The organism is Pseudogemmobacter sp. W21_MBD1_M6 (assembly GCF_052119585.1).
In the GTDB taxonomy this organism is placed as follows: Bacteria; Pseudomonadota; Alphaproteobacteria; order Rhodobacterales; family Rhodobacteraceae; genus JBGQOJ01.
Map to the genome: position 1 here is coordinate 1 of NZ_JBGQOJ010000007.1, position 55,794 is coordinate 55,794.

Annotated in this window: 58 protein-coding genes, 2 tRNA genes and 1 other RNA gene (1 of these 61 only partly in view); 26 read left to right on the forward strand and 35 right to left on the reverse strand. The window is 59.9% G+C overall.

The genetic code is table 11. The annotated features are described in order from the left end of the window. Positions 1-205 (forward strand): hypothetical protein (locus ACEN2R_RS09455; RefSeq protein ID WP_442041565.1); only part of this gene is annotated, 205 nt, incomplete at its 5' end. A 353-nt stretch (positions 206-558) separates the two neighbouring features. Here ACEN2R_RS09455 and ACEN2R_RS09460 read toward each other — a convergent pair. From ACEN2R_RS09460 to ACEN2R_RS09490, 7 genes are all read right to left on the reverse strand, one after another. Next, entirely contained in the window at positions 559-717 is a 159-nt protein-coding gene (locus ACEN2R_RS09460; RefSeq protein ID WP_442041566.1) for a hypothetical protein, read from the reverse strand. 9 nt (positions 718-726) lie between these two features. Then, complete coding sequence (locus ACEN2R_RS09465) at positions 727-2,079, reverse strand: amidase (protein ID WP_442041567.1); 1,353 nt, start codon at positions 2,077-2,079, stop codon at positions 727-729. Beyond that, positions 2,069-3,487 carry a TRAP transporter large permease gene (locus tag ACEN2R_RS09470; protein WP_442041568.1) on the reverse strand — a complete coding sequence of 473 codons (1,419 nt, stop codon included), beginning with the start codon at positions 3,485-3,487 and terminating at the stop codon, positions 2,069-2,071. Before ACEN2R_RS09470 ends, ACEN2R_RS09465 begins: the two co-directional genes overlap by 11 nt. Positions 3,488-3,535: 48 nt before the next feature. Continuing rightward, complete coding sequence (locus ACEN2R_RS09475) at positions 3,536-4,108, reverse strand: TRAP transporter small permease subunit (protein ID WP_442041570.1); 573 nt, start codon at positions 4,106-4,108, stop codon at positions 3,536-3,538. A gap of 78 nt (positions 4,109-4,186) precedes the next feature. After that, positions 4,187-5,335, reverse strand: coding sequence for a TRAP transporter substrate-binding protein (locus ACEN2R_RS09480; RefSeq protein ID WP_442041572.1), 1,149 nt, complete (start codon positions 5,333-5,335; stop codon positions 4,187-4,189). Between the two features lie 144 nt (positions 5,336-5,479). Then, positions 5,480-6,442, reverse strand: a complete 963-nt coding sequence (locus ACEN2R_RS09485) for a 2-hydroxyacid dehydrogenase (protein WP_442041574.1) — start codon at positions 6,440-6,442, stop codon at positions 5,480-5,482. Between the two features lie 2 nt (positions 6,443-6,444). Then, entirely contained in the window at positions 6,445-6,684 is a 240-nt protein-coding gene (locus tag ACEN2R_RS09490; RefSeq protein WP_442041576.1) for an Lrp/AsnC ligand binding domain-containing protein, read from the reverse strand. Positions 6,685-6,833: 149 nt separating this feature from the next. Here ACEN2R_RS09490 and hisB point away from each other — a divergent pair, with 149 nt between their 5' ends. The 3 genes from hisB to ACEN2R_RS09505 are packed head-to-tail and all read left to right on the forward strand — an operon-like array spanning position 6,834 to position 8,988. Next, a complete protein-coding gene (gene hisB, locus ACEN2R_RS09495; protein WP_442041578.1) occupies positions 6,834-7,421 on the forward strand; it encodes an imidazoleglycerol-phosphate dehydratase HisB in 588 nt (195 codons plus the stop codon). Beyond that, positions 7,422-8,060, forward strand: coding sequence for an imidazole glycerol phosphate synthase subunit HisH (gene hisH / locus ACEN2R_RS09500; protein ID WP_442041580.1), 639 nt, complete (start codon positions 7,422-7,424; stop codon positions 8,058-8,060). Position 8,061: 1 nt separating this feature from the next. Continuing rightward, a complete protein-coding gene (locus ACEN2R_RS09505) occupies positions 8,062-8,988 on the forward strand; it encodes a glutaminase (protein WP_442041582.1) in 927 nt (308 codons plus the stop codon). Here ACEN2R_RS09505 and ACEN2R_RS09510 read toward each other — a convergent pair whose 3' ends face one another. Further along, positions 8,989-9,381: a DUF2147 domain-containing protein gene (locus ACEN2R_RS09510; RefSeq protein ID WP_442041584.1), complete on the reverse strand. Its 393-nt coding sequence runs from the start codon at positions 9,379-9,381 to the stop codon at positions 8,989-8,991. A gap of 157 nt (positions 9,382-9,538) precedes the next feature. Here ACEN2R_RS09510 and hisA point away from each other — a divergent pair, with 157 nt between their 5' ends. From hisA to ACEN2R_RS09525, 3 genes are read left to right on the forward strand one after another with little or no spacing between them, the layout of a single operon-like run. Continuing rightward, complete coding sequence (gene hisA, locus ACEN2R_RS09515; RefSeq protein WP_442041821.1) at positions 9,539-10,261, forward strand: 1-(5-phosphoribosyl)-5-[(5-phosphoribosylamino)methylideneamino]imidazole-4-carboxamide isomerase; 723 nt, start codon at positions 9,539-9,541, stop codon at positions 10,259-10,261. 3 nt (positions 10,262-10,264) lie between these two features. Continuing rightward, positions 10,265-11,026: an imidazole glycerol phosphate synthase subunit HisF gene (gene hisF / locus ACEN2R_RS09520; RefSeq protein ID WP_442041586.1), complete on the forward strand. Its 762-nt coding sequence runs from the start codon at positions 10,265-10,267 to the stop codon at positions 11,024-11,026. After that, positions 11,023-11,334 carry a phosphoribosyl-ATP diphosphatase gene (locus ACEN2R_RS09525; protein ID WP_442041823.1) on the forward strand — a complete coding sequence of 104 codons (312 nt, stop codon included), beginning with the start codon at positions 11,023-11,025 and terminating at the stop codon, positions 11,332-11,334. Before hisF ends, ACEN2R_RS09525 begins: the two co-directional genes overlap by 4 nt. Positions 11,335-11,402: 68 nt before the next feature. Here ACEN2R_RS09525 and ACEN2R_RS09530 read toward each other — a convergent pair whose 3' ends face one another. From ACEN2R_RS09530 to rlmB, 3 genes are all read right to left on the reverse strand, one after another. After that, positions 11,403-11,867, reverse strand: coding sequence for a CoA-binding protein (locus ACEN2R_RS09530; RefSeq protein ID WP_442041825.1), 465 nt, complete (start codon positions 11,865-11,867; stop codon positions 11,403-11,405). Positions 11,868-12,066: 199 nt separating this feature from the next. Continuing rightward, positions 12,067-12,525 (reverse strand): YHS domain-containing (seleno)protein, encoded by a 459-nt coding sequence (locus ACEN2R_RS09535; RefSeq protein ID WP_442041588.1) that lies wholly within the window; start codon positions 12,523-12,525, stop codon positions 12,067-12,069. A 111-nt stretch (positions 12,526-12,636) separates the two neighbouring features. Then, entirely contained in the window at positions 12,637-13,425 is a 789-nt protein-coding gene (gene rlmB / locus ACEN2R_RS09540) for a 23S rRNA (guanosine(2251)-2'-O)-methyltransferase RlmB (RefSeq protein WP_442041590.1), read from the reverse strand. Positions 13,426-13,572: 147 nt separating this feature from the next. On the opposite strand from rlmB, the gene ACEN2R_RS09545 reads away from it, so the two are divergent. The 5 genes from ACEN2R_RS09545 (at position 13,573) to ACEN2R_RS09565 (ending at position 18,314) form a co-directional block, all read left to right on the forward strand. Continuing rightward, positions 13,573-13,656: transfer RNA gene (locus tag ACEN2R_RS09545), tRNA-Tyr, on the forward strand. 48 nt (positions 13,657-13,704) lie between these two features. Beyond that, entirely contained in the window at positions 13,705-15,396 is a 1,692-nt protein-coding gene (locus ACEN2R_RS09550) for a hypothetical protein (RefSeq protein ID WP_442041592.1), read from the forward strand. A 300-nt stretch (positions 15,397-15,696) separates the two neighbouring features. Next, positions 15,697-16,662, forward strand: a complete 966-nt coding sequence (locus ACEN2R_RS09555) for a tyrosine-type recombinase/integrase (protein WP_442041593.1) — start codon at positions 15,697-15,699, stop codon at positions 16,660-16,662. 3 nt (positions 16,663-16,665) lie between these two features. Next, positions 16,666-17,094, forward strand: a complete 429-nt coding sequence (locus tag ACEN2R_RS09560; RefSeq protein WP_442041595.1) for a PaaI family thioesterase — start codon at positions 16,666-16,668, stop codon at positions 17,092-17,094. After that, positions 17,091-18,314 (forward strand): CaiB/BaiF CoA transferase family protein, encoded by a 1,224-nt coding sequence (locus ACEN2R_RS09565; protein WP_442041597.1) that lies wholly within the window; start codon positions 17,091-17,093, stop codon positions 18,312-18,314. Before ACEN2R_RS09560 ends, ACEN2R_RS09565 begins: the two co-directional genes overlap by 4 nt. A 200-nt stretch (positions 18,315-18,514) precedes the next feature. On the opposite strand, the gene ACEN2R_RS09570 is transcribed toward ACEN2R_RS09565, so the two are convergent. Continuing rightward, complete coding sequence (locus ACEN2R_RS09570) at positions 18,515-18,778, reverse strand: sensor histidine kinase (RefSeq protein ID WP_442041599.1); 264 nt, start codon at positions 18,776-18,778, stop codon at positions 18,515-18,517. An 861-nt stretch (positions 18,779-19,639) separates the two neighbouring features. On the opposite strand from ACEN2R_RS09570, the gene ACEN2R_RS09575 reads away from it, so the two are divergent. Then, positions 19,640-20,644, forward strand: a complete 1,005-nt coding sequence (locus ACEN2R_RS09575; protein WP_442041601.1) for a hypothetical protein — start codon at positions 19,640-19,642, stop codon at positions 20,642-20,644. 196 nt (positions 20,645-20,840) lie between these two features. Here ACEN2R_RS09575 and ACEN2R_RS09580 read toward each other — a convergent pair whose 3' ends face one another. Continuing rightward, the gene (locus ACEN2R_RS09580; protein ID WP_442041603.1) at positions 20,841-21,254 is read right to left on the reverse strand and encodes a VOC family protein; all 414 of its coding nucleotides are present in this window, start codon (positions 21,252-21,254) and stop codon (positions 20,841-20,843) included. A 136-nt stretch (positions 21,255-21,390) separates the two neighbouring features. Between ACEN2R_RS09580 and ACEN2R_RS09585 the strand changes: the two genes are divergently transcribed. Next, complete coding sequence (locus tag ACEN2R_RS09585; RefSeq protein ID WP_442041605.1) at positions 21,391-22,683, forward strand: O-acetylhomoserine aminocarboxypropyltransferase/cysteine synthase family protein; 1,293 nt, start codon at positions 21,391-21,393, stop codon at positions 22,681-22,683. Between the two features lie 42 nt (positions 22,684-22,725). Here ACEN2R_RS09585 and ACEN2R_RS09590 read toward each other — a convergent pair whose 3' ends face one another. Beyond that, complete coding sequence (locus ACEN2R_RS09590; RefSeq protein WP_442041607.1) at positions 22,726-23,412, reverse strand: SIMPL domain-containing protein; 687 nt, start codon at positions 23,410-23,412, stop codon at positions 22,726-22,728. Positions 23,413-23,573: 161 nt separating this feature from the next. Between ACEN2R_RS09590 and ACEN2R_RS09595 the strand changes: the two genes are divergently transcribed. Both ACEN2R_RS09595 and ACEN2R_RS09600 read left to right on the forward strand, forming a co-directional pair. After that, positions 23,574-25,907 carry a hypothetical protein gene (locus ACEN2R_RS09595; protein WP_442041608.1) on the forward strand — a complete coding sequence of 778 codons (2,334 nt, stop codon included), beginning with the start codon at positions 23,574-23,576 and terminating at the stop codon, positions 25,905-25,907. Between the two features lie 145 nt (positions 25,908-26,052). Further along, a complete protein-coding gene (locus tag ACEN2R_RS09600) occupies positions 26,053-27,897 on the forward strand; it encodes a monovalent cation:proton antiporter-2 (CPA2) family protein (protein WP_442041610.1) in 1,845 nt (614 codons plus the stop codon). On the opposite strand, the gene cobT is transcribed toward ACEN2R_RS09600, so the two are convergent. Further along, the gene (gene cobT, locus ACEN2R_RS09605; protein ID WP_442041612.1) at positions 27,894-28,907 is read right to left on the reverse strand and encodes a nicotinate-nucleotide--dimethylbenzimidazole phosphoribosyltransferase; all 1,014 of its coding nucleotides are present in this window, start codon (positions 28,905-28,907) and stop codon (positions 27,894-27,896) included. The genes ACEN2R_RS09600 and cobT overlap by 4 nt on opposite strands. An 81-nt stretch (positions 28,908-28,988) precedes the next feature. Here cobT and cobS point away from each other — a divergent pair, with 81 nt between their 5' ends. Continuing rightward, positions 28,989-29,756 (forward strand): adenosylcobinamide-GDP ribazoletransferase, encoded by a 768-nt coding sequence (gene cobS, locus ACEN2R_RS09610; protein WP_442041614.1) that lies wholly within the window; start codon positions 28,989-28,991, stop codon positions 29,754-29,756. A 157-nt stretch (positions 29,757-29,913) separates the two neighbouring features. On the opposite strand, the gene ACEN2R_RS09615 is transcribed toward cobS, so the two are convergent. The 5 genes from ACEN2R_RS09615 to ACEN2R_RS09635 form a co-directional block, all read right to left on the reverse strand. Beyond that, positions 29,914-30,426 (reverse strand): CarD family transcriptional regulator, encoded by a 513-nt coding sequence (locus ACEN2R_RS09615; RefSeq protein WP_442041616.1) that lies wholly within the window; start codon positions 30,424-30,426, stop codon positions 29,914-29,916. Between the two features lie 306 nt (positions 30,427-30,732). Next, the gene (gene fdxA / locus ACEN2R_RS09620) at positions 30,733-31,071 is read right to left on the reverse strand and encodes a ferredoxin FdxA (RefSeq protein ID WP_442041618.1); all 339 of its coding nucleotides are present in this window, start codon (positions 31,069-31,071) and stop codon (positions 30,733-30,735) included. Between the two features lie 53 nt (positions 31,072-31,124). Further along, on the reverse strand, positions 31,125-31,520 hold the full coding sequence (locus ACEN2R_RS09625; RefSeq protein ID WP_442041620.1) for an RNA-binding S4 domain-containing protein: 396 nt from the start codon (positions 31,518-31,520) through the stop codon (positions 31,125-31,127). 2 nt (positions 31,521-31,522) lie between these two features. Further along, entirely contained in the window at positions 31,523-34,315 is a 2,793-nt protein-coding gene (locus tag ACEN2R_RS09630; RefSeq protein WP_442041622.1) for a helicase-related protein, read from the reverse strand. Between the two features lie 16 nt (positions 34,316-34,331). Beyond that, entirely contained in the window at positions 34,332-34,790 is a 459-nt protein-coding gene (locus ACEN2R_RS09635; RefSeq protein WP_442041624.1) for a tetratricopeptide repeat protein, read from the reverse strand. Positions 34,791-34,962: 172 nt separating this feature from the next. Here ACEN2R_RS09635 and ACEN2R_RS09640 point away from each other — a divergent pair, with 172 nt between their 5' ends. Next, positions 34,963-35,250, forward strand: coding sequence for an SCP2 sterol-binding domain-containing protein (locus tag ACEN2R_RS09640; protein ID WP_442041626.1), 288 nt, complete (start codon positions 34,963-34,965; stop codon positions 35,248-35,250). Positions 35,251-35,253: 3 nt separating this feature from the next. Continuing rightward, on the forward strand, positions 35,254-36,186 hold the full coding sequence (locus ACEN2R_RS09645) for an alpha/beta fold hydrolase (protein WP_442041628.1): 933 nt from the start codon (positions 35,254-35,256) through the stop codon (positions 36,184-36,186). Positions 36,187-36,271: 85 nt separating this feature from the next. Here ACEN2R_RS09645 and ACEN2R_RS09650 read toward each other — a convergent pair whose 3' ends face one another. From ACEN2R_RS09650 to ACEN2R_RS09665, 4 genes are read right to left on the reverse strand one after another with little or no spacing between them, the layout of a single operon-like run. Beyond that, a complete protein-coding gene (locus tag ACEN2R_RS09650; RefSeq protein WP_442041630.1) occupies positions 36,272-36,997 on the reverse strand; it encodes a peptidase in 726 nt (241 codons plus the stop codon). A gap of 36 nt (positions 36,998-37,033) precedes the next feature. Beyond that, complete coding sequence (locus ACEN2R_RS09655) at positions 37,034-37,846, reverse strand: transglutaminase family protein (protein ID WP_442041632.1); 813 nt, start codon at positions 37,844-37,846, stop codon at positions 37,034-37,036. After that, positions 37,843-38,796, reverse strand: a complete 954-nt coding sequence (locus ACEN2R_RS09660; RefSeq protein WP_442041634.1) for an alpha-E domain-containing protein — start codon at positions 38,794-38,796, stop codon at positions 37,843-37,845. The genes ACEN2R_RS09655 and ACEN2R_RS09660 overlap by 4 nt, the downstream gene beginning before the upstream one ends. A 4-nt stretch (positions 38,797-38,800) precedes the next feature. Further along, entirely contained in the window at positions 38,801-40,216 is a 1,416-nt protein-coding gene (locus ACEN2R_RS09665) for a circularly permuted type 2 ATP-grasp protein (protein WP_442041636.1), read from the reverse strand. Positions 40,217-40,507: 291 nt separating this feature from the next. Between ACEN2R_RS09665 and ACEN2R_RS09670 the strand changes: the two genes are divergently transcribed. Continuing rightward, complete coding sequence (locus tag ACEN2R_RS09670; protein WP_442041638.1) at positions 40,508-42,325, forward strand: M3 family oligoendopeptidase; 1,818 nt, start codon at positions 40,508-40,510, stop codon at positions 42,323-42,325. Between the two features lie 83 nt (positions 42,326-42,408). Here the strand turns inward: ACEN2R_RS09670 and ACEN2R_RS09675 are convergent, their stop codons facing one another. From ACEN2R_RS09675 to ACEN2R_RS09685, 3 genes are all read right to left on the reverse strand, one after another. Continuing rightward, positions 42,409-43,377: a Gfo/Idh/MocA family protein gene (locus ACEN2R_RS09675; RefSeq protein ID WP_442041640.1), complete on the reverse strand. Its 969-nt coding sequence runs from the start codon at positions 43,375-43,377 to the stop codon at positions 42,409-42,411. Between the two features lie 140 nt (positions 43,378-43,517). Further along, positions 43,518-44,414 (reverse strand): RNA polymerase sigma factor RpoH, encoded by an 897-nt coding sequence (rpoH, locus tag ACEN2R_RS09680; RefSeq protein WP_442041642.1) that lies wholly within the window; start codon positions 44,412-44,414, stop codon positions 43,518-43,520. A gap of 167 nt (positions 44,415-44,581) precedes the next feature. Continuing rightward, positions 44,582-45,613, reverse strand: a complete 1,032-nt coding sequence (locus ACEN2R_RS09685) for an RluA family pseudouridine synthase (protein WP_442041644.1) — start codon at positions 45,611-45,613, stop codon at positions 44,582-44,584. Between ACEN2R_RS09685 and ACEN2R_RS09690 the strand changes: the two genes are divergently transcribed. Beyond that, positions 45,612-45,923, forward strand: a complete 312-nt coding sequence (locus ACEN2R_RS09690) for a DUF6476 family protein (protein WP_442041646.1) — start codon at positions 45,612-45,614, stop codon at positions 45,921-45,923. The genes ACEN2R_RS09685 and ACEN2R_RS09690 overlap by 2 nt on opposite strands. Positions 45,924-45,929: 6 nt before the next feature. Here ACEN2R_RS09690 and ACEN2R_RS09695 read toward each other — a convergent pair. After that, positions 45,930-46,006, reverse strand: a tRNA-His gene (locus ACEN2R_RS09695). Positions 46,007-46,240: 234 nt separating this feature from the next. Here ACEN2R_RS09695 and ACEN2R_RS09700 point away from each other — a divergent pair. Then, positions 46,241-46,444 carry a DUF6324 family protein gene (locus tag ACEN2R_RS09700; protein WP_442041648.1) on the forward strand — a complete coding sequence of 68 codons (204 nt, stop codon included), beginning with the start codon at positions 46,241-46,243 and terminating at the stop codon, positions 46,442-46,444. Here ACEN2R_RS09700 and ACEN2R_RS09705 read toward each other — a convergent pair. Next, positions 46,422-46,871, reverse strand: coding sequence for an MmcB family DNA repair protein (locus ACEN2R_RS09705; protein ID WP_442041650.1), 450 nt, complete (start codon positions 46,869-46,871; stop codon positions 46,422-46,424). The two genes, ACEN2R_RS09700 and ACEN2R_RS09705, sit on opposite strands and share 23 nt — an antisense overlap. A 97-nt stretch (positions 46,872-46,968) precedes the next feature. Here ACEN2R_RS09705 and ssrS point away from each other — a divergent pair. Further along, positions 46,969-47,124, forward strand: a non-coding RNA gene (gene ssrS, locus ACEN2R_RS09710) — 6S RNA. A gap of 118 nt (positions 47,125-47,242) precedes the next feature. Here the strand turns inward: ssrS and ACEN2R_RS09715 are convergent. From ACEN2R_RS09715 to ACEN2R_RS09735, 5 genes are all read right to left on the reverse strand, one after another. Next, complete coding sequence (locus ACEN2R_RS09715) at positions 47,243-47,557, reverse strand: hypothetical protein (protein ID WP_442041652.1); 315 nt, start codon at positions 47,555-47,557, stop codon at positions 47,243-47,245. A gap of 88 nt (positions 47,558-47,645) precedes the next feature. Further along, positions 47,646-48,125 carry a transcription antitermination factor NusB gene (gene nusB, locus ACEN2R_RS09720; RefSeq protein WP_442041654.1) on the reverse strand — a complete coding sequence of 160 codons (480 nt, stop codon included), beginning with the start codon at positions 48,123-48,125 and terminating at the stop codon, positions 47,646-47,648. Beyond that, positions 48,122-48,670: a 6,7-dimethyl-8-ribityllumazine synthase gene (locus tag ACEN2R_RS09725; protein ID WP_442041656.1), complete on the reverse strand. Its 549-nt coding sequence runs from the start codon at positions 48,668-48,670 to the stop codon at positions 48,122-48,124. The genes nusB and ACEN2R_RS09725 overlap by 4 nt, the downstream gene beginning before the upstream one ends. Positions 48,671-48,672: 2 nt before the next feature. Then, positions 48,673-49,776 (reverse strand): 3,4-dihydroxy-2-butanone-4-phosphate synthase, encoded by a 1,104-nt coding sequence (gene ribB / locus ACEN2R_RS09730; RefSeq protein ID WP_442041658.1) that lies wholly within the window; start codon positions 49,774-49,776, stop codon positions 48,673-48,675. A gap of 77 nt (positions 49,777-49,853) precedes the next feature. Further along, the gene (locus tag ACEN2R_RS09735; RefSeq protein WP_442041660.1) at positions 49,854-50,456 is read right to left on the reverse strand and encodes a riboflavin synthase; all 603 of its coding nucleotides are present in this window, start codon (positions 50,454-50,456) and stop codon (positions 49,854-49,856) included. A gap of 225 nt (positions 50,457-50,681) precedes the next feature. Here ACEN2R_RS09735 and ACEN2R_RS09740 point away from each other — a divergent pair, with 225 nt between their 5' ends. The 3 genes from ACEN2R_RS09740 (at position 50,682) to ACEN2R_RS09750 (ending at position 55,269) form a co-directional block, all read left to right on the forward strand. Next, a complete protein-coding gene (locus tag ACEN2R_RS09740; protein WP_442041662.1) occupies positions 50,682-51,974 on the forward strand; it encodes a capsule biosynthesis protein in 1,293 nt (430 codons plus the stop codon). 91 nt (positions 51,975-52,065) lie between these two features. Beyond that, positions 52,066-53,199 (forward strand): polysaccharide biosynthesis/export family protein, encoded by a 1,134-nt coding sequence (locus ACEN2R_RS09745; RefSeq protein WP_442041664.1) that lies wholly within the window; start codon positions 52,066-52,068, stop codon positions 53,197-53,199. A 9-nt stretch (positions 53,200-53,208) separates the two neighbouring features. Next, complete coding sequence (locus ACEN2R_RS09750) at positions 53,209-55,269, forward strand: capsular polysaccharide biosynthesis protein (RefSeq protein WP_442041666.1); 2,061 nt, start codon at positions 53,209-53,211, stop codon at positions 55,267-55,269. Positions 55,270-55,317: 48 nt separating this feature from the next. Here ACEN2R_RS09750 and ribD read toward each other — a convergent pair whose 3' ends face one another. Next, on the reverse strand, positions 55,318-55,794 hold the end of the coding sequence (gene ribD / locus ACEN2R_RS09755; protein ID WP_442041668.1) for a bifunctional diaminohydroxyphosphoribosylaminopyrimidine deaminase/5-amino-6-(5-phosphoribosylamino)uracil reductase RibD. 621 nt of this gene lie beyond the right edge of the window; the window shows 477 of its 1,098 coding nt (coding positions 622-1,098); the start codon falls outside the window, past its right edge — the gene reads right to left on this strand; it ends in the stop codon at positions 55,318-55,320.

The window sequence follows — 55,794 nt, forward strand, 5'->3', positions numbered from 1 at the left end:
GGTTCTGGCCGGCTTTGACACCCGCCACGATACGCCGCCCTTCAAATCACGCCATCACCCAAATTCCCGCATAGCTCGAACTCGCGCCGCCAGTCGTCGACATCTTGGCGGCTCCAAGCGCCATGATGTCCCGAACAACCGTTGCCAGATCGTTGCCAAATTTGCCAAATCCGTTGGCAAAGTCCCCCAATTCACCCCCGGTTGAAGCACATTCGTCGTTTTGGGCACTCATCGATATACAATGAAATCAATAGGTTAATGACCTCAAAGTTGGACCGAAAGATTGCCAAGGTTAGGGTCGAGAGTTCGACTCTCTTCGCCCGCTCCATGTATAAAAACACCGGCCATGACAGATGTCAGGCCGGTTTTTTTATGTCCGATGGCATCTCTTCGTGGTCCGAGTATCCTTCAGCGGAGCGATACGGCACGACGTACCAGAAGAAATGCTGCCAAAGGCCGCTCCATTGGAACGCGGCAGTATCCTGCGCGGAACGGCAGGCGTAAAAAAGCCCACAGTCTCCTCCCAGATCCTGTGGGCTTCAAGAAGCGTGGATTACGTTAACCCTTCTTCTTATCTATGAAGAAGTCGTAGGCCACCAAAGCCATCGTGACTCCGCATACAATGAAAAGGTCGATCCTCATCAACTTGAATGCGAGTATACCCACAAATATTGCAAGCACAACAAAAGCTAATACAGCCATGATCCGGTCTGTCATCACGTCCTCCTATTCGCCAGCGGCGATGTGGTTAACCAGCCAGCGCGCAGTCCGCAAAAGCCGCGCGTCATCGCCGCGCCGCCCCACCAATTGCACGCCCATCGGCATTCCGTTGTCTGCCGTGAACAGCGGCACAGTCACCGCAGGGGTGCCGCACAGCGTCCACAAACCGTTGAAAATCGCGCTGCCGGTGCTGCCAAGGCCATGCGGTGCCGCCGTCGGTGTTGCGGGTGTCAGGATCGCGTCGCAGCGATCGAATATCTCCTCCAGCCCACCGTTCAGGATGCCGCGCCAGTCCAGCGCCGCCAGATAGTCACGGGCCAGAACGGCTTTGCCTTTGGTCATGGCATCGCGGGTTTCAACCGACAGATGATCCCAGCCGCGCCGTTCATAGCTGTAAAAGCACTTTGCCATTTCGGCAAAGTTGATTCGCTCGCGGGCCTCTGCCGCTTCCCTGAATGTGCTCGGAAGGGCCGCGGCAAAGCACTGCTCGCCCAGATGCTCGGCAAGCTCGGCAAGGGCGAGTTTCGTGTCCTCATCCGCCAGATCATATTGTGGCGGCTGGATCAACGCGAAGGTCGGCGGCAGAAACCTGTCCGACATCGCGACATCGAACAGGCGCGGCGGCGCGGCAAGGCTGGTCGCGGTATCGCCCGCGTCGTACCCCGCCAGAACCTCTGCCAGCAGGGCCGCATCCTCGACCGTGCGGGCAAAGACCCCCATCGTGTCAAGCGTCGGCGACTGCGTCAGGACTCCGGTGCGCGGGATCAATCCGAAGGTCGGCTTGAACCCGACGGTTCCGCAATAGGCAGCAGGCCGGATGATCGACCCGCCGGTCTGCGTGCCAACCGCCAAAGGCACCATGCCCGCAGCGACCGCAGCGGCAGAGCCTTGCGAAGACCCCCCCGGCGTATGCGCGGCATTGTGGGGGTTCATGGTCTTTCCGGGATGCAGGAACGCCAGCTCTGTCGAGACCGTTTTACCGATAATCACAGCCCCTGCCGCCTTGAGGCGCTGCACAAGAAAGGCGTCCTCGGTCGGCACGCGCCCCTGATCCAGCAGGGTGCCGTTTTCTGTCGGCGTCCCCTTGGTGTCGATCACATCCTTCAGCGCGACAGGAAGCCCGTGCAGCGGGCCAAGCGTCATCCCCTTCGTGCGCAAAAGATCAAGCGCTCTGGCCTGAGCCAGCACATGTTCACCGTCGAGAAAGGCAAATGCCTGAACCTGCGGCTCGATCTCTGCGATCCGCGCCAGGCAGGCCTCGGCCAAAGCCACGGCACTGACCGCCCCGCTGGCCAGCCGGTCCCGAAGGACGGCTGCACTTAGCGCCAGCAGGGCCGCGTTGTTCGGTTTAACCGCCATAGAACATATCCGGCAAATGGAAGACCAGCTGCGGGAAGATATAAACCATCGCCATCGACACAAACACAAGGAACAGGAACGGCATCACACCGGCGAAAATCTGGGTCAACTTGACCTCTGGCGGGGCGATCCCTTTCAGGTAATAGGCGGACATGGCCATGGGCGGCGTCAGGAACGACGTTTGCAGGTTCAACGCCACAAGGATACCGAAGAACAGCGGGTCAACGCCGAACTGCGGCAGCAACGGCAGAAAGATCGGCACGAAGATAATGATGATCTCGGACCATTCCAGCGGCCATCCCAGCAAGAAGATGATCAGCTGCGCCAAAAGCAGGAATTGCAGGGGTGTCAGGTCGAAACCGGTGACGAACTCGGCGATCAACTGCTCGCCGCCAAGATACGAGAACACCGCAGAAAAGGTGTAGGAACCGACGAACAACCAGCAGACCATGGCCGTGGTGCGCACTGTCAGATAGACGCTTTCGCGCAGGCGGTGGAATGTCATAGAGCGGTAAGCGACAGCCAGAACCATACCCCCAAGCGCACCGATCGAGGCGGCCTCGGTCGGGGTTGCAAGGCCGAACAGGATCGACCCAAGCACCGCAAGGATCAGGATGGCCAGCGGGAACAGCGAGGTCAGAAGCATCCACAGCAGCGGGCCCCATGCCACATCAGGCACTTCTTCTTTGCTCGGCCGTGGCGCGACAGAGGGCTGAAGCATGGCGCGGCCAACGACATAGACCAAGTAAAGGCCGACAAGCAGCAGCCCCGGCAGCATCGCTGCGGCATAGAGGCGGACAATCGAAACCCCAGAAGCCGCAGCATAGACGATCAGCATGATCGACGGCGGGATCAGAATACCCAGCGTGCCACCGGCACAGATGATGCCCGATGCGAATGACGGATCATACCGCGCCTTCAGCATCTGCGGCAGCGCCAGCAGCCCCATCAGCGTCACAACCGCCCCCACGATACCCGTCGCCGTGGCGAAGAGGGCGCAGGTGATCAGCGCCGCAACCCCCATCGAGCCGGGAATATTCTTGGCCGCGATGTTCAGCGTGCCGAACAGACGGTCCACGATATTCGCCCGCTCTACGATGTAGCCCATGAACAGGAACAGCGGCACAGCGGTAAGAACCTCGTTCGCCATGACGGTGAAGGTCTGGTTGATGAACAGGTCAAAGATGCGGTTATTGTAGAACCCGTCTATCCAGAGCGAGGTCGACTCCCACCAGCTGGAGTCTTCGCCCAGCTTGTTGAACGCCCGCCACATCCGGCTTGGATCGAAGTAGGCATAGTAGCCGAACCCGATCCCCAGCGCCATCAGCGTGAACGCGATAGGAAAGCCCAGAAACACGAGCATGATAAAGATGCCAAGCATCATCAAGGCGACTTGAGGATCAGTCACAGTTAAAACTCCATTCATGCCCGATTAGGGAATAGCAGTAGCCCAAGGTCACACTTTGCCTTCGGCGTGTTGTTTCAGCAGTAGGTCGGCGGCTTCCAGCACGTCTTCCTCGGCGGTGCGCCAGTATCCTTCACGCATGCACAGAATGCAGCGAAATATCTGGGCGATGCCCTGGATGAAAAGCAAAAGACCCGCGGCAACCATAACCGATTTGAACTGGTAGATCGGGATGCCGGCAGGGCTGTTTACGCTGACCTCGGCATATCCCCATGATCTGGAGGAATATTTCCAACCGGACAGAACCAGTGCGATGATGCCCGGAAAAAAGAACAGGATATACAGCGTGAAGTCGACCATGGCCTGTGTTCGCGGCTTCCACAGCCGGTACAGAAAGTCGCCACGCACATGGCCACCGCGCGACAGGGTATAGGCCCCGCCCATCATGAACAGTGTGCCATACATGATAAAGGAAACATCCAGCGCCCAGGGCGTGGGAGAGTTCAGAACATAGCGCACGAAAACCTCGTAGCTCATTCCGAACGTCATCAGGATAATCAACCATCCAAAGGCTTTTCCGAACCATGCGGACAGCTTATCGGCGAATTCAATAAACGAGACCAAAATCGCAACTCCATTTTAAGTAAAGGCCCCCCGCAAACATGTTACGGGGGAACCCAGGTGTCGTTCAGGAAAAGCGGATCAGAGCTTCAGCTTGCCGGGGAAGTAGTGATCGTAGGCAAGGCCGTAGTCAGGCGCGTTCATCAGTTCGTAGAACGCGACTTCTTCTGTCCAGGCACGCTGGCTGTCCATGACGCGCTTCATGAAGGGGTCTTCTTCCAGAACCGGGATAAGGCTGTCCCATGCCTTCAGCTCGGCATCCAGAATTTCCTTGGATGTCCGGTGAACCGTCACGCCTGCTTCTTTTTGCAGCCATGTCAGGTCGGCCGAATAACGGCGCAGCGCCTTTGCGGTGTTCGCGGTCGACGCCGCCTCGACGCCGTATTTCAGGATCGCCTGAAGATCGGGGTCGAGATCGTCCATCGAGTCCTTGTTGAACAGGAATTCGAACGCCTCGGCGGCCTGGTGATAGGACGACAGATAGTAGTTCTTCGCAACGTCCTGTGCGCCGAAATCTCTATCGGACGACGGGTTGTTGAACTCGAACGCGTCGATCACGCCACGCTCCATCGCGGGAACGATTTCGCCGCCGGGCAGCTGTGCCACGGACATGCCCATCGCCTGCATCAGGTCGGCAGCAAGGCCAACGGTGCGATACTTGAAACCGTTCATGTCGGCCGCTGTGTTCACTTCGCCTTTGAACCAGCCCAGAGGCTGTGCGAACATCGGGAAACCAAGGTAGCCGTAGACGTTCAGGCCCATGACGTCCTGCGTCAGCTCGCGGTACAGCTCGTCGCCGCCACCCTCGTAGAACCACGACATCATCGCGGTGGACGAACCGCCGAACACAGGTCCGGTGCCGAACAGCGATGCGGCCTTGTTCTTGCCATACCAGTAGGCAGACACGGAATGTGCCGCGTCGATCAGTCCGTCGTTCACGGCGTCCATAACCTGGAACGCGGCAACGACCGCACCTGCAGGCAGCAGGTCGATCTTCAGGCGGCCACCGGACATCGCTTCGACGCGGTCGGCGTAGTCCTGTGCAAATTCCTGCCAGATGTTCGACGCACCCCAAGAGGTCTGCATCTTGAACACGATCGGCGCCTGCGCCATCACGGCAGGTGCAGCAAGCGCACCACCGGCGGCAACACCACCAGCCAGAACGCCCTTGCTCATGAACGAGCGACGCGAAAGCTGCGCCTTGGTTGGCGCATTGGGTTTCATTGTCATGGTATCCTCCCAGATATTTCAGGCATGACACAGGGCCATGTATTGGTAAGGTTTAGTCACCAATTTGCGAAATGCAAGACATTTCATGCCTTCCGCGAGTATCAGTATATGAGAATTTGATGCCAAGACATACTGTTAGCGCAATCAAACCAGCAAATCGCCCGGCGTCCGTCCGGCAAACACGGCGTCAAGGTTATCCAACGCGCGATGCCCCATCGCGTCGCGGGTTTCCTGCGTCGCCGACCCGATATGCGGCAGCATGAACACATTTGGCAGGGCGGCGATACGCGGGTTCCCGCCCGGCTCTGTCTTGAACACATCAAGACCGGCGGCGAATAGTTTTCCGTGGCTTAGCGCCTCGATCAAAGCGTCTTCGTCCACCAGATTGCCCCGCGCGGTGTTCACCAGAACAGCCCCCTCGGGCAACAGCGCCAGCGTCCGCGCGTTGATCACATCCAGCGTGTCGGGCGTGCTGGGGCAATGCAGCGACAGAACGTCCGACACCGCCATCAGCCCCTCGACCGTGTCATGAAACACCGCACCCTTTTCCAGATGCGGGGCAAGGCGGCTGCGATTGTGGTAATGCACCGTCATGCCAAAGCCCCGCGCCCGTTCGGCCGTCACCTGCCCCACGCGGCCCATGCCAAGCACGCCGAATCGTTTGCCGGTCACCTGACGGCCAACCATGAACGCGGGCGACCAGAAATTCCATTTTCCGTCCCGCACCATACGGTCGCCTTCGGCCCCGCGCCGCGCGGCCCCCAGCATACACAGGATTGCGATTTCGGCGGTCGCATCGGACAACACATCGGGCGTATTGGTCACGACAATCCCCCGCGCCCCGGCTGCGGCCAGATCGACGTGATCCACCCCCACCGAATGGTTCGCGATCACCTTCAGGCGGTCCGGCAAGGCCGCGATCACGTCGGCGCTGAAATGTTCGGAATGGCAGGGCAACACCGCATCGACGGTCTGGCACCGCGCGATCAGCGCGTCGCGGGTAAACACCGTGTCGTCCAAATTGAGGATCGCGTCATAGTCGCGCATCGCACGCGCATGGACGGCATCGGTCAGGCGGCGGGTGATCAGCAGAACGGGTTTCGCCATGATCAAAACGCCTTGAACGTCAGCGTCGTCAACGAGCGCTCGATGTCAGGAACATCCAGCAGGTGGTCGTTGATGTATTTGCCCACATCCTCGCCTGTCGGAATGTATAGTTTCATCAGCAGATCGAAATCGCCGCTGGTGGAATACAGCTCTGAGTGGATTTCCTTCAGGGTGATCGCCTCGGCCACATCATATGTGGTTCCGGGGCGGCAGCGCAGCTGGACATAAACGCAAGTGGACATGAAAGCCTCCAGTTTCGGGATGTCCAAGGCTTGGCACATCCGCACCACGCGGCACAATAATGAAATGCAGGCACGCCCTGCGCTTGGAACTGACGCCGCCGCGCATTATACATCGCGCAATTCAAGGCAGACCCACGGCGGAGGCTTCCATGCGGACGGCACAAATCACGCGGAAAACGGCAGAGACCCAGATCGACGTCCAGATCAATCTGGACGGAACAGGCATCTATGACAACCAGACCGGCATCGGGTTCTTCGATCATATGCTGGACCAGTTGGCCCGCCACTCGTTGATCGACATGACCATCCGCGCCACAGGCGATCTGCACATCGACGACCACCACACGGTCGAGGATACCGGCATCGCGCTGGGGCAGGCCATGGTGCAGGCGCTTGGCGACAAAAAGGGCATCCGCCGCTACGGGGAATGCCACCTGCCGATGGACGATGCGCAGGTGCGGTGCGCGCTGGACCTGTCCGCGCGGCCGTTTCTGGTCTGGAACGTCACCCTGCCCACCCCCAAGATCGGCACATTCGACACCGAACTGGTGCGCGAGTTCTTTCAGGCCCTCGCGACCCATGGCGGCATCACGCTGCACATCGACCAGTTGCACGGCTTCAACAGCCACCACATCGCCGAGGCCGCGTTCAAGGCCGTGGCCCGTGCGCTGCGCGTTGCGGTGGAAACCGACCCGCGCAAGGCGGATGCGATCCCTTCGACCAAAGGCATGCTTTAGGTGATTACGGCTCTTATCGACTACGACAGCGGCAACCTGCATTCCGCCGAAAAGGCGTTCCAGCGGGTTGCCCGTGAAACAAATGCCGGTCAGGTGGTCGTCACCTCCGACCCCGATGTGGTGGCCAGTGCCGACCGCGTTGTTCTGCCGGGCGACGGGGCCTTTCCACATTGCCGCGCACAGCTTGCCGATTTCACCGGCCTGTTCGAGGCCGTGGAAGAGGCGGTCATCCACCGCGCACGCCCCTTTCTGGGGATCTGCGTCGGCATGCAGATGATGGCGACATGGGGCCGCGAATACACCGATACGCGCGGTTTTGACTGGATCAGCGGAGAGGTGGTCAGGATCATCCCTGCCGATCCGACGCTGAAGGTGCCGCATATGGGCTGGAACGATCTGGTGCTGGACAATCCCCACCCGGTTCTTGACGGCATCCAGACCGGCGACCACGCCTATTTCGTCCACTCCTACCATGTGCGCGTTGCCGATCCCTCGCACCGTCTGGCCCACGTCGATTACGCGGGCGACATCACCGCGATCATCGGGCGCGACAATATGGTGGGCATGCAGTTCCACCCCGAGAAAAGTCAGGCCACCGGCCTGAAGCTGATCGCGAATTTTCTGACCTGGGCCCCGTAACGTGCCCGCCGCATCAAACGCCCTGCAAGATATCCTGCGGGGCATCACCCGGACAATCGGCGCATCCGCTGACCGCGGCAGGGTCGCAGACTATATTCCCGAACTGGCGGGCGTCGATCCGGACCAGTTCGGCATCGCAATCGCCACCGCCGACGGGCAACTGCTGACCGCAGGCGACGCCGCGGTTCCGTTCTCGATCCAGTCCGTATCAAAGGTGTTCACGCTGGCCCTTGCCCTTGGCAAGATCGGCGACAGACTGTGGGACCGGGTGGGGCGCGAACCCTCGGGGCTGGCCTTTGATTCCATCCTGTTGCTGGAACAGGAACGGGGCCGTCCCCGTAACCCGTTCATTAACGCAGGCGCCATTGTCACCACCGATGTCGTCCTGACCGGCTCGTCCCCGCGCGAGGCGCTGGGTGCCATCCTGCGCTTTGTCCGCGATGCGGCCGATGACGCCGACATCCACATCAACGAGGCTGTCGCCCGATCCGAAATCGCCACCGGCCACCGCAACTTCGCCCTCGCCCATTACATGCTGTCGCACCAGAACCTGACCAACGCGCCGGATCTGACCCTTGGCACCTATTTCCATCACTGCGCAATAGAAATGACCTGCGCCCAGCTTGCCATGGCGGGGCGGTTCCTGATCGACGCGCCGGGCATGCCAAGACTGATCTCGCCCCAGCGACAGCGCCGGATCAATGCGCTGATGATGACCTGTGGCCATTATAACGGATCGGGGGATTTCGCCTTTCGCGTCGGCCTGCCGGGCAAAAGCGGCGTCGGCGGCGGCATTCTGGTGATCGCGCCGGGAAAAGCCTCTATCGCGGTCTGGTCGCCGGGCCTGAATGCCTATGGCAATTCAAAGCTGGGAACAGAGGCGATGGAGGCTTTGACAACGCAAACCGGATGGTCGGTGTTCGGCTGATTATTTGACGCGAGTCCATGTGCCGCCATCGCGGCAAATGCCGAAAACGCACCCCGACACGGCCAGCGTATCGCCGGCAAGCTTCAGCTTGGAACTATAGGTCTTGTTCCGGTCGGGCGACCAGATCTTGCCGCCGCCATAGGCACCGCCCCCCTGCGCCGACATATCCCAGATGATGTTCTTGCCCACGTTTTCGGATGCCAGCGCCTTTCCGGCATTGTCGAAGGCCTTGACCAGTTTGCCGCACATCTTGGCCCCGCACGGCGCAACCTGCACATGACCGAAGTGACCGTTGTCGTCAGGCTTGGTTTTCCATGTGCCCTCCAGCGGGTCGGCAAAAGCGGGCGCCGCAAACCCGATGGCAAAGGCGGCGAGAACGAACAGTTTCTTCATAAGGGCTCCTCCCAGAACTTTGCGTGATCCTGCCCTGCCCCCGGCGGTTCAGGCAATACTGACGTTGCGTAGCAGCCAGTGCTTTGCATTTCCCGCCCGTCCATGCCAATAGGCAGCGAAACGATCCATGATAACGATCCATGATAAGGCCAACCCGATGATCCTATACCCCGCAATCGACCTGAAAGACGGCAACTGCGTGCGCCTTTACAAAGGCGAGATGGAGCAGGCGACCGTGTTCAGCGACAATCCCGCCGCACAAGCGATGGATTTCGTGAACGCAGGCTGCGAATGGCTGCATCTGGTGGATCTGAACGGTGCCTTCGCGGGTGAACCCGTGAACGGCGCCGCAGTCGAGGCTATTTTGGCGGCAACCAGGGTGCCCGCCCAGCTTGGCGGCGGTATCCGCGACATGGCCACGATAGAACGTTGGCTGACCAAGGGCCTTGCCCGCGTCATTCTTGGCACGGTCGCGGTCGAAAACCCCGATCTGGTGCGGCAGGCGGCGCGCACATTTCCCGGTCAGGTCGCGGTCGGCATCGACGCGCGCAACGGTCGCGTCGCCACCAAAGGCTGGGCCACGGAAACCGATATCATGGTCACCGATCTTGCAAAATCGTTCGAGGACGCAGGCGTTGCCGCAATCATCTACACCGACATCAACCGCGACGGCGCAATGCAGGGCCCGAACATCGAGGCGACAGCAGCACTGGCCCGCGCAGTCTCCATTCCGGTCATCGCCTCTGGTGGGGTCAGCTCGCTTGACGACCTCATCGCGCTGCGCGATTGCGGCGCGACCCTGAACGGTGCAATATCGGGCCGCGCCCTTTACGACGGGGCAATTGATCTGACCAAGGCGCTTGCCGCGCTCAAAGGGTAACACATGCTCAAAACCCGCATCATCCCCTGCCTTGACGTCAAAGACGGGCGCGTCGTGAAAGGCGTGAACTTCGAAGGTCTGCGCGACGCGGGCGATCCGGTCGAAGCGGCCAAGGCCTATGACGCCGCAGGCGCGGACGAGCTGTGCTTTCTCGACATCAACGCCACCCATGAAAATCGCGGCACGATGTATGATCTGGCAACCCGCACCGCCGAACACTGCTTTATGCCGCTGACAATCGGCGGTGGTGTGCGCACCCACGAAGACGTGCGCAAGCTGTTGCTGGCCGGCGCCGACAAGGTCAGCTTCAACTCAGCCGCCGTCGCCAACCCCGATGTTGTCGCAGAGGCCGCGATGCGCTTTGGCAGCCAGTGTATCGTCGTCGCCATCGACGCCAAAACAGTGGCCCCCGGCCGGTGGGAGATTTTCACCCATGGCGGCAGACGCGCCACCGGCATAGATGCCGTAGAATTTGCCCGCACGGTTGTCGAAAAGGGCGCCGGTGAAATTCTGCTGACATCAATGGACCGCGACGGAACCCGCGCGGGCTTCAACCTGCCACTGACCCGCGCCATCGTCGATGCCGTGCCTGTGCCGGTTATCGCCTCGGGCGGCGTCGGAACGCTGGAACATCTGGTCGAAGGCGTCACGATCGGCGGTGCATCCGCCGTGCTGGCCGCGTCGATCTTCCACTTCGGCGATTTCACCATCGCCGAGGCGAAGGCCTATATGCAGGCCGCCGGTATCCCGATGAGGATGAACTGATGACCCTGGAAGATCTCGCCGCAACCATCGCCGACCGCAAAGCCGCAGCCCCCGACAGCAGCTGGACCGCAAAACTTCTGTCCAAGGGCCCTGAAAAATGTGCCGAAAAGTTCGGCGAGGAAGCCATCGAAGCGATCATCGCCGCCGTCAAGAATGACCGGGAAAACCTGACGAACGAGGCGGCAGACGTGCTCTATCATCTCTTGGTCATGCTTGCCGCCCGCGATGTGCCTTTGTCGGACGTGATGGCGGAACTCGCCCGCCGTCAAGGCACCAGCGGCATCGCGGAAAAAGCCGCGCGCCCCTGATCCTTCTTTGTTCCTTAAATATCCCGGGGGGTGCGGGGGGCTGGCCCGCCGCTGGCTTTCCCCTCACCCTACAGCTTTGACGAAATAACGCCGGTGGCAAAACCGCCCCTTCGCAACTCACCGAACAGTCGCTGATACTCTATCTTGGGACAGCGGTTCCGAATAACCGTGACGCCCCGCGCCTCGGCCTTGGCCGCCGCCTCTGGGTGGTCCACACCGATCTGCATCCAGATCACTTTCAAATCCGGGAACCGCGCCAGCGCCTCGTCGACAATCGCCGGAACGGCCTCGGACCTGCGAAAGATGTCGACCATATCGACATCCGTCTCAATCGAGGACAAATCGGGACGGACGATTTCCCCGAACTGCTCCTGCCCTGCGGTGCCGGGGTTCACGGGAATCACCCTGTATCCCCTCAGACCCAGATACCGCGCGACGAAAAAACTGGGCCGCACAGGATTCATCGACACGCCGACACAGGCGATTACCTTGGTTTCTGTCAGGATTTTGCGCAACAGCGCGTCGGAATACATCATGCCCGCATCCTAACAGCGTCGCGCGAAAGAAAAAAGCGCCCGAACCAAAAAGGCCGGGCGCAAGTGGCGGAACGAGGGACAGTAAAGGTAGGCGCACAAGTTCCGTTCGCACGCCTATGCATTGGATGTATGAACCTTCATCTGGCTTTAAAGGGGATGTAATAGACTTGTGAACAGGCCGTTAACGCCCGTGACCTCAGCGGTTCAGCACCGATGGCCAATGTGCTTCTGCCGCAGCCACATTTCCGGCCACATCCGATTTCCAGATCGCCTGAACCGCCTTACTGTGGGTCAGGTACAGCTTGCCATTCACAACCGCCCAGGCCTCTGGAACGGTCGTAGCCACGCCGCCCTTTGACAACTCATAGGCGCAATATCCGCCATATTGCGGTGCGTAACGCCAGGGATCTGCCTCGAACGCGGCCATATGGGCGGCACTCGAGAACTGCCAGATCGCACCGCCCCACATCAGGTCGAACGCCTCGCTGCCGCGCACGGCTTTTGCGTCTTCGACATAGGCCACCGGATCATAGCCATGAATGGCCAGCCCGCCCGGCGCGAAAAAATCAGGTGTCGCGGAAAGGCCCGCACTTGCAGCCCCGAAGCTGAAGGGCAGCGCAAGGATCAGACCAAGGATATGACGACGCGGTAGCATGCACAGGCTCCATCTTTTGCATCGTGCTAAGATGATCGCGTTTTGCGCATCCGGAAACCCCGGATACGCAAGCGTGAACGCTTGTGCATTAATGTTTCAAACGTCAGGGCCTCACCCGCGAGGTATCGGCGCCACAGCATATAACGCGACAGCCGCCGCATTCGACACGTTCAACGAACCGAAGTCGCCTGAGAATGGTATTTTGACCAAGGCATCGCAGGTTTCCTTGGTCTTTTCCCGCAGCCCGGGGCCTTCTGCACCCAATACCAGCGCGATAGGCCGGTTCAGCTTGCCCTCTGTCGCCTCGGCGATGGTTTGCGTGGCCTCGCCATCCAGACCAAACAGCAGGTATCCCATGCGGCGCAGCGCCTCCATGGCGTCTGACAGGTTCTTCACCCGCAAATACGGCTGTCGCTCAAGCGCACCCGAGGCGGTTTTCGCCAAAGCGCCGGTTTCGGGCGCAGAATGACGGTGCGGCGCAATCACAGCCCGTGCGCCGAATACCTCGGCACTGCGCAAGATCGCACCCACGTTATGCGGGTCGGTCACGCGGTCCAGCAGCACAACGCGCGGCGCCAGCCCCTCGGCCCCCATGCAGACCTCCTCGATGCTGCCCCAATCCAGCGCCTTGACCTCAAGGGCTGCGCCCTGATGCACCGACTGCGGGTCGATCGGCGCGGTAAAACGGCGCGGATCGGCGATTTCAGGCTCCATCCCGCTTTTGCCGATGGCCTCTGCCAGCTTGTCCTGTGCGTTCTTCGTCACAATCAGGTGCAGCTTTTCCCGCGCGGGGTTCAAAAGGGCATCCTCGACCGCATGCAGCCCGAACAGCCATACGGTTTCCGCCGCAGACGCGCGCCGCGACTGTTCTTTTTCGATGACCCACTTCGGTTTTTTCATATCAATTCGATCCCGTCTTTACAGCGGCAGACAATGAAGCGGTGCCGCATCGGGCGCAAGACGTTTTACTGTGGATTTTCCGGTTGACGGGTCTGGGGTTGAAAGGTATCCAACGCGCAATTCGACGGGGTTCACGCCCCACCGGATGGGCGACGGGCTGCAAGGTGCGGCAGCGGACTGTAACTCCGCCGAGGAGACTCACGCCTGGTTCGATTCCAGGGTCGCCCACCATTACCTATAAGTCATTGAATTTGTTGGGTAATGGTGGTATCTTGCCATTTGAAGGCATCGATTTTCGATACAAATCTGGCAGATTTCGATACAATGGCACCACAAAACAAGGTTCGATACCTCAAAATCGACAGGGGTAGATACTTCTACCAACGGCGAGTACCACAAGACCTACAGGAAATACTTGTCGAGAAAGTATGGTCGAGGCCCTGTGGCGACGTGTCATACTCCAAAGCAGTGCAGCTGGTTGTGACTTGGGCAGAAGAACACGACCAGTTCATCAGCAGCATGAAGCCTTTGGAAGCCAGACAAGAATACGCCACACGGCAGAGGCGTACGGAAGAACAGATCGAAGAAAAGTTTGTTCAGGAAAACCGTGGCGCCAAGATATTTAACCTTCCGATAGAATTAGAAGAGTTGTCGGACTACAATTTCATAGATGTCGCCCCAAATTGGACTTGGGCGAAACTGACGCTGAACGAACTTGAAAGCGATCGGTCTGGTGATCGCCCGTCGAAGTTGCTTCACGCGCAACTATGGTCCATGATCAATCGCATCCTCTCAGAAAACGCAGAGTTCACCCCAATCGTCCTGCCCCCTTACCCAGAATTCAAAGAACTTTTGAGGAAATACGAAAACTTCCCTTTCACCAAAAAAATATCGTTCAGTAAGAGCCTTCCGGCACCTATGGCAAAAGATGATTACTTAGACAGATTGCATCACATATACCAAAATGCGTTTGGGGAAAGCTCACCAGCCCCACCGGCTGACGCCGATGAAAAAGATGAACATGATTTTATCAAAAGGAAGTTAGAAAGGAAAATTTCAGAATTGTCTCCAGACCTCAACACCATTACTGCGGTTTCTGAAAAATACTTTATATTCAACAACATAAGAAAAGATACGCGTTCGAAATACAGAAGGGATCTTGGCCGACTTGTTGAACTAACTGGCGATATACCAGTTAAAAAAATCGAAACTTCTCAACTTAAGACACTTCGCGATCAACTAGCACCAACGATGAAGCCAGCGTCACTTCATGCAGTTTTCACCCCTATCAAGGGGATGCTGCGATACGCAGTCCAAGAAGAGTTGGTTGACATCAATCCAATTTCTGCTGTGGCACTACCCAAAGACAAGAGGCCGATTGAGGAGCGAAAGTGGCAAAAGTTCGAACCAGACGAAGCAGCACGAATTGACCGTGCAGTCCATGAAATCTGGGGGCACCCGACCGTAGGATTGTCTGATGAGCGAAGAAAGGCCTTATTTCATGTTGTTCGCGCACTGATGTTTACTGGTATGCGCCCGATTGAAGTCCTTAGACTCCAAGCTCAAGATGTGACTGATCGAATGATCAAAATAACTGGTAGCAAGACTGAAAGTTCGACGCGGGTCATCCCACTACACCCTGAATTAAGTGAATTTCCAGAGTGGGTACGAAGCGGTGGCCTGCGAACTTTCGATACAATCAAGACAGATCAAGTAGGTTCAGTTCGTCATAATTTTGCGCGACTAATTCGAGATATTATGTCACCCCCAATCACGGATAAACAAAAAGCCCTATATTCCCTGAGAGCAACATTTGTGAATGCTATGAGACGAGCGGGTGCCGACATTCAAATGCAACGTGCTATTTTGGGACATAAAGAAGCTGGGGCAATCAGGCACTACGACGACGGACCCGAATTTGCGCAAAAATATCAGATGGTAGCAAAGACTGATCCCAGACGAAAAGACTGAAGCCAGTTAAAAACTGGCTGGAGTGCCCTCATCGGGTGGTCCAATTTGAATGCTAGTGCAATTGTTGCAGCTTAACTAGGTTGAACTGCCCCCGGGAGTTCCCTCAATCTGATGTAGAGTCAGTCCTCTCAATACTGAGTTGGTAAGGAGCATGACCGCAGTCAGCCCAAGGACGAAGCCGCTCCGCGGCATTGGTGCTTTCTGCTGACGGCGTGATACGCTCGTAACAGTGCGCATTTTGCGATTTGGCCAACCTGCCTGACGATTGGGGTCTTCTCAATCATCAGACAGGAGGTTTCCATGACAGAGGAGAGAGTAACCCCGCTGCGTCAGCGGATGATCGAAGACATGCGGATCCGTGGAATGGGTGACAAGGCGCAGAAGTCCCACATCCGAGCGATCAAGGATTTCGCGTCCTTTCTGGGGCGATCGCCTGATACGGCGACGCCGGAAGACCTGCGCGCCTATCAGCTCCATATGTCGGACACCGGGGTGACCCCGTCGACCTTCAACACGCGGATCGTGGCGCTGCGGTTCTTCTTCGGGATGACCTGCGGGCGTGAGGAAATGAAGCGCTACATGCAATTCCGCACCGAGCCGCGCAAACTGCCTGTTGTCTTCAGCGTCGAGGAGGTGTCCGACATCCTGATGGCCGCACCCGGACCAGGGCTGAAGTATCGTGCAGCCCTTAGCATTTCTTACGGCGCCGGGCTCAGGGCGGCCGAGGTCTGCAACCTCAAGATCGGCGACATCGACAGTGACCGGATGCTGATCCATGTCGAACTGGGCAAGGGTCAGAAGGACCGCAAGGTGATGCTGTCGCCCGGCTTGCTGGAGTTGCTGCGTGCCTGGTGGCGCGAAGCACGTCCCGAAGGCTGGCTGTTCCCGGGCAAACCGAAGATCAACCCGATCTCACCGCGCCAACTGAACCGCGCTTTCACCTCGGCCAAGCATATGGCCGGGGTCAAGAAGCCTGCGACCTTGCACACGCTGCGCCACAGCTTTGCCACGCATCTGCTGGAAGCCAACACCGATGTGCGGGTGATCCAGGTGCTGCTCGGCCACGCGGTGGATCTTGGCACTTATATCTCCGGCGTGACGGTCGTCGCAGTGCCCGTCTTCGGCGCGACCGGAAAGTTGACCCGCTCAATCGTTGCCATCGGCATTTCAGAACGACTTCAGGACAAGCAAATCCCGAAACTGGCCAAGGCAATGCAGGCCATCCGGGAAGACATCGAAGAAATGCAAATTGACACGGGGGATTAAGTAGTGACGCAAAATGATATCGCGCCAGGTGACTGGCGAGAATTGAAGATTGACGGTTTCGTGGCGCTCATCGGCCCGCTTTTGCGTTCCACACACCCCGACGAAAGGAACATCTATGGACTACAGACGCATCAAAAACACGAAAACCACATAGGGATCATTCATGGCGGTGTCTTGACCGGCATTTTGGACCAGGTGATCGCAATAACGGCATGGAACGCGGCGGATCGACACCCGACAGTCACTGTCCAGATGGAAACCCGTTTTTTTGGGGCCGCCAGGGTTGGTGACTTTCTGGAAATCCGGCCATCGATCCGTCATGCGACACACAGTCTCATCTTCGTCGATGCTGATATCACCTGCGGGGCAAAAATAATCGCAAGTGCCTCATCCGTCATGAAAATTTCAAAACAATCAGGACTGAAACAATGAGCGATCCCAAGGCAAGCAACCCGACAGGCCCACTGGCTGGTATCAAGGTTCTCGATTTCTCACGCATCTTGTCCGGCCCCTATGCAACCATGGTTCTGGCTGATCTTGGTGCCGAAGTCATCAAGGTCGAACCAATCGAAAAGGGCGATGAAACCCGCAACTTCCCGCCGTTCCAAGGCGGTCTAAGTCATTATTACATTGCGCTGAACCGCAGCAAGAAAAGCCTGTCGCTCGATCTGAAGTCCCCCGAAGGCTTGCAGATAGCCAAGGATCTGGCGCAACAAAGCGATATCGTTCTGGAGAATTTTCGCCCCGGCGTCATGGACCGGCTGGGCCTGGGATATGATACGCTGCGTGCATCAAATGAGCGGTTGCTTTACTGCTCGATCACCGGTTTTGGCACCGATAGCCCGCATGGCGACAAGCCTGCGTTTGATATCGTCGCGCAAGCCCTGTCCGGCGTCATGAGCGTCAATTGCGAACCCGGTCAACCGCCCAACAAACTGGGCATTCCTTTGGGCGATATGGCTGGCAGCATCTTCTCGCTTTTCGGTCTGCTTGCCGCGCTGCACGAACGGAACAACACCGGACGCGGCAAGCATATCGAGGTCGCCATGCTCGACAGCCTGATCGCCATGCAGGGGTATTTGTCGCAAATCTATTTTGTGACAGGTCAAAGCCCGCAGCCTGTCGGCACGCGACATCCCAGCATTGTGCCCTATGGGTCGTTTGCGACATCTGACGGTCATGCGATTGTCGCCTGTCTGACGGAACGGTTCTGGCACAACTTTGCCCGCTGTCTGGGCCGGGAAGACCTGATCAGTGATCCCCGCTTTGCGCTCTACGAAGCGCGGCTCGCCAACCGCGATGCTCTAGAGTCCATTATCCACGCGCGAATGACTCAGAACAAGACGGTCTACTGGCTTGAACGTCTGGAACAATTCGACGTTCCCAGTGCGCCGATCCTCTCTATCGGGCAGGCCCTCGAGCAGGATCACGTTGCAAAGCGTGGCCTTGTTGAAACGGTATCACATCCGCAAATCGGCGACATGAAACTAGTGCGCGGGCCTATCCGGTTTGATGGCATCGGTCCCGCCAAAGCAGGTGCGCCGGCCATGTTGGGCGAAAACACTTTCGAAATCCTGACGGAACAACTGGGGATCAGTTCCGCAGAAGTAGACAGACTGGTTTCAGCAGGTGTTGTGAAGGGTCCGCCTTGATCAGGGCCAGAACTATGTATCGCCCGATTGGCAAAGGGCAGCACACCGCGATCACTTCAATGACCCGACCAAGCGCCAGTATCAGCAGGTCGCCCTTCGCGCGCCGCCGCGCGTAAGGTCATGCATCGGCCCTTGGGCCGTCGGGCCTGCCCGCCAGTGGGCAGGTAAACCAGAACACGGTTTCCTTGTCGGGCTCGCTGTCATAGCCGATGGTGCCCCCCCATCGCTTCGGTCAGCTGGCGGGAAATGTTCAGTCCCAGCCCGGTGCCGCCTTTCTGGCGCGTATCAGAACTGTCCGCCTGCGAGAACGGATGGAAAATCCTGCTGCGGAACTCTTCGGGGATGCCGGGGCCGACATTGCTGACCGAGATACGCACGTGGGATGGCAGAACCTCTGCCGTCAGACGAACCGTTGTGCCCTCGTGCGCGAACTTGCAGGCGTTCGACAGCAGATTGGTCAGCACCTGAATAACGCGCTTCTGGTCGGTCCAGATGTGCGCATCATCTTCGGAGGCGACAACCTCCAGCGCGACATCCCATTGCGACGCATATGGTCGCGTGAAATGAAGCTATAGGTCTCCGATTAAACCGGAGCGATTGAATCAGCCTGCAAGCCAAATATCAATGGGGCGGAACCGCCGCTTACAATCAAAAGATATACCAGTCTCACAAGATCGAGTTTTTGGAGGGGTGCGTATTCCGATGACATCCGGCCATGAAAACGGCAGTGAAAACGGCAGTGAAAAAGTAGTCCGCGGAAGTGGCGTGACAATCTCGCGGTGGGCAGAGAAAAACTTTGCCACTTTGACCCTTTCTGGTAGCGGGGAGGGCGGGAGATTTTAGTCGTGGATTTGCATTTGAAGGTTCCAGCGCAGCAGAGCACATGCTGTTAATAACGAGCACAAACGGTCTGCGGCCCAGAACGGCTTTTTTTCAAGATTCCCCGCTCCTCCTTGATAGTGCGGCTCTCGTGCCGAAGCCGTTCATTCTCTTGGGCGAGGCTCAAAACCTTTGGAAAACGATGACAACTGGGGCACTTTAAAAACAGTTGATTTCGATACATTTTGAATCGTTTTCGATACAATTCGCCAAAGAACAACAAAATGCATTTTCTTAAAGTATTGAAAATAATCATTTTTTATGTCCTCACAAATCCGTGCCCGCCCCGATTCCAGGGTCGCCCACCACGAATTTTTCCATAACAGAACATTGTGGCCGATCAGACTACGCGCAGCCGTCATTGGCCGTTCGGTGACAAGTCGTGGCTTTCGGGATTCCGCATTTGCGCCTATGATACAGAAAACCCGGTAGTTTCAGGAACGATTATGGCCAAAGCCAAAGTTAAAGCCCGACCTTTCAACATCGTTATCGTCGGACAGAATGGACGCCTTCAATACGAGGCCGTGCTGTTCGCCGCCTCCCTCCGGGAAAATGATCCGGACTTCAAAGGTCGTCTTTTCGTGGCCGAGCCGCAGAAAAATGCGCTCTGGCCGACGGACCCCACGATCAAGACCCCCGAAGTGCTGGACCTTCTGACAGAACTCGGCGCGGAAATATTGCCGTTTGAAAGCAAACATTTCGGGGCGGCCTATCCCTACGGCAACAAAATCGAGGCACTATTCGCATTGCCAAAGGATGAACCATTTGTGTTTTTTGATACCGACACGCTGATCACCGGGCCGCTTTCGACCATTCCCTTCGATTTTGACCGCCCAAGCGCGTCCATGCGGCGCGAAGGGACCTGGCCGGAACTGGAACTTTACGGCCCGGGATACAGCCAGATCTGGAAATCGCTTTATGACAAATTCGACTTACCGTTCGAGACGACGCTCGAGCTGACACAGCCCGACGAATACTGGGAACGGTATCTCTATTTCAATGCCGGATGGTTTTTTTACCGCTGCCCGCATGAATTCGGACAACGTTTTCTGGACTACGCACTTGCAATCAAACATGACGCGCCATTGGAACTCGTCTGCCAATCCCTGAACCCGTGGCTGGATCAGGTCGCTCTGCCGCTTGTCATCCATTCGTTCGGTGGTGCACGGCATACAATCCCCGAGGGCCTGCTGGACGGAACAATATCGTGCCACTATCGGCTGTTGCCTCTGCTCTATGCCAGAGAATCGGACGCAGTCGTGGAGACACTTGAGGCAATCACAGCCCCGAACCGCATCAAGAAGATTGTAAAACAATATGACCCGATCAAAATGATGGTCTATCAGGGGCGCGGGCAAAGGGTGCGGGCGATGTTCGACCGTGCCGACCTGCCACCGCGCGAGCGACAGATCCGCAACCAGATCAAACGAGAGAACCTCTGGATGCGTTGACCCAAAGGAGGCGCGTCCGCGCCATCACTCTTTTCTCTCCTCAGCTTCGCTTCGGCTCGGGTTTTGCCTGCGGCGCGGATATTTCAGACCAAAAAGACCCTATTCATTCTTCTCGGCCCAAATACTCCCGCGCGGAGCGCGAAACCGCACGAAGTGCTAAAAGGAACGACGCCGAAGGCGTCACTATGGGATCAGGTTAGGCGGCAAAGACCGCATTCATATCTGCAAAGCCCTTGACCTCGACGGGATTGCCCGATGGGTCACGGAAGAACATGGTCCACTGCTCTCCGGGTTCGCCCTTGAACCGGACAGAGGGCGCGATGATGAAATCCGTTTGCGCCGTTTCCAATCGTCCCGCCAGCGACACCCAGTCCTCCAGATGCAGAATCACCCCGAAATGCGGCATCGGAACCATATGGTCCCCGACTTTGCCGGTAGCAGCATTGGCAAAAGGTGTTCCAAGATGCAGCGAAATCTGGTGTCCGAAGAAATCGAAATCAACCCAGGTCTCTGTGCTGCGGCCTTCTTTGCAGCCCATGATCTCTCCGTAAAAAAGGCGGGCTTCGTCCAGATCTGTGACATGATAGGCAAGGTGGAAGGGGGTCAACATTATCGGCTCCTTTTCGGCTGAACCTGTTCTGCCCGAAGTTTCGCTCCGCGACCAGCGTTCCGTGCGGGGCCTGTTGCCGGATCGGTTCCATTCCCCTAGGCTTTGCCCTGACATATTTACTCGGGGAGAGACCACCATGAGCGACGGACCAACCTACGGCTTTGACACTTTACAGATACACGCGGGCTCTCGTCCCGATCCCGCCACGGGCGCGCGGCAAACACCGATCTATCAAACCACCGGTTATGTGTTCCGGGACGCCGATCATGCGGCGGCGCTGTTCAATTTGCAGGAAGTCGGCTTTATCTATTCGCGCCTGACCAACCCGACCGTCGCCGTTCTGCAAGAACGCATCGCGACGCTGGAGGGGGGCGCAGGTGCGGTTTGTTGCTCCTCGGGACATGCCGCCCAAATCATGGCGCTGTTTCCGTTGATGGCACCGGGCATGAATGTTGTGGCCTCGACCCGGCTTTACGGCGGCACGGTCACCCAATTCGGTCAAACGATCAAGCGTTTTGGCTGGTCCGCGAAATTTGTCGATTTCGACGATCTTGACGCGGTAAAGGCGGCGATCGACGACAACACCCGCGCCGTTTTCTGCGAGGCTGTTGCCAACCCCGGCGGCTACATCACTGATCTGGATGCAATTTCCGCTATTTCCGACGCTGCCGGCCTGCCGCTGATCGTCGATAACACCTCGGCGACGCCATACCTGTGCCGCCCGATCGAGCATGGCGCGACGCTGGTTGTGCATTCCACGACCAAATACCTGACCGGTAACGGCACGGTCACCGGCGGCTGTGTAGTCGACTCGGGTAAGTTTGACTGGTCCGCCTCGGACAAATTCCCGTCGCTGTCCGCGCCAGAGCCGGCATACCACGGGCTGAAGTTCCACGAGACCTTCGGCAATCTGGCCTTCACCTTTCACAGCATTGCCATTGGCCTGCGCGATCTGGGCATGACGATGAACCCGCAAGGCGCGCATTACACCTTGTTGGGCATCGAAACCCTTTCGCTGCGGATGGATCGCCATGTGGAAAACGCAGTGAAAATAGCCAACTGGCTAGAGAAAGACCCGCGCGTCGATTACGTCACCTACGCGGGCCTGCCGTCCTCGCCCTATTATGACCGCGTCGCCAAAATTTGCCCCAAGGGCGCCGGTGCCTTGTTTACCTTTGCAGTCAAGGGCGGCTACGAGTCCTGCATGAAGCTGGTCGATAGTCTGGAGATCTTCAGCCATGTGGCCAACCTTGGCGATACGCGGTCGTTGATTATCCATTCCGCATCGACCACCCACCGCCAGTTGACCGCTGAACAGCAAAAGGCCGCAGGGGCCGCGCCGAATGTTGTGCGTGTGTCTATCGGGATCGAAGACGCCAACGATCTGATCGCCGATCTGGATCAGGCGCTGGCGAAGGCCACGGCATAAATCAACGACGGGGCGGCGGAACATCCTGCCGCCCCTTTTTCGCTATTCGATCAGGGCGAAGACCACGGTGACATTGGCCTCGACGCTCACCTCGCCCTGCGCGACGGGAACGCCGCCACTGTCGCGCATCATTGATGCTTCCATCATCATCTTGGGCTGGGCATAGCCACCCTGCTCGTCGATCGAGATCACATCCCCCAAGGTCACCTTTGCGGCGGTGGCAAACAACACCGCCTTGCGCTGGGCATCGGCAACGGCGCGCTTGCGGGCCTCGTCCATCGCCGGTTCCTGCAGGCCGAAACTCAGCCCCTGGAACATATTCGCGCCATCCTGCACCACTGCGTCAAGCACACTGCCCAGACTGTCCAGCGCCCGCACCCGAACGGTGATCATGTTGCTGGCCACGAAACCCACGACGGTCGGCGGCTGGCCGTTCTCGTAGGTGCGGTTGTCCCAACGGGGTTGCAGGCTCACGCCGCTTGTCTGCATATCGCGCGGCTCTATGCCGGATTTTTCCAGTTGCGCCAATACCATAGCCGCGGCGGAATTGGTGGCAGCCATCGCTGCGGCGGCGGTCACGGCATCCGATGTGACACCCAGACTGATCGTCGCAAGATCGGGCGCCGCATCGACGCGGCCGGTGCCTGTGACGGTGATGCGGCGCGCGGCGTCTTCGGCAAAGGCAGGGAACGCCATCATCATGGCAAGGGCAAGGATGGTAAATCGCATGGCAAAGTCCTTATGTTATTGTTTCACGATACGAAGATAAGACGTGCGCCACACCCCGTTTCTTGGGTCTTTTTGTTGGCCTCGGCGGAAACCTGCTATACTCATATCGCGCGGGGGCAGGTGACTCCCGATGTATTTATCTAATGTGATAGAGCTATGGCATGAAACCAAATTTTGTCCTCGACTTCAGCCATGACGGCATCCGCCTGCTGCACCGGACCACCGGCGGCTGGACGCTTGTCGGCGAGGTGTCGCTGGACACCGAGAATTCGGGCACGTCCATCGGGTTTCTGCGTCAGACGGCCCTTGCAATGGAACCGCACGGCCTCGCGACGAAATTGGTTATCCCGAATTCCCAGATCCTGTTCAAAACCATCGACATCCCCGGCCCGACAGATGCGGACCGCACCCGACAGATCGCCGCCGCGCTGGATGGCCTGACCCCGTATGACGTGGACGATCTTGTCTTTGACTGGCGCGCCTCGGGCGATAGCGTTCAGGTGGCCGCTGTGGCAAAAGAGACTTTGGCAGAGGCCGAAGACTTCGCCACGCAACACAAAATGAACCCCGTGTCCTTTGTCGCCATCCCGGACGCCGACACATTCGCCGGAGAGCCGTTTTTCGGCGTGACAAAGGCCCATCAGGACAAGGCAAGGACCGATCCGGTAGAGCAGGACGACAGCACCATTGTCGTGCTTGGTGCGGTAAAGGACGCCCCCCCCAAGACTGCCCCGGATGCCGTCGCCCCGACACCGGTACTCGTCGACACACAACCGCCCGTCACGAAGGAAACGCAGGTCGTGCCCCCCCGCAGCACCGACAAGGACCGCAGCTTCGGGACAGTGCCGCCGCAACTTCCGGCATCCAAAATCGCCCCCCTGCCGCCCCTCCCCGCCGCGAAGGAGACCCCAAGGGTCAGCGGTATCGCAGAGGGTGTTCTGGCAAGCACAGCGGCGGCAAGCCTGACGCCGGGCACCCGATCCAGCGATGTGAAAAAGGCCGTGACCGGGCAGGCCATGGCAGCCCCCGCCGATACAAAACAGGCGATGACGGTTTTTGGCGCACGCAAAACGGCCCCCATGAAAGGGGCCGCGCGGTATCGGGCCCTGATCCTGACGCTGACACTGACACTTTTGGTGATACTGGCGATTACGGCCTTTCTGTCCTCTTTCGTGGTGGGCAATGGCCTGTCGGGCCTGATCGGCACGTCGGATCAGACAACCGTGGTGGCCATAGAAAACGACGCCCCGTCAGATGAAGCCATGGCCGATGAGGCACTGGCCGATGAGGCGGACCTCGCCTTGATGAACATGCCCGACGCCCTGCCCGCCGACATCGCGCTGGCAGAGACCGAATTGCCGGAAATGGACAGCGAAGATCCGCTTCTGGAACCCGATCTGGCGATGCCGGACGCGCGCCCAGCCCCGATGACGCTGCAAGAAGCAAGAACAGCCTATGCGGCCAACGGCGTCTGGCAAATCGCGCCGGATCAAGGGCCGTTGCCGCCGGAAACGGACCTTGATGCCCTTTATGTCGCCTCGATCGACCCCGTGATCGCCTCTCAGGACGCCATCGCCCTGCCCACCGTCAGCAAAACCCCAGATGACATCCGCCCCCCGTCGCGTGTTTCACCCCCCTCTGTCGGCACGGTTTTCAGCCTGAATGCAAAAGGCAATGTCACGCCCACAGCCAAGGGAACCCTGACGCCCGAGGGCGTCATGGTCTTTGCAGGCCGCCCTGCAAAAGCGCCCAAGCCCCGCACCACCCCCGAGGAAGCCCCGATCACGGCCCAAACCCAGCTTGCCGGTCCGCGACCAAAGCCGCGCCCCGCCGGGCTGGTCGAGAAGAGCGAAAAGGTTCTGCTTGGCGGGCGTCTGCGCAGCGAACTGGCTGGTCTGAAGCCCCGTGTGCGCCCCGAATCCGCGCAGCAGGCGGCGGAACAGGTGGCAAAACAGGTGGCGGAACAGGTGGCGGAACAGGATCTTGCCGATGCGGTCGCCAATGACGTGGCCTCGGCTGTTGCGAACAACCCGCCGCCGGTGATCACCGGCACGAAACTGGCGGTCGCAAGGTCACGCGTTCCGTCCTCCCGGCCCAGCAATATCGCCTCGCTTGCGGATCGCGCCAACAAACAGACCGAGGCACGCAGCGCTGCACTTATCCCCGCGTCTGTCGCCCCGAACAAGGCCCCCACCGAAGAGGAGACCGCGGACGAGCCGGAACTGGCATCCGTCGCGCCCCGCATTCCCTCCAGCGCGTCGGTCACGCGTCAGGCCACCGTGACCAAGGCGATCAAGCTGAACAAGGTCAACCTGATCGGCGTCTTCGGCACGCCGTCGCGACGCCGCGCGTTGGTGCGTCTGCCCAATGGAAAATTCGTGAAACTGAAGGTCGGTGACCGCGTTGACGGCGGCAAGGTCGCGGCCATCGGCACCGCCGAGCTTCGGTATGTCAAAAGCGGGCGAAACGTCGTTCTGACAATGCCCAAGGGCTAGGCGGTTCAATGCAACCCTGAAGCCCCCGAGGCACCGACCATCGGGAAAAGCCGGCATTTCCTGTCAATTCCACCAACACACAAGGGCGTGTCGTTGCCTTTGATCCATCAGCCTGCGATATTTGCATCCGTATCGGAGGAATGATTTGGAAAGTTTTCTTATTCAGGCAACGGTTTATCTGGGGGTGGCTGTCATTACTGTGCCGCTTGCCGCGCGGCTGGGGCTGGGGTCGGTGCTGGGGTATCTGTTATCGGGGATGATCATCGGGCCGCTTCTGGGGATTGGCGGCGCGGACAATGCCGATCTACAGCATTTTGCCGAATTCGGCGTGGTGATGATGCTGTTCCTGATCGGTCTGGAACTTGAACCGAAATCGTTGTGGAGCATGCGCCACAAGCTGATCGGTCTGGGTGGCCTGCAAGTGACCCTGACCACCGCCGCAATCATGGGCGGCGCGATGCAGCTTGGCTATGACTGGGCAATGTCGCTGGCCGTGGGCCTGATCTTTGCGTTGTCCTCGACCGCGATCGTGCTGCAAACTCTGAACGAGAAAAAGCTGATGCAGACACCGGGGGGCCGCTCTGCGTTTTCGGTCCTTCTGATGCAGGATATCGCCGTCATTCCGATGCTGGCGTTTCTGCCGCTTCTGGCGATGTCGGGCACGTTCTACCACGCGGGCGGCACGCTGGATCACAGCAACCTTTCACTGGTCGAGGGGCTGCCCGGCTGGGGCGTGACCCTTGTTACCCTGGCTGCCATTGCCACGGTCATTCTGGCCGGTGTCTTTCTGGCCCGTCCGTTGTTTCGCTACATCCATGCCTCGCATCTGCCAGAGATGTTCACCGCCGTCGCCCTGTTGATCGTCGTGGGCATCGCCGTGTTGATGACGCTGGTCGGCCTGTCGCCTGCGCTTGGCACGTTCCTTGCGGGGGTGGTTCTTGCCAACTCTGAATTCCGGCACGAGCTGGAAGCGAACATCGAGCCGTTCAAGGGGCTGCTGCTGGGCCTGTTTTTCATGACAGTCGGGTCGGGCATCGACTTTGACATGTTCTTTGGCGCGCCCTTTACCATTCTGGGGCTGACCCTTGCGGTTATGCTGATCAAGGCTGTGATCCTGCTGGCCCTTGGCTATCTGTTCAAACTGCGCAAACGCAATCAGTGGCTGTTTGCGCTGGGGTTGGCACAAGCGGGCGAATTCGGCTTTGTGCTGGTCAGTTTCGCGCTTCAGACCAATGTTCTGCCAAGGGAACTTGGGGGGACGCTGTTGCTGGTCATCGCGCTGTCGATGCTTCTGGCTCCGCTGGCCTTCATCGCCTACGAGGTCATCGCAAAGCGGATGATCGAAGCTGGCACCATCACGGCCCCCGACGAGATCGACGACCAGCAGCCCGTCATCATCGCCGGCATCGGGCGGTTCGGGCAGGTGGTCAACCGGCTGGTGCAAAGCGCGGGTTTCAAGACGACCGTTCTGGATCACGACCTTGAAACCATTACCCTGATGCGCCGTTTCGGGTTCAAAAGCTTCTTTGGGGACCCGACCCGACCAGAGCTGTTGAATGCCGCAGGTCTGGCCACCGCCCGTGTTCTGGTCGTGGCCCTTGATGATCGGGACGCAACGAACCGATTGGTGAAATTCGCCCGCAGACAACGCCCCGACCTGCATATCGTCGCCCGCGCCCGCGACCGCGTGCATGTGTTCGAGCTTTATGAGGCGGGTGCCAATGACATTGTGCGAGAGATGTTCGACAGCAGCCTGCGGGCGGGTCGCTACGTTCTGGAACAGATGGGCCTGTCAGACTACGACGCAGCCGAACAGGAAAAGATGTTCTTCAAAATGGACCGCTTGTCCGTGCGCGAACTGGCCCCGTTGTGGAAACCGGGCGTGCCCACCCACGAAAACGAAGCCTATGTTGCCCGTGCCCGCGAACTGAACAAAGATCTGGAAGCCGCATTGGTCGCCGTGCGCGACAAACCCGAAGAGGCCACCTAACCCGCAGCCACACCCGCCTCGGCAAAGGTCGACATGCCCGAGTGACAGGCCACGGCCCCCTTCAGGATGCCAATTGCAAGCGCCGCACCCGATCCTTCGCCAAGGCGCATCCCAAGACTGAGCAGCGGGGTTTTGCCAAGCGCGGCCAGCAATCTGGCATGCGCGGCCTCGGCAGACTGATGCCCCGCCAGGCAGTGATCCAATGCGCCCGGCGCCGTGCGATCCAGAACTGCCGCCGCCGCGCAACAGATGAACCCGTCCAGAATCACCGGAATACGCTCTGCATGTGCGCGGGCGATGGCACCCGCCATCGCGGCGATTTCGCGGCCGCCAAGACAGCGCAAAATCTCCAGTGGGTCGCGGTCGCGGTGCCGCATCAAACCTTCGGCCACGACGCGGGTCTTGTTGGCCAGCCCCGCATCATCCACGCCGGTGCCGCGTCCGGTCCAATCCGCCGCCGCGCCGCCGAACAGGGCCGCCGCCATTGCCGCAGCAGGGGTCGTGTTGCCGATGCCCATCTCGCCGGTGACCAGCAAATCGCAAGAGGGATCGACTGCGGTCCAGCCGGTTGCCAAGGCCTCGACCACTTCTGTTTCCGACATCGCGGGACTGACGGTGAAATCCGCCGTGGGGCGGTCCAGCGACAAGGCATGCACATCCATCCGGGCACCGAACGCCTTGGACAACTGGTTTATCGCCGCCCCGCCATATTGAAAATTCATCACCATCTGCCCGGTCACCTCGGCCGGAAAGGCAGATACGCCCTGTGCCGTGACGCCGTGGTTGCCGGCAAAGATGATGACCTGTGGATTGGCGATCACCGGTTTTGCGTCGCCGCGCCACCCCGCATACCAGATCGCGATATCCTCCAGCCGCCCCAGCGCTGCGGGGGGTTTTGTCAGCTGCGCATTCCGGTCCGATGCCGCCACCCCTGCGGTCACATCGGGCCCCGGCAATGTGGACAATACTGCGCGGAACCCGGCAAGGCTGGAAAACGGTGCGGCGATCATTCAGGAAACCCTCGTTGAAACTTTATGTGGTTGTGTTTAACGCTGGCATAGCAAAGGCAAAGGCACAGAAACACCCCATCAATGGCAAAACACGACACCACTTTGATTGCGGCGCGCGACATATTGGCGGCCCTCGGGCTGTTGACCCGTTTGCCCGTGCCTGTGGACACAGAGCAGGCGGTGACACGCGGGGCGGCGGCGGCTTGGGCCTATCCGCTTGCCGGTGTGGTCGTGGGCGCAATTTCGGCCGGCGTCGGGGCGATTGCCCTGTGGTGCGCCCTGCCCGTTCCCGTGGCTGCCGCATGCGTGCTGGCCAGTTCGATTATTGTGACCGGCGCGATGCACGAAGACGGCCTGGCCGATAGCGCCGACGGTCTATGGGGCGGTTGGGACAAAGAGCGGCGCCTTGCCATCATGAAAGACAGCCACATCGGCACCTACGGCGTTCTGGCGTTGGTTCTGGGCACGCTTGTCCGCTGGTCGGCGTTGGGCGATATCCTTGGGTCCGGCCATTTTATTGCCCCGCTGATCGCCAGCGCCGCCCTGTCGCGCGCGCCGATGGTCGCCGTGATGGCGTTAATGACGAACGCGCGGGGGGCGGGCCTGTCTGCGGGGGTTGGTCGCCCGTCGCGCAAGCACGCGGGGATCGCATTGGCGCTTGGGGCAGGGATTTCCGGTCTGGCGCTGGGGGCACCGGCGCTTTTGCTGACGCTTTGTGTACTGTCGGCAGCCTGTGGCATGGCGCTGATTGCGCAGGCCAAGATTGGCGGCCAAACCGGCGATATTCTGGGTTCGGTCCAACAAGTTTCTGAAATCGCAGCACTTGCGGCGCTGGCGGCATTGATCTAGCGGAGGCGCGTTCCGCGCCATTTCCATATCTCGCGGCCGCTGCGCGGGCGCTCGGATTTTGCGCTTCGCGCGAGGATATTTGAACCAAAAAGAACGGGGATGCGCCAACAAAAAAGCCGCCCCCGAAGGCGCGGCTTTTGTTAGGGAGGGTTGTCGATCAGGCCGCGATGCGGGCCGTCAAGACATCATCGATCGACTTTTGCGCAGACATTTCATCGCTACCACCGACGGCGGCGACTTCGCGTGTCAGACGCTCGAGTGCTGCCTCATAGAGTTGCCGCTCGGAATAGGACTGCTCTCGCTGGTCATCGGTCCGGTGCAGGTCGCGCACGACCTCTGCAATCGCGATCAGATCGCCCGAATTGATCTTTTGCTCGTACTCTTGCGCACGGCGCGACCACATCGCACGTTTGACCTTCGCCTTGCCCTTCAGGGTTTTCATCGCAGCCGACACAACATCGGGCGACGAGAGAGAGCGCATGCCGACCTCTGTCGCCTTATGGGTTGGAACCCGCAATGTCATCTTGTCCTTTTCGAACGAGATCACGAACAGCTCCAGCGATATACCGGCGATCTCCTGCTCTTCGATATTGACGATTTTGCCAACGCCGTGGGCGGGATAAACAACAAACTCGTTAGGGCGAAAATCAGATCTTTTTGACTTTGTCATACAGTTTTCTTCCTCGAAAGGACCCCTGAACACCTGCGACACGAATTCAGGCGGGGAGGAAGAAGTATCCCCGTCAGCGGAATCAATGCGCAGATAATTCACCCAACAGGCGAGCAGTGCTGAGGGTGTTTTTCAGGTTGCGGTCGGTAACTTGTAACGGGAATATAGCAAAAAAAAGCGACACTTTAAAGGGCCGCCTTTATTTCTGCGCCAAATGGTGCGTTTTTAGGGCGGAATAAGCCACTTAGGGCCGAAGATCGACGTTTTGCGCGGGTTTCGTCAATGCGGCAGTTGCCGAATCAGCGCTTAGCCGCCCTCTCCGGGGGCCTCGCTGAACATGGTTTCCAGCTTGCCGGTTTGGCCATCAAGCGCTTCCGCATCGGGCAGCGGGTCTTTCTTGGTGATGATAACCGGCCACATGACCGAATACTTGCGGTTGAATTCCACCCATTTGTCCATGTCCGGCTCTGTATCCGGGCGGATCGCGTCGGCGGGGCATTCCGGCTCGCAGACGCCACAGTCGATACATTCATCCGGGTGGATCACCAGCATGTTCTCGCCCTCGTAGAAACAATCCACGGGGCAGACTTCGACGCAGTCAGTGTATTTGCAGGCGATGCAGTTGTCGGTCACGACATAGGTCATTGGAGTTCTCGGTTCTCACTAAGGTCGCCCTCTAGCTAGTCCAGCATGCCGGATCAATCAAGCGCAGAGCCGCGGGAAAGATCGAAGGTGCGGCGATCTTTCTTTGTGGGACGACCTTTTCCCTCGAATTTGGGTGTCACCGGAACGAACTCCCTGTCCTCGGGGGCGACAACGACCTTGGGTGCCAGATCGACATACAGCGCCTGCGCCTCGGGTGCGGGGCCGCGCCGTGTGCCGATATCCGTGATCCGTACCACACGGATATCATCGCCCTGTGGAAAGGTCAGGACATCCTGCGCGCCAACCGCCACTGACGCCTTGCCGATGCGGTTGCCGTTCACGCGGACGTGGCCACCGGTGACAAGTTTGGTGGCCAGCGCCCGTGTCTTGAGAAACCGCGCATACCACAGCCACTTGTCGATGCGGATGGTGGTGCGCGGTTCGCTCAATTTCAGGTCTTGTCCCGCAGGCCCATCAGGGCAGCGGCAAAAGGATTGTCCATATCAATGGGCTTTTCCTTTTTCGGGGGCCGGGCAGAGAAGCTTTGCTGCTGCGGTTCGCGCGGTGGGCGCTTGCCGCCATCCTTGCCGCCCTGACGCGGTTTGCCACCCTCTTTGCCCTGCGATTTGCCGCCGTCCTTGCGGTCGCCGCGGGGCTTGCCCCGGGCAGCGTCTGCATTGCGCGGCGCGCCTTCGGGCTTGCGGCGGACGGGGGCCCATTTGAAGGTGTAGTAGACCTCCATCTCAGGGGCTTCTGCCTCTGTTTCCGTGCTGTCTTCTGCGTCGGCCGCAGCGGGGTCAGTTCCCGCCTCGGGTTCGGCGACGTCAGCTTGGGGCGCATCGGGCGCTGGGGATGCGGCCTCTGGTCTGGTCTTGGCGCGCTCTGCCTTTTCGGCGGAATATCCAAGGCCCTGCATGAGGTCGGCAAACTGGTCCAGCGTCATGCCGGTGATCGACAGCATATCGGGGTTCGCCTCGAATCCGACGCGGCTGTCCTTGGCGCGCAGCAGGTCTGCCAGACGCTCCAGCATGTCGATGCGGATCGCGCGTGCGCCGGCCTTGCGGTAACCGGACAGCGTGTAGACGCCTTCGTCCACCTCGGCGATCGACGGGATCGTCACCAGACCGGGGGGCGGGCTTTCGGGGAATTCGGACAGGCCCTGCCCCAGCGACCACAGCACCAGACGCAGGCGCGTCGGGGCGGGCTTCAGCAACAAGGGCATGAAAATCGTGAACTGGCCGAAGCGGATGCCATGCTTGCGCAGCATGCCGCGCGCCTCTTGATCCAGGTCCTTCACTTCGGTCGCAACGGCGTCACGCGACAGGATGCCCATCGCCTCGACCAGGCGGAAGGCAAAACCGCGCGCAAGGCCGGTCAGCGTTTCGTCACGGGACATCGCCATCAGGGGTTCGAACTGCGTCGCCACCTTGCGGTCGATAAAATGCTGCAAACGGCGCTGCACCTTCTGTGCCACGTCAAAGCCCGCCTCGTCATCGACAAAGGCCTCGGCGACGGGGCGCATGGCATCGGCACCTTTGACCAGCTTGCCGACAGCCATCTTGCCCCACATCAGACCACCCTGTTCGGTGTAGTCGATCTCTGTGTCCGGCGCGTTGTAGAAACGGTCGGCCCGCAGGTGGAATTCCGGCTTCAGGGCAGCAATACTTGCGGCGCGAAGGGTCTTGGCCTCGTCAGGGGATCCGCTGGCATCCTGCCGGAAACGGAACCCGTCCAGACGGCCGACAAATTGTCCCTCGACCATCACTTCGCCTTTATCGTTTACTTCGGCCACAAGGCCCTCCTTCTGCTTCAACCGGCGAAGCAATACGCTTGTCCGCCGGTCAACAAATCTTTGCGTTAAAGCCTCGTGCAAGGCATCTGACAGGCGATCTTCTACAGCGCGGGTCTCTCCTCGCCAATGTCTTTCGTCATCCACCCACCCGGTTCTTTGCGCGACATAGGTCCATGTGCGGATATAGGCCAGCCGTTTCGACAAAGTATCAATGTCGCCATCGATCCGGTCAATACGCTTTACCTGCCCCCCGAGCCAGTCGTCGGGCACGCGGTTCACGTCACACAGGAACCCGTGGATGGTCTGCAAAAGCGTGGCATGTTCCACAGCCGAGATGCTGCGGAAGTCGGGAATGCGGCAGACATCCCAAAGGCGCCGAACCCCTGCGCCCGCCTGGGCCCGCACCCGCACTTCGGGCATGGCGGTCAGGGCCTTCAGCGCGGCCAGATCGTCGGATTCGCGCACCCGCGTCAGCCAGGGGTTTTCGGTCTGCCGTTCCAGACTGCCCAACAAGCGGTCCACGCTGCCGAATTCCAGATTGGCATTGCGCCATTGTAATTTCTTGACCGGTGCAAAGCGGTGATCGCAAATCGCCTTTGCCACTTCATCATCCAGCGCCCGCGCCTCGCCCGTGACGCCAAAGGTGCCGTTGTTCATATGCCGGCCCGCGCGGCCCGCGATCTGGGCCAGTTCATTGGCCTGCAAGGGCCGCATCCGGCGGCCGTCGAACTTGGTCGTGGCGGAAAACGCGACATGGTTGATGTCAAGGTTCAGGCCCATGCCGATGGCATCGGTCGCCACCAGAAAATCCACATCGCCGTTTTGGTACATCTCGACCTGCGCATTGCGGGTGCGCGGCGACAAGGCCCCCATGACAACCGCCGCACCGCCCTTCTGGCGTCGGATCAATTCGGCGATCGCATAGACATTCTCAACCGAAAACCCGACAATTGCGGTGCGTCCGGGCATCCGGCTTATCTTTTTCTCACCTGTATAGGTCAGTTCCGAAAATCGCTCTCGCCGGACGAACTGGACGCCCCCCACCAGATCGGCGATGGCGCTTTTCATCGTCTCGGCACCCAGAAACATCGTTTCCAACAGGCCGCGCGCATTCAAAAGGCGGTCGGTAAAGATATGCCCGCGATCGGGATCGGCGCAGAGCTGGATCTCGTCCACCGCCACAAAATCCGCGCCAATTTCCAGCGGCATCGCCTCGACCGTGCAGACCCAGTATTTGGTCCGCTCGGGCACGATACGTTCCTCGCCGGTTACCAGCGCGACAACCGACGGGCCGCGCGCGGCGACGATCCTGTCGTAGACCTCGCGCGCCAAAAGACGCAGCGGCAGTCCGATCACACCTGTGCGGTGGCCCAGCATCCGCTCGATGGCATAATGGGTTTTGCCGGTGTTCGTAGGGCCGAGGACCGCTGTGATCCTTGCCTGCTCTCGCATTGCTTTTGCCCTATTCCTACAGGTCGGTTCCTTGGGTCGCGACCGTCAACCGTTCGATGGCTGTTTTTACGTCTTCAAGGTGCGGATGTATAGCCAGCACCTCGCGGTAGGCGAGCAGCGCATCCTCGGGCGATCCGGTCTCCTCCAGAATTGCGGCCAGCCCCGTCAACGCGCCAAAATGGCGGGGGTTCAAGGTCAGCGCCGTGCCGATGTCCTGAAGGGCGGGACCGTATTTCCCCGCGTCGAAATAGGCCTTGGCCCGGCCGTTATACCCTTCGGCGAATTCCGGCGCATGGTCGATCAGCGCGGTGAAATGCTCGATCGCCGTATCGGTGTCACCCGAGTCCAGCGCTGATTCTCCGCGCTTCAGCAACAGATCCATCGCGTCAGAGCCCGACTTTGACCATTCCGTCAGGATCTGGCCTTCTATCATCTGCCAGTTTTCCGCCTGTGCATCCTGCAGTTCCGCAAACAAATCATCCAAGTCCGTTGGCGAAGCCGCCAAAGGCATGGAAAACATGACTGTTGTCACGAATGCCGCAACGATATGTTTGAGATGCGCTGTAAAAGGTACCATAACAATAACGAGTTTAGCGCAACCTGCGGGAAAAGCGATATACCGCAGGTCACAAATTGAGGATTACCTGATGAGCACTGTTATCGAGGCCGCCGTGGCCGCCCTGAACGCCAAAATGGACGGTGGCTTTGACGGGCTGGCGAAGTTCGTGATCGAGGACGAAGGCAGCATTCTGATCGACGATACCGGCGCCCGCGCCAGCGATGCAGAGGCCGATGTGACCTTGACCGCCACCGCAGAAACCTTTCAGGCGATTCTCGAGGGCGAGATGAACCCGACGTCGGCCTTCATGACCGGCAAGCTGTCCGTTGACGGCGATATGGGGCTGGCGATGAAACTGGGCTCGGTTCTGGGATAAACCATGCAAGCCGCCCCGTTCTATCAGGACGTATCCAATGGCCCCGCAGATGTCCGCGCCCATTGGCTGACAACCTCTGACGGGGTGAACATCCGTGTCGGCGTCTGGCCGACAGGTGCCCGGGGAACCGTCCTTCTGTTTCCGGGGCGCACGGAATACATTGAAAAATACGGCCTTGCCGCCAAGGACCTACAGAATCGCGGCTACGCCACCATGGCGGTCGACTGGCGCGGTCAGGGCCTGTCGGCGCGGCTGTTGGAAAACCGCGCCATCGGCCATGTCGGCCGGTTCCGCGACTACCAGTTCGACGTCAAGGCGATGGTTCGCGCCGCATCGGATCTGGGCCTGCCGCGCCCGCTCTACCTGATGTCACACTCCATGGGCGGGGCAATTGCCCTGCGCGCGTTGATCGAAGGCCTCGGCGTCCGCGCCGCCGTGTTCAGCGCCCCCATGTGGGGCATCCTGATGTCTCCGCTGCTGCGCCCCTTCGCCGTCGCCTTGTCCGGCCTCAGCGGCCCCCTTGGGTTTGGCGGAAAACTCAGCCCCGGAACAACGCTGGAAACCTATGTCAAATCAGCCCCGTTTCTGGACAATACCCTGACCACCGATGCCGAAATGTTCGCGCTGATGCACCGTCAGGTCTCCACCCATCCCGATCTTGCGCTTGGCGGCCCCAGCCTGCATTGGCTGCACGAGGCCCTTTCGGAAACCCGTTCCCTGTCGCGCAGACAATCCCCCGAAACACCCACCCTCACCATGATCGGCACCAACGAGCGGATCGTCGAAACCACGCCGATCACCAGACGGATGAAAGACTGGCCGGGCGGCATGCTCGTGATGGCGCAGCAGGCAGAGCACGAGGTGATGATGGAAGGTCCGGCAACACGCGCCCGGTTCTTCGACGCAGCGGTCAAGCTTTTCAACGCCCACCCCTAGCCTGAAAAACCAAACCTGCCCCTCTTCTCGGTCCAAATACTCTCGCGCGAAGCGCGTCGCCCGCGCGCCCGAACCGCGAAACCCGCTATATCTCGATTTCTGTAAAGGACCGGCGCAGGGCTTCGGACCAGGCGTCGCTCATTGCGGCAAACACCGGATCGCCCTGTTCGATGCGCCGCTTTTCATCCACGCGGCACGCGCCCTGCCTGACCACCAGAAGGTCCAGCGGCATGCCAACCGACAGGTTCGACCGCAGGGTCGAATCCATTGACAGCAGCATCGCTTTTTTCGCATCCGACAGCGATGTTTCAGGATCGACCACGCGGTCCAGAATCGGCTTTCCGTATTTATGTTCGCCGATCTGCAAATAGGGCGTGTCTTCGGTCGCCTCGATAAAATTCCCTTCGGGATAGATCAGGAACATGCGCATATCGCCGCCCTTGCGCTGCCCGGCGACAATCATGCTGGCGCTTGCGGCCTGCTTCATCCGTTCCATCTTTGACGCGATCTCGGTCGAGACACTGGACAGCGCCGCACCGATGATCTCGGCCACTTTCAGCATGGTCGTGGCATGCATGATGGACTGTTCCGGCGCCTCGTCCCCATTGTCGATCGCGTCGCGCAAACGCGCGATGGCGGTTTGCGTCACCGACAGGCTGCCTGCGGTCATGATCGCGATCACACGGTCGCCCGGCTCCTCGAAGACAAACATCTTCTTGTAGGTCGATATATTGTCCAGCCCCGCATTGGTGCGGGTGTCGCTCAGCATCACCAAGCCTTCGTTCAACAGAAGGCCAACGCAATAGGTCATAATTCAGGATTCCGATTCACAGGGTTGCGCGGAACCCTATTGCTGGACGGACTGAACTGCAACGCTCACATCCATCAACTCTGCGGCAAGCCCTTCGCCGATACCGCGAATGGGGGCCGCATCGACCGCGTCGTATCCCGACCCTAGCCGGATATAGCGCTCGTCCGGGCAGCATCGGTTCGCCGCATCAAAGCCGACCCAGCCCAGCCCGTCGATCCAGATTTCCGCCCAGGCATGGCTTGCCTCGTGCGCCTGCCCTTCCGCATCCGAAAACAGATAGCCCGAGACATAGCGCGCCGGCATCTCGACCACCAAAGCAGCCGCAATCAGCGCATGCGCGTGGTCCTGACATACGCCCTCGCCAAGGCTCAGCGCCTCGGCGGCGGTTGTATGCTCTGCCGTGACGCCGGGGCGGTAGACAATCGCATCCGAAATCGCGCGGGACAAAAGATGCGCCTGCCCCAGACCGGATTTCCCCTTGGCTGCGACCTCTCGCGCCAGTTCGGTCAACGCCACATCGGCTTCGGTGGCCGAGGAGGACCGCAGGTAGGCCATCGGCGGCACGCTTTCCTTATGTCCTTTCAGAACCCCCGTGGTGTCACGGGTGTCGATCGTGCCTGTCACCTCGATCAGCAGTTCCGACACCGGCCCGCGCTTTGTCATCGTGGTGACCGTATCCCCCGCACCATCGACAAAGGGCGTCCCCATAAAGGCATTCTCGACGAACACATTCCACGACACAATCGTCTGTCCCGCCGAATTCGCGGGCGTCAGCCTGTGGCTTTGCACAACGCTGCGCAGCGGGCGGTCATAGCGGTAGGTCGTCTTGTGCGATAGCTGAAGTCTCATCGGCCCTCTCCCGTCAGATAGGCGTTCTGGACGACGCCCCCCAGCACAGCAACCTGACGGATAAACCGCGTCAGAAATTCGTGCAGGCCTTCCTCGAAGATATCCTCGATGCCCATTTCGGCAATTTCGCCCAACAGGCTGCGCACCGCAGTCTGCGCGGCCCCCGATGCCTGATATCCGCGTGCGATCCGTTCCAGATGGTCCGCCGCCCCGCGCACAGAGGTCAAAAGCGACCGCGGGCACTGCTCGTTCAAAATCAGGAAATGCGCGATTTTCCTGGGCGTCACATCGCCGCCATAGGCCCAGTGAAAGGCGCGGTGCGCCGACATCGACCGCAGCAGCGTGGTCCATTGATAATTATCAAGCCCGCTGCCCACCAAGTCGATCTGCGGTAACAAAACATAATATTTCACGTCCAGAAGTCGGGCCGTGTTGTCGGCGCGTTCCAGATAATAGCCGATGTTCATGAAATCATAGCCGTCATTGCGCAGCTGCGTCGCATCAATCGCGCCCCGCACCTGCGATGAATGGCGCGTGGTCCATTCCGTCAGCGATGACAACTCCAGCTGGCTGCGCGGCTTGCGCTCCAGTTCCTTCAGCTCCTGATAGGCGGTGTTCAACCCGTCCCAGACCTGAGAGGTCAGCGCCGTGCGCACGATACGCGCGTTCTCGCGGGCGGCCTCGATGCACGAAAACACCGAACTCGGGTTGTCGCGGTCAAAGAACAGATAGCTTTCGATGTTGCGCTGCACAGGCTCGCCGTATTTCTCGGCAAAGCCGCGTGCGGTGCCGCTGGCTTGCAGGATCGCGTCCCACTCGCTGCGGAACCCGGTGCCGGTGTTCGGCATCAGCGCATTGCGCGCGCCCACTTCCAACAGGCGCGCCATTGTCTCGGCCCGCTCCATATAGCGCGCCATCCAGTACAGGTTTTCTGCGGTCCGGCTTAGCATGTCATCACTCCGCCAATACCCATGTGTCCTTGACCCCGCCGCCCTGCGACGAGTTCACCACCAACGATCCGTCGGTCAGCGCCACGCGGGTCAACCCGCCCGGCACCAGTTCGACCGTTTCGCCCACAAGGCAATAGGGCCGCAGATCGACATGGCGCGGCGCGATCCCCTGATCCACGAATGTCGGACAGGTCGACAGTGCCAGCGTCGGTTGCGCGATATAGTTCGACGGGTTCTGCCTGATCTTGTGCGCGAACAGCTCCAGATCCGATTTGGATGCGCTCGGACCCACCAACATGCCATATCCACCCGATCCGTGAACCTCTTTCACCACAAGCTCTGCCAGATGCTCCAGAACATATTTGCAGTCATCCGCCTTGGCGCATTGCCAGGTCGGCACGTTCTTCAAAATGGGTTCTTCCCCCAGATAAAAGCGTATCATCTCGGGCACATAGGTATAGATCGCCTTGTCGTCCGCAACGCCCGCGCCGGGGGCAGAGGCAATCGTCACCCCGCCAGAGCGGTAGACGTTCATCAGGCCGGGAATGCCCAGCATCGAATCCGCCCTGAAACACAGCGGGTCGATATAGGCATCATCCAGCCGGCGGTAAATCACATCGACCTTGCGGGGGCCGCGTGTGGTGCGCATGTAGACAAAATCGCCCTCGACGAACAGATCCTGCCCTTCGACCAGCTCGACCCCCATCAGGTTCGCCAGGAACGAATGCTCGTAATAGGCAGAGTTGAAATGCCCCGGCGTCAGGATCACCACAACCGGCTCTCCGTTGCATTTGTTCGGCGCGACAGACGCAAGCGTGCGACGCAGTTTGGACGGATAATCCTCGACCGGCGCGATGCGGTTGTTGCGGAACAACTCAGGGAACATCCGCATCATGATCTCGCGGTTTTCCAGCATATAGGACACGCCCGACGGTGTGCGGCAGTTGTCCTCCAGAACAAAAAAATCATCCGGCCCCGTGCGCACCAGATCAATACCGACGATATGGCTGTAGACCCCGCGCGGCGGAACAAAACCGACAACGGCCTTCTCAAATGCCTCGTTTTGATAGACCAGCCGGCCGGGGATACGCCCGGCACGAATAATCTCGCCCCGGCCATACACATCCACAAGAAACGCGTTCAGGGCACGGGCGCGCTGCTTGATGCCGCGCTCCAGCTTGCGCCATTCGTCATGGGCAAAGACCCGCGGGAACATGTCAAAAGGGATAAGCCTGTCCGGATCGCCCCCCTCACCATAAACCGCAAAGGTAATCCCGATCCGCCGGAACAACGCCTCGGCCTCGGCTTGCTTCATCTGGCGCAGATCGGCGGGCATGTTGTCGGTCCAGCCGTCCAGCCCCTGATAAGGCGCGCGAACCGCGCCGTTCTGATACATCTCGTTGAAAAACTTTGAGGACATGGTCCGCCTTGTTGCTCGGTGATGCTCAAAGGATAGGCGCAGGTTCAGGCAAGTTGGAAGCAGATAATCCATAATTCCACGTCAATCCCCGGCAACGTCACGCAACATACAATAATCGCCTAAATTTCGATCATTCGCCCAAATACCGTGCAGGCAATAAGGAAGGCCCACCTCTCCACCCACGACTGATCTGTCGTTCTTTGTTCCACAAATATCCGCGCCGCAGGCATCCAGCCTTTCAACCCCGCACCGCCCTGCCTATATTGTGGAAAACCATGCAAGAGGGCCCTTATGAAATTTCCGACACCCGCATTCGACGCCAATACCTCTGGCGGCAAGGATCTTGGCAAGTTGCCCGACTGGGATCTGACAGATCTCTACACCTCGCAAGACGCCAAAGAGCTGAAGCGCGATCTTGACTGGCTCGAATCCGCCTGCGCCAAATTCGCCGGCGAATACGAAGGCCGGCTGGCCGGGCTGGACGCCGCCGCGATGCTGGACTGCGTCCTGCGCTACGAGAAAATCGACCTGATCGCAGGCCGCATCATGTCGTTCGCGGGCCTGCGCTATTACCAGAACACGATGGACAGCGAACGCGCCAAATTCATGGCCGACATGCAGGACCGGATCACCAATTTCACCACGCCTTTGGTATTTTATACACTTGAAATCAACCGGATAGACGACGATGCCCTGTCCGCCCTCTTTCAGGAAAATGCCGATCTGGCGCGGTATAAACCCGTCTTCGACCGCCTGCGCGCAATGAAGCCCTACCAGTTGTCGGACGAGCTGGAAAAATTCCTGCACGACCAGTCCACCGTCGGCGCCGCCGCGTGGAACCGCCTGTTCGATGAAACGATTGCCGGACTGATGTTCACCATCGACGGCGAAGAGGTGAACATCGAAACCGCCCTGAACCAGCTGACCGAACAGGACCGCTCAAAGCGCGAGGCGGCGTCCCGCGAACTGGCCCGCGTGTTCGGTGCCAACGTGCGCACCTTTGCCCGCATCCACAACACGCTGGCCAAGGAAAAGGAAATCGAGGACCGCTGGCGCGGCATGCCCACCCCGCAAACCGGCCGCCACCTGTCCAACCACGTCGAACCCGAAGTGGTCGAGGCGCTGCGCAATGCGGTTGTCGCCGCCTATCCCAAACTCTCGCACCGCTATTACGCGCTAAAAGCCAAATGGCTGGGCCTGGACGAGATGGAGGTCTGGGACCGCAACGCGCCCCTTCCGCTCGATTCGCCCAAGCTGGTGGATTGGCAAACCGCAACGCAAACCGTGCTGGAGGCCTATGCCGATTTCTCGCCCAAAATGGCAGAAATCGCCGAACCCTTTTTCAAAAACGGCTGGATCGACGCGGGCGTCAAACCGGGCAAGGCACCCGGTGCCTTCGCCCACCCCACGGTGACCGATGTGCACCCCTACGTCATGCTGAACTACCTCGGCAAACCGCGCGACGTGATGACGCTGGCGCATGAACTGGGCCACGGCGTGCATCAGGTGCTGGCCGCAGGGCAAGGCGAACTTTTGTCCTCGACGCCACTGACATTGGCCGAAACCGCGTCTGTCTTTGGCGAGATGCTGACCTTCCGCAAACTGCTGTCCAACGCGAAAACCGACGCAGAGCGCAAAACCCTGCTGGCCGGCAAGGTCGAAGACATGATCAACACGGTCGTCCGCCAGATCGCGTTCTACGACTTCGAATGCAAACTCCACGCTGCCCGCCGCGACGGAGAACTGACACCCGATGACATCAACATCCTGTGGATGTCGGTTCAGGCACAATCCCTTGGCCCCGTCTTCAACTTCATGGACGGCTACGAGACCTTCTGGGCCTACATCCCGCATTTCGTCCACTCGCCGTTCTACGTTTATGCTTATGCCTTCGGCGACGGTCTCGTGAATGCGCTTTATGCGGTCTACGAAGAGGGTGGCGCGGACTTTCAGGACAAGTATTTCGAGATGCTCAAGGCAGGCGGCAGCAAGCACCACAAGGAGCTTCTGGCCCCCTTCGGCCTCGACGCCTCTGACCCGAAATTCTGGGACAAGGGCCTGTCGATGATCTCTGGCATGATCGACGAGCTGGAAGCAATGGAGGGCTAACCCCCCTACTTTGTTCCAAAAATACTCACGGCGCGACGGGTCAACCGCCGCGCCGTTCGAGTATTTGGACCGAGAAGAACCAATCAGGTCTCAGAGGCGAAAGCCATGTCGATCATCCGCTGCGTGCCTTGTACGAATTCAAGCGGGCACGGATAGGCCACGCCGGTGCGGACAGAGCGGCAGAAGGCCTCGACCTGAAGCGCATATTGGCGCGCCGCAGGAAAGCGTTCTGTGGTCACGGTCATTCCGTGGTGGGTTTCCACCTGTGCCCCGCCGAAGACCTGCGCGTTGAACGGTGCGGTCAGCCGGATCAGGCCCTTGTCGCCATGGAACACCATTTCCTGACGCCCCTCCAGCCGCATAGAGACATAGGCGGAATAGCTGAAACCGGGGAACTCTGCCGTGATCCGCGACAACACGTCCACGCCGTTCTCGCGCTCGATCCGGGCCGAAACCTCTGTCGGCTCCTGCCCGGTGACAAAGCGGGTCGCGCCAAAGACATAGACGCCGATGTCCGGCAAGGCACCACCGCCAAGGTCAGGCTTGTTGCGGATATTGGCGGTATCGGCGGCGTTGTTGTAGGTGAATACACCGTCCACATGGCGCAGCGTCCCGATCTCGCCCGCCTGAACCAGATCGCGCGCGCGCTGCCACTGCGGGTGGTGGACGATCATATAGGCCTCTGCCGCCAGCAGCCCCGTGCGATCCCGCATGGCGATCAGCGCGTCGATCTCCGCGGCGTGCATCGCGATCGGCTTTTCACACAGCACATGTTTGCCCGCCTCCATCGCGCGGCGGGTCCATTCCACATGCAGCGCATTGGGCAGGGGAATATAAACCGCGTCGATCGTCGGATCGTCCAGCAGCTCCTGATAACTGTCATGCACCTTCAGTCGCGGCTGAAACGCCTTGAACGGCGCCGCCTTTTCAGCCGAGGAGGTGGCAAGCGCGACCAGTTCCGCCCCCCGTGCCTCATTGATGGCGGGGCCCATATGCTCAAGCGCGAATTTGGATGCCCCAAGGATGCCCCAGCGAACAGGTGAAGATGTCATGAAAAAAAGCCTCCGGTGTTTCCACCAAAGGCTAGCAGCAAGACCGGGACAGCGAAAGCCTGTGTGGTTCTTCTCGGTCAAATACTCACGGTGCCACGGTTTTCCCGTCGCGCCGTGAGTATTTAGAGAACAAAGTAACCTTATGCCGTTTCCAGCATGCCCTTTTCTTTCGCCAATTCGCGCATGCGGGTCTGCAGCTTGTCAAAGGCACGGACCTCGATCTGGCGGATGCGTTCGCGGCTCACGCCATATTGCCCCGACAGATCCTCTAGCGTGACAACATCGTCCTGTAGACGACGTTGCACAAGGATGTCCTTTTCGCGGTCATTCAACACTTCCATCGATTTCGCCAATAGTTCGCGGCGGCTGTCCAGTTCGTCACGCTCGGCATAGTCGCCGGCCTGATCGGCGTCTTCGTCTTCCAGCCAGTCCTGCCATTGCATCGTGCCTTCGCCATCCGATCCGACCGTCGCATTCAACGAGGCGTCGCCACCGGACAGGCGGCGGTTCATCGAGATGACCTCTGCCTCTGTCACGCTAAGGTCATGGGCGATTTTGGCCACATGTTCAGGCCGCAGATCGCCCTCTTCCAGCGCGCCGATGCGGGATTTCGCCTTGCGCAGATTGAAGAACAGCTTTTTCTGGGCGCTGGTTGTGCCCATTTTGACAAGGCTCCAGGACCGCAGGATATATTCCTGGATCGAGGCGCGGATCCACCACATCGCGTAGGTCGCAAGGCGGAAGCCCTTTTCAGGGTCGAACCGTTTGACCGCCTGCATCAGGCCCACATTCGCCTCGGATATCACCTCGGCCTGCGGCAGGCCGTAACCGCGATAGCCCATGGCGATCTTGGCCGCCAGTCGCAGGTGGGAGGTTACCATTTTATGCGCGGCCTCGGTGTCCTGGTCTTCGACCCAACGCTTTGCCAGCATATATTCCTGTTCAGGTTCCAGCAGGGGGAACTTGCGGATTTCCTGCATATAGCGGTTCAACCCCTGTTCGGGGGACGGCGCTGGAAGATTTGCGTAAGTTGCCATTTTATTGCCCTCATTCTCCTCGATATTTCGAGGCTTAACATTACTTGGGTACTGGATCGCTTGGGTTCAAGCGCATCACATACACATAAGTCTTGAACGCAATATGAACCTGTTTCCGTCGCAATTCCAGAAATGTGACAGGCCATCACGGCGTTGTGCAGAGTGCGTCAGCCGCGCAGGGCGTCGATGAGGGCCTGCATATCGGACGGCAATTCCGCCTCGAATCGCATATCCTCGCCGGTGACCGGATGCACGAACCCCAGCACGGCCGCATGCAGCGCCTGACGGGGAAAGACGCGCGCGGCCTCCAGCCCTGCGGCAGACAGCGCCTTGGGCGACAGCTTGCGCTTGCCGCCATAGGTCTGGTCGCCGATCAGGCTGTGGCCGGCGTGGGCCATATGCACCCGGATCTGGTGAGTGCGACCGGTTTCCAGCCAGCATTCCATCAGTGTGGCCGCAACGGGGGCACCGTAGGTTTCGACCACACGCGCCCGCGTGATCGCGTGACGCCCGCCCTGGAACAGCACCGCCTGCCGCTGGCGGTCGGTCTTGTGCCGCGCCAGTTGCGTTGTGATCCGCATGATGTTGCCGGTCTCGAAGCTGACCCCCTTAACACCGCGCAGGCGGGGGTCATAGGCGTCGGGCGCGCCATAGACGAGCGCCTGATAATAGCGTTCCACCGTGTGTTTCTCGAATTGTTTGGCAAGGCCGTGATGCGCCTTGTCGGACTTGGCGACCACCAGCAGGCCCGATGTGTCCTTGTCGATGCGGTGCACGATGCCGGGGCGTTTTTCGCCGCCAACGCCCGACAGCGTATCGCCGCAATGGTGCAGCAGGGCATTGACCAGCGTTCCGTTGTAAGAGCCGGGCGCGGGGTGCACGACCATGCCAACGGGTTTGTTGATGACAATCAGGTCGTGATCCTCGTAGACCACGTCCAGCGGGATATCCTCGGCGCTTATATGGCTTTCCTCGGCCACGGGCACCGTGATGGTGAACACATCGCCTTCGGCCACTTTGCCCTTGGGGTCGGAAATCACCTCTCCGGCGCGGGTGATTGCGCCCGCCTCCATCAGTTTTGCAAGGCGGGACCGGCTGAGTGACGCCTCTACTGGCACGTCGCGCGAAAGCGCCTTATCAAGGCGATCGGGGGGATCGGCACTGATCGTGACCTCGAGGGTCTGAAAGGCGTTAGACATGGACGATGCTCCGATACCGGTTGAAGAACCGGCCAACCTGAAATTTCTACGACGACTGGTGACGATCCTGACCGGCACCATGATTGCGGGCCTTGTAATCATCATTGGACTGATTGTCATCCGCTTCTCTGATGATCGAAAAACATCCGCCCCCGCCCTGCCCGACAGCATTGCCCTGCCGGATGGATCGGTGCCCCACGCCTTTACCCAGGGCGGCGACTGGTATGCGGTGGTCACGGCATCGGATCAAATCCTGATCTACGACCGCAAGACCGGAGCCTTGCGCCAAACCATCCAGATTACGAAGTAAGGGTGGTGGTACCACGTCCCCGGCTCGAACGGGGGACCTCTTGATCCACAATCAAGCGCTCTAACCTACTGAGCTAACGCGGCACGAGGGCTGATTTAGCGCCCGCGCCGGATGATTGCAAGAGAAAGCGCAGAAGAACTTTGCGCATTTTCCCAAGTTTGTCCGCCCATGTCCCGACCGAACCAATAAACCGGCGGCCTGGCCCGGGCGGAATGCCCTAAGCGCGGCGCCGGATCGACAGACCTGCCCCCTATCGCCCCCCTTGCAAGAACGCCTTTGCCGCGCTACGCCCGATCAAACGCAAAAGGAGTGACGCCATGGGCATCGACAAACAAAGCGACATCGCGGCAAATCTTCAGATCGGGCCGACCGATCAGGGTATGGTGCGAATCTATGTCGAAGGCGACGGCGTGGATCTGCCGTTGGATTTCGACCCCGAAGAGGCCGACGAAATCGCGGAAGAGATCATGTCAGCGGCACGCGCTGCACGCGCGACGGCTAAGGGATCGAAAAAGCGTTGAACAACGGATCGCGCGCCGCTTGCCACCGTAATGCGGCATGGCGTGCGAATTTTCGGGTCATGAGCTTGCGCCGCGCTGGCGACAGCTTTGCCTCGGGGCCCATGCGGATGATGTCCGCATCATAGGCGTCTGCGATGATCAGCCCGGTGTCATCCGGCAACAGGTCGGTCGGGAATGCGTCATTCACCGCCCAGAAATAACGGTCGCACCATTCCAGATAGTTTTGCCATTTGCGGTCGGTCTGAAAATCCGTGCGCGAGGATTTGCATTCGATCACCCATATTTCCCCCTTCGGACCCAATGCCATCACATCGACACGCAGGCCGGATGCAGGCACCAGTTCCTCGACCGTCACAAAATCATGCGACAGCAGGTGGCGGCAGACGCCGCGCGCCAAAAGCTGGCCGGGGGCAAGATCATTACTCATCCTTGAAGCATGAACAAAACGTAAACAAATGACAAGTGAAAAGCTGTTCAACTGCCCCTTGCCAGCGACCGTGGTAAGGCCTACCTGTAAGGCGTGACGGGATCTGCCCGATGCGACACATGGAACAAATTCCAGTGGCCTTAAGCAACTCCTAGGGAGCTGGCTCTGTGCGGATCTTGGTCCGCTTACCCGGCGCCCACCTGTACACACAGGTCCCCGGGAATTAGCATTCCTACGGTTGGGTGGTCCCCCGTCACACTTTCCCCCTCATCAGACCTGAACCATCTGCCGCAAGGCCCTGCGTTACGGCATGAAAAAGGCCCCGCACCGGGGGCCTGTTTCCTGAAGTCAGGTATGTTTCTGGTTCGATATCAGCGCCTTGATTGCCGGTCCTGCGTTTCGATCCGCACCGGAACCAGCGCGTGATGCACCACCGGATCGCGGTGACCGCCGCTGCCGTCATCGCGGTGGGCCAATCCCATCACGGCAAAGGCAAACTGGACACCGGAAAACACGATGCCGTTGAACACAACCATCATGACAACGGCCAGAACACCGATGTCGGACGTGGACACCAGATGCCACAGGTTGCCGATGTTCAGGTACAACAACCCCGCCACGAAGGCGGCGGCGATGCCGAACCCGATGGCGACATGGCGAATATAAAGGCGAATAAGTTCCGGCATTGCAGGCCTCCCATAAGACTGTTCGGCTAGGATAGCCCTTTGGGCAGGCTTGCCAACCGGTCTTGGTGACGCAGGCGGAAAGACGCCCCTAGAACCCTTCGGGCCGCGCCTCATGCGCCATGTGATCCAGCACGGCGTTCACGAATTTGGACTCTTTGCCCTGCGGAAAGAACGCCTTGGCGATGTCCACATATTCAACGATCACAACCTTGGGCGGGGTGGACCCCGCCGTCAGCTCTGCGCCCGCCGCGCGAAACAAGGCGCGCAGGGTCGGGTCAATGCGGTCGATCGGCCATTTGGCCACAAGCGCGCGATCGGTCATCTGGTCGATCTTTGCCTGACGCTCGACCGCGCCTTCCAGCAGGGATTGAAACAGGCCGGTGTCGCCCTCTGCCATTTCCTCGCCGTCATAGATCGCGCCAAAGCGGTGATCCAGAAATTCCAGCCGGACCGAATCCAGGCTTTGGCTGGAGTGTTCCATCTGGAAAAGCGCCTGCACCGCGTAAAGCCGCGCGGCTGATTTCATCTGTCGTTTATTGGTGCCCGTTGGCTTGTCTGCGGTGGTCATGCGGTCTTTGGTCCATCCGTATCGCCGGCGATCTGGATGCTCTCGCCCATTGGCTTGAACCCCATCCCCTTTGTTTCAGCGCCCCATTTGCGCGAGAGTGCCACCAGATGCAAGGCCGCAGCGGCCGCACCGCCGCCTTTATTCTGGTCGGCAGGGTCCGCGCGGACCTCTGCCTGCGTGCGGTTCTCGACCGTCAGGATGCCGTTTCCGATGCAGCAGCCCTCCAGTCCCAGCAGTTGCAGCGCGCGGCTACTGTCATTGCAGACCGTATCGTAATGCGTTGTCTCGCCCCGAATAACGCAGCCAAGGGCGACGAATCCGTCAAAGTTCGACTGGCCGCTGGCGATGCGGATCGCGGTCGGGATTTCCAGCGCACCGGGCACCTGAACAACCTCGAATGTGCCGCCGACCTTTTCAATCTCGGCCACAGCCCCTGCGACCATATTATCGGCGATGTCCTTGTAATAGGGCGAAACCACGATCAACAGCTTCACCGGTTTGGCGAATTCGGGCAGGGGCATGATGTAATGGGCAGGACCGGCCATCTCTATGTATCCTCCGGGATGCGGCGCGTGCCTTCGATGGACAGGCCGTATGCCTCCAGCCCGATGAATTTGGGCGTGGGCGAGTTGGTCAGCAGGATCAGCCGCGACAGCCCCAGCGACGACAATATCTGTGCGCCAAGCCCGTATTGCCGCAGGGTCTGGGGCGACACGGCGTCCTCTGTGTGCAGCTTCATCGTGGTGTCGCGCAACAAGACGACCACGCCACGCCCTTCGGCTGCGATCAGCGTCATCGCGTCGCCGAACTCGCCCGCGCGGCCCTTGGGGCCGGTGCCGACCACATCCAGCATCGGGTCCAGCGCGTGCATCCGCACCAGAACGGGACCGTCGCCCGAAATATCACCCTTGATCAGCGCGATATGCTCGGCCCCCTGCGTCTCGTCCGTATAAATGCGCATGGTCCATTCACCGCCGAATTCAGAGGTGATGGTGGTTTCCTGACTGACCTTGACCAGATTGTCGTGGCGGCGACGGTAGGCGATCAGGTCGGAAATCGTTCCGATCTTCAGGCTATGCTTTTGCGCAAACCCCACCAGATCCGGCAGGCGGGACATTGTGCCATCGTCGTTCATGATCTCGCAGATCACGCCGGACGCGTTCAGCCCCGCCAGACGCGACACATCCACGGCCGCCTCTGTGTGGCCGGCGCGGACCAGCACGCCACCGTCGCGGGCGCGCAGCGGAAACACATGGCCGGGGGTTGCAATATCGGCTGCGGTTTTCCCCGCGTCGATGGCCACCGCAACAGTGCGCGCGCGGTCATGGGCGGAAATGCCGGTGCTGACACCCTCGCGCGCCTCGATCGAGACGGTAAACGCGGTCTCGTGCCGCGACGAGTTGTAAGAGGCCATCAACGGCAGTCCAAGCGCATCAATCCGCTCGCCGGTCAGCGTCAGGCAGATCAGCCCGCGCCCGTAGGTGGCCATGAAATTGATCGCCTCGGGGGTGGCCATTTGCGCAGGGATCACCAGATCGCCCTCGTTCTCGCGGTCTTCGTGGTCCACCAGAATGAACATGCGCCCGTTGCGGGCATCCTCGATGATGTCCTCGATCGGGGAAATCGCGTCGTGAAAGGTTCCGTCTGTCATATCACCCAAGATGCCTTACCTTTGTTTAAGAAACGGATACCGCAAGCCTTTGTCGATGGCCAGCGGATCAGGACGCATTACGCGCCGCCCCAGTCGCGCAGGCGGGCCACATAACGGGCCAGCGTGTCGATTTCCAGATTGACCCGGTCACCGACATTCACGTCACCCCATGTGGTCGCAATTTTGGTATGCGGGATAAAGTTGATGCCAAAATCGGTGCCATTCACCTCGTTTACGGTCAGCGATGTGCCGTTCAGCGCGACAGATCCCTTGGGCGCGATGAAACCGGCAAGGGCATGGGGCGCGCGCAGGGTCACGCGCGTGCTGTCGCCCTCGTCTCGCACAGCAATCACCTCTGCCACACCATCGACGTGCCCCGACACGATATGACCGCCCAACTCGTCCCCGACCTTTAGCGCGCGTTCCAGATTCAGGCGCTTGCCGACGGTCCAGCCCGAGATATTCGTCTTCGACACGCTCTCTGCCGAAATCTGCACGTCGAACCAGTTCTGTGGCCGGGACCCAAGCGCGATCACCGTCAGGCAGACACCGTCACAGGCGATGGACGCCCCGATGTCGATCTGCGCGGGGTCATAGGTCGTGCCGATCCGCGCCCGCAGATCACCCTTTTGTTCAAGTTCGATGACATGTCCGATGTCGGTGATGATACCTGTAAACATATACGCCTCCGTTGTCTCTTTTCCCTAACTTGGCATGGATAGGCTGGCAAGTCATGGCGCAGGTCACTTTGCGCACACTCTTTGTTCATTCAAGCCGGGCAAGTTGACAGACACACGCCACATTTCTGCCCGTTTGGTTGTGGATAACCGGGGAAACAGGCATTGGCCTGTGCTATGGAATTCAGGATGCGCAATGCCGCGCCATAGTGTTAAAGAGTTGGTGTTATGGGAAAGTCGACCGGATCAGACCGAAGGTTCCTGTTTTTACAGGGTCCGCACGGGCCGTTTTTCAGCAGGCTGGGCAAAATGGTCCGCGCGGCTGGCGGCGAGGTATGGCGCGTCAGTTTCAACGCGGGCGACCGTGCGTTCTGGTTCCACCCGTCCAGCCTTATCCCCTATCGCGGGTCGCATGCCGAATGGCCTGCGGCATTTTCCGCGCTGGTTGCCGAGAAATCCATCACCGACATCGTGCTTTATGGCGACACCCGCCCGATCCACGCCGAGGCGGTGCGCATCGCCCGCGAGTTGGGCATCGCGGTGCATGTCTTCGAAGAAGGGTATCTGCGGCCTTATTGGGTGACCTATGAGCGCGGCGGGTCCAACGGGCATTCCCGATTGATGACGATGACGGTGCCCGACATGGTCAAGGCGCTGGCCGACAGCGAGGTCGACATACCAGAGGCCCCCGCCCATTGGGGCGATATGCGGCACCATGTGTTCTACGGCGCACTTTACCACTGGTTCGTGATGTTCCGGAACGGCGATTACCGCAATTTCCGCCCGCATCGCGACCTGACCGTGGTCCGTGAATTTCAGCTATACCTGCGCCGGTTGTTGTTGATGCCCTATCACGCCATCGACCGGATCATCGCGACGCAGCGGATCAAACATGGCGGCTTCCCCTATTTTCTGGGTCTTTTGCAGCTGGAGCATGACAGCAGCTTTCAGATGCACAGCCCGTTCGACACCATGACCGACTTTCTCGAGGTGACAATCGACGGCTTTGCCAAAGGCGCGCCGACGCACCATCATCTGGTGTTCAAAGCGCATCCGCTGGAAAATGGCCGTGCGCCGCTGCGGCACAACATCCGCCGCATCGCACAGGCGCATGGCGTGGAAAAACGGGTGCATTACGTCCGCGGTGGCAAGCTTGCGCAGCTACTGGATCACGCGCGGGGGGCGGTCACGGTCAATTCCACGGCCGCGCAGCAGGTTTTGTTCCGCAACCTGCCGCTGAAGGTGTTCGGCGATGCCGTCTATGCCAAGCCAGAGTTCGTTTCGGTCCAGCCGCTGCCCGAATTCTTTGCCAAACCGGCCCGCCCCGACAACCGCGCCTATCGGGATTACCGTCATTATCTGCTGGAAACATCACAGATTGCAGGCGGGTTCTACTCTGCCCGGGGGCGTCGGCAATTGCTGCGGCAGGTCGTCGACATGATGCTTCAGGACGAAGATCCCTATGACGCCCTGATGTCGGGTAACGCGGCACCACGGCAACAGTTGCGCGTGGTAAAGTAGTGCCCCCATTCCAGCTATAGCTTTTGTATCGGGATTCCCGTAGTTTACAAAAAAAACTTGAGGCAGAAATCCAGGCTAAGGAGCCCCAGCAGTGAAAATTACCCCATCGCGTTGGGCGAAAGGCGTCGCCCTGATTGCGCTTGTTGCGACCGTATCCGCCTGTGGATTGCCCAGATCCGGCCCGAACAAAAGAGAAATCTTTGCGGGCTCTGTGCAAAAGAAAGGGGATGCTTTCGTCGTCTCCGTCAATGATCATGTGACCCGGGCTACTGCGGTGACGCCCGCTTTGGGGTTCTCCAGCGCCTTCTTGAATGCGGGGCTGGTCGGGTCCGACACCATTCAACCCGGTGACAAGCTTGGCCTGACGGTCTGGGAAAACGTCGAACAAGGTATTCTTGCCGGTGCCGGTCAGAATGCGACCCCTCTGGAAGAGGTTCAGGTCGACGGTTCGGGCTTTATCTTTGTGCCATACGCAGGCCGGATCAAAGCCGCAGGCAACACGCCAGAGGCGCTGCGCCGGATCATCACATCAAAGCTGGACCCGCAAACGCCCGATCCACAGGTCATGGTCCGCCGCGTGGCCGGGGACGGATCGACCGTGTCCATCGCGGGCAGCGTCGGCGCACAGGGCGTCTATGCGATCGAGCGTCCGACACGCACGCTGTCGGCCATGCTGACCCGCGCCGGTGGCGTCGGCATCGCCCCGCAAATCGCGCAGATCACCGTTATCCGTGGCGGGCAGCGCGGCAAGGTCTGGTTCGAAGACCTTTATAAAGACCCCAGACTGGACATCGCCCTGCGTGGCGGCGACCGGATTCTGGTAGAGCAGGACACCCGCGCCTTTACCGCCATGGGTGCCACCGGATCGCAGAACCGTGTGACATTCGAAACCCAGAACCTGTCCGCGATCGAGGCGATCGCGCAGGTCGGCGGGCTAAGCACCAATCTGGCCGACCCGACCGGCGTTTTCGTGTTCCGCAACGAACCTGCGGAAATCGCGAATGCCGTGTTGGGCCGCACCGACCTGATCGGCGACCAGCGCATGACCTATGTTCTGGACCTGACAGAGCCGAATGGCGTGTTCATGGCCCGCGACTTTGTGATCCGGGACGAAGACACCGTCTATGTCACCGAGGCCCCGTTTGTGCAGTGGAGCAAGACGCTCAATGCGCTGACCGGTTCGTTGAATTCGGCCACTTCGCTGAACTCTCTGGCTGGCAACTGACGCTGTGTCATGAGCGGGTTGAACGACACATCCGGCGCCGGAGGGGAAACTCTCCGGCGTCTTTATGTTTACAACGGCGGTTTTCTGACCCAGCGCCGCATTCGTCGCATATTGGAACTGTCAGGATATGCCATCAAACTTGGCACGCCCGGCCCGGATGACCTGATCGGTGTCTGGGGCAAAAGCCCGACCAGCCCGCGCGGCGAGGCGGTCGCCCTGCGCACAGATGCGCCGGTTCTGCGCATCGAGGACGCCTTTATCCGCTCTATCCTGCCGGGCCGGTCCGGCGAGCCGCCGTTGGGTCTGCACATCGACACGCGCGGGGTCCATTTCGATGCCTCTGTGCCGTCCGATCTGGAACATCTGTTAACCACCCACCCGCTGGACGACACATCGCTGATGAACCGCGCCCGCGACGCGATGGAACGGCTGCGCCGAAGCCATCTGTCGAAATATAACGCATATTTGCCGTCCGCCGCCCTGCCCGCCCCCGGCTATGTGCTGGTCGTGGACCAGACGAAGGGCGATGCATCCATCACCTATGGCGGCGCGAACGCGATGACCTTCCGCGAGATGCTGGTCTTCGCACAGGAGGAAAACCCCGGCGCGCGCGTCCTGATAAAGACCCACCCCGAGACCGCGGCGGGCCACCGCGACGGGCATTTCGGCCCCGCCGACGAGACCGGAAATGTCCGCCTGTTCACCGCCCCCGTGTCGCCCTACGCCCTGATGGAGGGGGCGACCAGCGTCTATACCGTAACGTCGCAACTGGGATTCGAGGCGATCATAGCTGGCCATAAACCCCGTCTGTTCGGACAGCCGTTCTATTCCGGCTGGGGATTGACCCAAGACGAAAACCCGGTGCCGCGCCGCGAGCGCAAACTGACCCGCGCCCAGCTTTTCGCGGCGGCAATGATCCTGTATCCGGCGTGGTATGATCCTTACCGCGACCGCCTGTGCACGCTGGAACAGGCCCTTGATACCGCCGAGGCGCTGGTGCGGGCCTGGCGCGAAGACCATCAGGGCCATATCGCGACGCGGATGCGCCTGTGGAAACGCGCGCCCCTGCAAAGGATATTCGGCCGTCAGGTAAGATTGCAATTCGATGACACGGGTGCGGCCGTGACGCGGACGGCAGCGGCGGGCAAGTCCCTGCTGGTCTGGGCCGGTCGCGAAACGCCGGACCTGGCACAGGCCGCCTTGACGGCGGGCGTGCCGTTGATCCGGGTCGAGGACGGGTTTATCCGCTCGAAAGGGCTTGGGGCTGATCTGATCGCGCCCTTGTCGCTGGTGGCCGATGATCTGGGGGTTTACTACGATCCGACCCGCGAAAGCCGACTGGAGCGGCTGATCGCGGCAAGCGTGGATTTGCCCGATGGCGCGCGGCACAGGGCCGAGGCCCTGACGCGGCACCTGCTGAAGGCACGGCTTAGCAAGTATAACCTTGATGCCGCTGCCCTGCCCGCGCTTCCCGAAGGGCACCGCATTTTGGTGCCCGGACAGGTCGAGGATGACGCGTCGATCCGCCTTGGCTGTGATGATATCAGAACCAACATCGGCCTGTTGCAAGCCACCCGCGCCGCCAATCCGGGCGCGGTGATCCTGTTCAAACCGCACCCCGACGTCGAGGCAGGCCTGCGGGCGGGCGCGGTCCCGATGGACGCGGCGCTGGCGCTGGCGGATGCCGTGCTGGACCATGCCGACCCGATTGCCCTGATCGGGGCGGTGGACGAGGTCTGGACAATGACATCCCTGCTGGGGTTCGAGGCGCTGATCCGGGGCAAGCCGGTGACCTGTCTGGGAACCCCGTTCTACGCCGGATGGGGCCTGACACGGGACCGCGGAGCGGTGCCCGACAGGCGCGTGGCACGGCCGGATCTTGCCGGATTGTGCCACGCGGCCCTGATTGAATATCCGCGCTACGTCGATCCGCTGACAGGGTTGCCCTGCCCGCCCGAAGTGGTGGTGGAACGGCTGGCAAAGGGTCAGATCCCGCGCGCTGGCCCCGCGAACCGGATTTTGGCGAAAGTACAGGGTATGTTTGCCAGCCACGCCCATCTTTGGCGCTAGCGGCGGCGAAGGCGTTTTTTGAGTATTTTCAGAACAAAGTAGCAGTGGTCACGCCTTGGCCCAGCGGTGCAGGATATCGCCGCCGACCGCCCGCACCTCGACCAGATCGAAGCGCGGCGCATGGGCCAGACTGTCGATGCCCATCGCACCCAAGGCGGGGCGGCCTTCGGCGCCCAGCATGACACCGGCCGTAAAGCCGATCACCTCGTCCACCATGCCTGTCGCCAGAAGGGACGCCGCCAAGGCACCGCCGCCCTCGCAAAAGATGCGGGTCAATCCGGCACGGCCAAGGGCCTGAAGCATACCCAAAGGGTCCAGTTGCCGCCCGGCCCCCACGGGACATTCGATTGGCACAGCGCCCAGACCGGCCCAGGCTGAGATAAGCAAGGCGTCGGCATTGGGCCCATGGCACAACCAGACCGGCGTTTCCAAGGCGGTGCGGGCAAGGATGCCGTCCAACGGCAGATCAAGCCTGCGCGAGGCGATGACGCGCACCGGTTGGCGGGTGATCCCGATATCCCGAAT

What these genes read in the sequence shown, in the direction of transcription:
- ACEN2R_RS09615 (WP_442041616.1), bottom strand. Translation starts at nt 30,426, where the DNA reads ATGACAAAGTCAAAAAGATCTGATTTTCGCCCTAACGAGTTTGTTGTT.
- ACEN2R_RS09490 (WP_442041576.1), bottom strand. Translation starts at nt 6,684, where the DNA reads ATGTCCACTTGCGTTTATGTCCAGCTGCGCTGCCGCCCCGGAACCACA.
- rlmB (WP_442041590.1), bottom strand. Translation starts at nt 13,425, where the DNA reads ATGAAAAAACCGAAGTGGGTCATCGAAAAAGAACAGTCGCGGCGCGCG.
- ACEN2R_RS09575 (WP_442041601.1), top strand. Translation starts at nt 19,640, where the DNA reads ATGGCCAAAGCCAAAGTTAAAGCCCGACCTTTCAACATCGTTATCGTC.
- fdxA (WP_442041618.1), bottom strand. Translation starts at nt 31,071, where the DNA reads ATGACCTATGTCGTGACCGACAACTGCATCGCCTGCAAATACACTGAC.
- ACEN2R_RS09705 (WP_442041650.1), bottom strand. Translation starts at nt 46,871, where the DNA reads ATGAGTAATGATCTTGCCCCCGGCCAGCTTTTGGCGCGCGGCGTCTGC.
- ACEN2R_RS09690 (WP_442041646.1), top strand. Translation starts at nt 45,612, where the DNA reads ATGGACGATGCTCCGATACCGGTTGAAGAACCGGCCAACCTGAAATTT.
- ACEN2R_RS09555 (WP_442041593.1), top strand. Translation starts at nt 15,697, where the DNA reads ATGACAGAGGAGAGAGTAACCCCGCTGCGTCAGCGGATGATCGAAGAC.
- ACEN2R_RS09640 (WP_442041626.1), top strand. Translation starts at nt 34,963, where the DNA reads ATGAGCACTGTTATCGAGGCCGCCGTGGCCGCCCTGAACGCCAAAATG.
- ACEN2R_RS09535 (WP_442041588.1), bottom strand. Translation starts at nt 12,525, where the DNA reads ATGCTACCGCGTCGTCATATCCTTGGTCTGATCCTTGCGCTGCCCTTC.
- nusB (WP_442041654.1), bottom strand. Translation starts at nt 48,125, where the DNA reads ATGACCACCGCAGACAAGCCAACGGGCACCAATAAACGACAGATGAAA.
- ACEN2R_RS09740 (WP_442041662.1), top strand. Translation starts at nt 50,682, where the DNA reads ATGGGAAAGTCGACCGGATCAGACCGAAGGTTCCTGTTTTTACAGGGT.
- ACEN2R_RS09530 (WP_442041825.1), bottom strand. Translation starts at nt 11,867, where the DNA reads ATGTATTCCGACGCGCTGTTGCGCAAAATCCTGACAGAAACCAAGGTA.
- cobS (WP_442041614.1), top strand. Translation starts at nt 28,989, where the DNA reads ATGGCAAAACACGACACCACTTTGATTGCGGCGCGCGACATATTGGCG.
- hisF (WP_442041586.1), top strand. Translation starts at nt 10,265, where the DNA reads ATGCTCAAAACCCGCATCATCCCCTGCCTTGACGTCAAAGACGGGCGC.
- ACEN2R_RS09630 (WP_442041622.1), bottom strand. Translation starts at nt 34,315, where the DNA reads ATGCGAGAGCAGGCAAGGATCACAGCGGTCCTCGGCCCTACGAACACC.
- ribB (WP_442041658.1), bottom strand. Translation starts at nt 49,776, where the DNA reads ATGACAGACGGAACCTTTCACGACGCGATTTCCCCGATCGAGGACATC.
- ACEN2R_RS09675 (WP_442041640.1), bottom strand. Translation starts at nt 43,377, where the DNA reads ATGACATCTTCACCTGTTCGCTGGGGCATCCTTGGGGCATCCAAATTC.
- ACEN2R_RS09700 (WP_442041648.1), top strand. Translation starts at nt 46,241, where the DNA reads ATGGGCATCGACAAACAAAGCGACATCGCGGCAAATCTTCAGATCGGG.
- ACEN2R_RS09655 (WP_442041632.1), bottom strand. Translation starts at nt 37,846, where the DNA reads ATGAGACTTCAGCTATCGCACAAGACGACCTACCGCTATGACCGCCCG.
- ACEN2R_RS09725 (WP_442041656.1), bottom strand. Translation starts at nt 48,670, where the DNA reads ATGGCCGGTCCTGCCCATTACATCATGCCCCTGCCCGAATTCGCCAAA.
- ACEN2R_RS09665 (WP_442041636.1), bottom strand. Translation starts at nt 40,216, where the DNA reads ATGTCCTCAAAGTTTTTCAACGAGATGTATCAGAACGGCGCGGTTCGC.
- ACEN2R_RS09670 (WP_442041638.1), top strand. Translation starts at nt 40,508, where the DNA reads ATGAAATTTCCGACACCCGCATTCGACGCCAATACCTCTGGCGGCAAG.
- ACEN2R_RS09750 (WP_442041666.1), top strand. Translation starts at nt 53,209, where the DNA reads ATGAGCGGGTTGAACGACACATCCGGCGCCGGAGGGGAAACTCTCCGG.
- ACEN2R_RS09460 (WP_442041566.1), bottom strand. Translation starts at nt 717, where the DNA reads ATGACAGACCGGATCATGGCTGTATTAGCTTTTGTTGTGCTTGCAATA.
- ACEN2R_RS09480 (WP_442041572.1), bottom strand. Translation starts at nt 5,335, where the DNA reads ATGACAATGAAACCCAATGCGCCAACCAAGGCGCAGCTTTCGCGTCGC.
- ACEN2R_RS09645 (WP_442041628.1), top strand. Translation starts at nt 35,254, where the DNA reads ATGCAAGCCGCCCCGTTCTATCAGGACGTATCCAATGGCCCCGCAGAT.
- hisA (WP_442041821.1), top strand. Translation starts at nt 9,539, where the DNA reads ATGATCCTATACCCCGCAATCGACCTGAAAGACGGCAACTGCGTGCGC.
- rpoH (WP_442041642.1), bottom strand. Translation starts at nt 44,414, where the DNA reads ATGGCAACTTACGCAAATCTTCCAGCGCCGTCCCCCGAACAGGGGTTG.
- ACEN2R_RS09590 (WP_442041607.1), bottom strand. Translation starts at nt 23,412, where the DNA reads ATGCGATTTACCATCCTTGCCCTTGCCATGATGATGGCGTTCCCTGCC.
- ACEN2R_RS09715 (WP_442041652.1), bottom strand. Translation starts at nt 47,557, where the DNA reads ATGCCGGAACTTATTCGCCTTTATATTCGCCATGTCGCCATCGGGTTC.
- ACEN2R_RS09585 (WP_442041605.1), top strand. Translation starts at nt 21,391, where the DNA reads ATGAGCGACGGACCAACCTACGGCTTTGACACTTTACAGATACACGCG.
- ACEN2R_RS09485 (WP_442041574.1), bottom strand. Translation starts at nt 6,442, where the DNA reads ATGGCGAAACCCGTTCTGCTGATCACCCGCCGCCTGACCGATGCCGTC.
- ACEN2R_RS09465 (WP_442041567.1), bottom strand. Translation starts at nt 2,079, where the DNA reads ATGGCGGTTAAACCGAACAACGCGGCCCTGCTGGCGCTAAGTGCAGCC.
- hisB (WP_442041578.1), top strand. Translation starts at nt 6,834, where the DNA reads ATGCGGACGGCACAAATCACGCGGAAAACGGCAGAGACCCAGATCGAC.
- ACEN2R_RS09595 (WP_442041608.1), top strand. Translation starts at nt 23,574, where the DNA reads ATGAAACCAAATTTTGTCCTCGACTTCAGCCATGACGGCATCCGCCTG.
- ACEN2R_RS09565 (WP_442041597.1), top strand. Translation starts at nt 17,091, where the DNA reads ATGAGCGATCCCAAGGCAAGCAACCCGACAGGCCCACTGGCTGGTATC.
- ACEN2R_RS09510 (WP_442041584.1), bottom strand. Translation starts at nt 9,381, where the DNA reads ATGAAGAAACTGTTCGTTCTCGCCGCCTTTGCCATCGGGTTTGCGGCG.
- cobT (WP_442041612.1), bottom strand. Translation starts at nt 28,907, where the DNA reads ATGATCGCCGCACCGTTTTCCAGCCTTGCCGGGTTCCGCGCAGTATTG.
- ACEN2R_RS09580 (WP_442041603.1), bottom strand. Translation starts at nt 21,254, where the DNA reads ATGTTGACCCCCTTCCACCTTGCCTATCATGTCACAGATCTGGACGAA.
- ACEN2R_RS09660 (WP_442041634.1), bottom strand. Translation starts at nt 38,796, where the DNA reads ATGCTAAGCCGGACCGCAGAAAACCTGTACTGGATGGCGCGCTATATG.
- ACEN2R_RS09735 (WP_442041660.1), bottom strand. Translation starts at nt 50,456, where the DNA reads ATGTTTACAGGTATCATCACCGACATCGGACATGTCATCGAACTTGAA.
- ACEN2R_RS09685 (WP_442041644.1), bottom strand. Translation starts at nt 45,613, where the DNA reads ATGTCTAACGCCTTTCAGACCCTCGAGGTCACGATCAGTGCCGATCCC.
- ACEN2R_RS09650 (WP_442041630.1), bottom strand. Translation starts at nt 36,997, where the DNA reads ATGACCTATTGCGTTGGCCTTCTGTTGAACGAAGGCTTGGTGATGCTG.